The sequence below is a fragment of the Nonomuraea sp. NPDC003804 genome (assembly GCF_040610675.1).
In the GTDB taxonomy this organism is placed as follows: domain Bacteria; phylum Actinomycetota; class Actinomycetes; order Streptosporangiales; family Streptosporangiaceae; genus Nonomuraea.
In genome coordinates this window covers 56,305-111,769 of the sequence record NZ_JBEXMT010000032.1, presented here as the reverse complement: position 1 = coordinate 111,769, position 55,465 = coordinate 56,305, and the positions used below count along the sequence as shown (strand labels likewise).

Genomic DNA, 55,465 nt, shown 5'->3' with positions numbered 1-55,465 from the left:
CGGTGATGTCGGGATACTTCTGGGCCATCCACGGCGCCACGTACCAGCCGATCACGCCCTTGTTGCCCGTCGGGCCCGCCGACACGGCGACCTTCTGGTCCTCGATGTACTTCTTCTTGAGGTCGTCGTGGGCCCAGTTCTCCACGACCGCGTCGACCTCGCCGGTGGCGAAGCCCTGCCAGGCCACCTCCTCCTTGAGGTCCTTCTTCACCACCTTGCAGCCGAGGTTCTTCTCCGCCACATGGGCGATGACCGCGGCGTTCGCCTCGTAGCCAACCCATGGGTTGACGGCGAGATTGAAGGTGCCGCAGCTCTTGCCTCCCTCTCCGCCGGCCGCGGGCTGCTGCGTCTCGCCGACCTTCGCCCCGCCGCACGCGGTGAGCAGGAGGCCGGTGCCGGTCACGAGCGCGATCGCCCTGACCCTTCCACTCCTCGTCAAAGCCACCTGGTCCTCCAGAGTTCTCACTAGCCGGTTATCGGTTACTTGTGGGTGACACCGCCGTGCGCGGCCACGTCGGCCCGCCGGGTGGCGGCGCTCATGACGCGGTCGAGCACGATGCCGAGCACGACGATCGCGAGCCCGGCGGCCAGCCCCTTGCCGCGGAGCTGGTGCTGCGAGAAGCCGGCCACGACGTCGTAGCCGAGGGCTCCGGCTCCCACCAGGCCGCCGACGACCACCATCGACAGCACGTAGATCAGTCCCTGGCTGGCCGCCAGCGTCACGCCGCTGCGCGCCATCGGGAGCTGGACCTTGGAGATGAGCTGCCACGTTCCCGTGCCCGCCGAGACGGCGGCCTCCACGGTCGTGGGCGAGACCCGCCTGATGCCCTCGGCCACCAGCTTGATGGCGATGGGCGCGGCGAAGACGACGGCCGCGATGATCGCGGTGAACCGCGTCGGGCCGAACAGGCCGAGGATCGGCACCAGGTAGACGAAGGCGGGCATCGTCTGCCCCGCGTCCAGGACCGGCCGCAGCATCGTGTCGGCCCGGTCGCTGCGGCCCATCCAGACGCCCAGCACCACGCCGAGCACCATGACCAGGATCGTCGCGACGAGCGTCGAGGCCAGCGTCACCATGCTGTCCTGCCACAGTCCCAGCAGCACGAGCACGAGCAGGCCCGCGGCGGTCACCAGCGCGGCCCGCACGCTGCCCACCAGCAGGGCGACGGCGACGACCACGCCGAAGACGAGCCACCACGGCGAGCCGGTCAGCAGCGCCTCGAAGGGGTTGAGCAGCGTGTTGGTGAGCACGTTCTTCAGCGCGTCGGTGGTGGCGGCGAGGCTGTCCTGCACCCACAGGCTGGCCGCGTCGGCGGCCTGGCGCACGTAGTGGCCGAGCTCGGCCTGGACGGGGAACTCCGCGGCCCAGACGTAGGTGTAGGACAGGTAGCCGAGGACCGCCACCACGCCGAACGTACCGGCCAGCTCCAGCCGGCGCCGTCGCGTGGTGCGCAGCCGGCCGGCGCGCCGTTCGGCCTCCACCCGCCGGCTGGCGGCCGAGGTCACCCGGTCCAGCACGACGGCCATGATGACGATGGCCAGGCCCGCGTTGAACGCGGTGCCCACGTCGAGCGTCTGCAGCGCCTTCAGCACCGTCTTGCCCAGGCCGGGCGCGTCGATGAGCGCCGCGATCGTCGCCATGGACAGCGCCGCCATGATGGTCTGGTTGACGCCGACGATGATCGTCTGCTTGGCCATCGGGAGCCGCACGTGGCGCAGCGCCTGCGCGGAGGTGGCGCCGAGCGAGGCGCCCGCCTCCAGCGTGTCCGGCGAGACCTGCCTGATGCCGTGCGCGGTGATGCGGATGGCCGGCGGGATCGCGTAGATCATCGTGGCGATGGTGGCGCTGGCCGGGCCGATGAGGAAGAACAGCGTCAGCGGCGCCAGGTACACGAACGTCGGCATCGTCTGCATGAAGTCCAGCACCGGCGTCACCACCCGGTGGAACCGGTCGCTCAGCCCCGCCCAGACGCCGAGCGGGATCCCGACGGCCAGCGAGAGCGCGACCGCGGTCAGCGTGAGAGCGAGGGTGTCCATGCTCTCCTGCCACAGGCCCAGCACGCCGAAGGAGAGGAAGCCGGCGGCGGTGAGCAGCGCCACCTTCCCGTTGCCCCACAGCCACGCGATGGCGGTGGCGAGCCCGGCCACGCCGAGCCAGCCGAGGACCGGGACCGGCCGGCCGAAGGACGCCTGGCTGATCAGCGCCTGGACGAACGTCACCGACTCGTCGAGGAAGAGCCGGATGTAGTTGATGAAGTACAGGAAGAACGGGTTGCTGTTGCGGCCGTCGTCGATCGCGTCCATGCCCTCGTTGAGCGAGGTGTGCAGGGGCGTCAGCTCCGCGCCGCCGAGGGCGAGGGTGTCGCGGCCGTTGAACAGCGCCCAGCCGAGCACCCATACGGCGAGCACCACCAGGAGCAGGTATCTGCGGGCCGGCAGCCTGGCGGCCACCACCGCCACGGTGGTCATCGTTCCTGCCCTCCCGCGATCACCTCGAGGATCTCGGCGCTGGTGACCACCCCAAGCAGCTGGTCCCCGTCCGTCACGCGCACCGGCCGGTCGGCCGAGAGCACGGTGTGCACGGCGTCGCGGATGACGACGTCGGGGCCGAGCTCCGGGCCGTCCAGCGACTCGTCCATCAGGGGCTGGCGCATGATCCAGCGCAGCGTGAGGACGTGGGAGCGCGGGACGTCGCTGACGAAGTCCCTGACGTAGTCGTCGGCGGGTGCGCCCACCACCTGGTCCGGCGTGCCGACCTGGACCAGCTCGCCGTCGCGCATGATGAGGATCCGGTCGCCCAGCTTCAGCGCCTCGCTGAGGTCGTGGGTGATGAAGATCATCGTCTTGCCGACCTCGTGGTGCAGGCGGATGACCTCGTTCTGCATCTCCCGCCTGATCAGCGGGTCGAGCGCGGAGAACGGCTCGTCGAACAGCAGCACCTCGGGGTCGGCGGCCAGCGCGCGGGCCAGGCCCACCCGTTGCTGCATGCCGCCGGACAGCTGGTCGGGGTAGGAGTTCTCGAAGCCGTTGAGCCCGACCAGGCCGACGACCTCGCGGGCGCGGGCGTAGCGGTCCTGCTTGGGCACGCCGCGGATCTCCAGGCCGAAGGCGACGTTGTCCAGCACGCACCGGTGCGGCAACAGGCCGAAGTGCTGGAAGACCATGGCCATGCGGTGCCTGCGCAGCTCGCGCAGCCTGCGGTCGTCGGCCTTGCGGATGTCCTCGCCGTCCAGGACGACCTCGCCTGCCGTGGGCTCGATGAGCCTGGTCAGGCAGCGGACGAGGGTGGACTTGCCCGAGCCCGACAGGCCCATGACGACGAACACCTCGCCCCGGCGTACCTCGAAGGAGACGTCGCGCACGGCGGCGACGCAGCCGGTCCGCTCCTTCAGTTCCTTACGGCTGAGCGTGGTACCGACGACCGCCTCGGCCTTGGGGCCGAACACCTTCCACAGCCCCCTGACATCGAGGATGGGCACGGTTTCGGTGTCGAGCGGACTACGTTCGGTCAGTGACGGCACGGTCATGACCACCTCTTGGGAGTCTCGGAGCGTCAGTTCGCTGGGAACCACCGCTGGGGGCGCGGGCGGGTGTTCTGCCACACATGCTTGATCTCGCGGTACTCGTCGAGTCCGGTCGGCCCGAGTTCGCGGCCGATGCCGGACTGCTTGAAACCACCCCACTCGGCCTGCGGCACGTAGGGGTGGTAGTCGTTGATCCACACCGTGCCGTGGCGGAGCCGTCCCGCGACCCGCTGCGCCTTGCCGGCGTCCTGGGTCCAGACCGCGCCGGCCAGGCCGTACTCGGTGTCGTTGGCGAGGAGGACGGCCTCCTCCTCGGTGGTGAAACGCTCGACGGTCAGCACGGGGCCGAAGGACTCCTCCCGCACCACGCGCATGCCCTGCTTGCAGTCGTCGAGGACGGTGGGCGGGAAGAAGAAGCCTGGGCCGTCGAGCCGGCGACCGCCGCAGCGCAGGGTCGCGCCCTCGGCCAGGCCCGCGGCCACGTACTCCTCGACCTTGGCCAGGTGCGCGGCGGAGATGAGCGGGCCCGCCTGCGCCTCGGGGTCGAAGGGGCCGCCCAGGCGGATGCGCTCCGCCCTTCTGACCACCTCGTCGACGAAGGCGTCGTGCAGGGAGTCCTCCACCAGCAGCCGCGCGCCCGCCGAGCAGACCTGCCCGGAGTGCAGGAACACGGCGGTGAGCGCGAAGTCGACGGCGGTCTCGAAGTCGGCGTCGGCGAAGACGATGTTGGGGTTCTTGCCGCCGAGTTCGAGCGCGACGCGCTTGACCGTGGCCGCGGCCGCGGCCATGATCCGCCGTCCCGTGGCCAGGCCGCCGGTGAAGGAGACCAGGTCGACGTCGGGGTCCTCGGCCAGCGGCGCGCCCACCTCGGGTCCCGCGCCGAGCACGAGGTTGGCCACGCCCTTGGGCAGGCCGGCCTCCTCCAGGGCGCGGACGAGCAGGATGGCCGTGCTCGGGGTGAGCTCGCTGGGCTTCAGCACGAAGGTGTTGCCAGCGGCCAGCGCGGGCGCCACCTTCCAGGTGGTCTGCAGCAGCGGGTAGTTCCAGGGCGTGATCAGGCCGCAGACGCCGACGGGTTCGTGGACGACCTTGCTGATCGCGTCGTCGCGGCCGGTGTCGATGACGCGGCCCGCGTCGGTTCCGGCCACGCCGGCGAAGTAACGTAGGCAGGCGATGGAGTCGTCGACGTCGTACTCGCTCTCGACCAGGCGCTTGCCGGTGTCGCCCGACTCCGCGCGGGCGAAGGCGTCGCGGTCACGTTCCACCAGGCCGGCGACCGCGTAGAGCAGCGCGCCGCGCTCCCTGGCGGGAGTGGTGGGCCATGGACCGCGGTCGAAGGCGTGCCGCGCGGCCCTGATGGCGGCCACGGTGTCGGCCGCTGTGGCTTCGGCGACCGTGGTCACGAGGCTGCCGTCGGCGGGCGAAAGGATGTTCCGCTGTCCGCCGGCGACCGGCCTGGTCCACGTGCCGCCGATGGAGAGATGGGTCATCGGCATACCCCTGATCGTTGCGTATGGCGCAAGGCAATGCTCAGTGAGGAACAGAATTGACCCGTCACCCTCCGTTCGTCAAGGCTTTGAGGGAATCGCTGGGCGAATACATACGTTGTGATTCCGTTTACTCCCTGGTAGCCCTCTTGACGGCTGGGCGGTCGCACGTCCACGCTGTTGCGTATACATCACCATTTTGCGTATTACGCAACACAAGGAGGTGTGATGTCTCCTCGTCCCGGCCCAGGCCGCGAGTTCATCCTCACCGTCTCCTGCTCGGACAAGCCAGGCATCGTGTACGCGGTGAGCAGCTTCCTCGTGCAGCACCGCGGTGACATGTTGCAGAGCAAGCAGTTCAACGACAGAAGAGGCGGCGGCTTCTTCATGCGCGTGCACTTCGCCGCCCAGGACGGGCTGGAAGAGCTGCGTGAGGGCTTCGCCTACGTCGCCGAGTCGTTCCAGATGACGTGGCAGCTCAACGACGCCGCGACGCCCACACGGGCGCTGGTCATGGTGTCGAAGTTCGGCCACTGCATGAACGACCTGCTCTTCCGCCGGCAGGTCGGCGGCCTCAACATCGACGTCCCCGCCGTCGTCTCCAACCATCCCGACCTGGAGCCGCTCGCGGCCTCCTACGGCGTGCCGTTCCACCACGTCCCCGTCACGCCGGACGGAAAGGAGGAGGCAGAGGCCAGGATCCTCGAACTCGTCGCGGAGTACGAGGCGGACCTGGTGGTGCTGGCGCGCTACATGCAGATCCTGTCCGACGACATGTGCAAGCGCCTGGAAGGCCGCGCCATCAACATCCACCACTCGTTCCTGCCGGGGTTCAAGGGCGCCAAGCCCTACCACCAGGCGCACGAGCGCGGGGTGAAGCTCATCGGCGCGACCGCGCACTACGTCACGGCCGACCTCGACGAGGGCCCCATCATCGAGCAGGACGTGGCCAGGGTGGACCACGAGCTCGACCCGGAGGACCTGGTCGCGGCGGGCAGGGATGTGGAGGCTCAGGTGCTCGCCAGGGCCGTCAAGTGGCACAGCGAGCACCGGGTGCTGCTCAACGGGGACCGCACGGTCGTCTTCCGCTGAGCCGGACGCCCAAGAACGAGGCGGTGGGGGTACTGCGCCCCCCACCGCCTCTCTTGTGTGTGTCCCAGGCCCTCGCGCGCGGTCCGGCTCAGGCGCGGTGCCGGTAGAAGTCCACCGGCTCGGGCGGCAGCGGCGTGTTGCCGAGGATGAGGTCGGCCGCCTTCTCCGCCAGCATCATGACCGGCGCGTAGATGTTGCCGTTGGTGACGTACGGCATGACCGAGGCGTCCACCACGCGCAGGCCGTCGAGGCCGTGCACCCGCATGCTCTCGGGGTCGGTGACCGACATGTCGTCCACGCCCATCCTGGCCGTGCAGGAGGGGTGCAGGGCCGTCTCGCCGTCCTTGGCCACCCAGTCGAGGATCTCCTCGTCGGTCTCCACGGAGGGACCGGGCGAGATCTCGCCGGTGCTGTACTCGCCGAGCGCGGGCTGGCCGAGGATCCTGCGGGCCACCCTGACGGCCTCCACCCATTCCCGCCTGTCCTGGTCGGTGGACAGGTAGTTGAAGCGCAGGGCGGGATGCTGACGCGGATCGGTGCTCTTGATCTTGACCGAGCCGCGGGCGTCGGAGTACATCGGCCCGACGTGCACCTGGTACCCGTGCCCGCCCGAGGGCGCCGAGCCGTCGTAGCGCACGGCGATGGGCAGGAAGTGGAACATCAGGTTGGGGTAGTCGACCTCGTCGTTGCTGCGGACGAAGCCACCGGCCTCGAAGTGGTTGGTCGCACCGGGCCCCTTGCGCAGGAACAGCCACTGCGCGCCGATCCACGGGTGGCGCCACTTCTGCAGGTTCGGCTGCATGGAGACGGGCTTGCCGCAGCCGTGCTGGATGTAGACCTCCAGGTGGTCCTGGAGGTTCTCCCCCACCCCCGGCAGGTCGTGCACCACGTCGACGCCGAGCTCGCCCAGCTCGCGCGCGTTGCCGACGCCGGACAGCTGCAGGAGCTGGGGCGAGTTGATCGCCCCGCCGCACAGGATGACCTCGCCCGCACGGACGGTGCCGCCGTCGTACTCGACGCCGACGGCCCGCGTGCCCTCGAAGAGGATGCGCGTCACCAGCGCCCGCGTCTTGACCGTCAGGTTCGGCCGCTTCATCACCGGATGCAGGTAGGCGCGGGCCGCGCTCAGCCTGCGGCCGCGCCTGATGTTGCGGTCGAAGCGGGCGAAGCCCTCCTGCCGGTAGCCGTTGACGTCGTCGGTGAGGGGGTAGCCGGCCTCCTGCACGGCCGCGAAGAAGGCGTCGTAGAGCGGCGTGCCGGCCGCTCCCCTCTCCAGCGCCAGCGGCCCGTCGTGGCCGCGGAAGGGGGTGCCGGGGTCGGCCAGGCAGTTCTCCATCCTCTTGAAGTACGGCAGGCAGTGGGCGTAGTCCCAGGTCTTCATCCCGGGGTCGGCGCCCCACCTCTCGTAGTCGAGGGGGTTGCCGCGCTGGAAGATCATGCCGTTGATGCTGCTGGAGCCGCCGAGCACCTTCCCGCGGGCGTGGTAGATGCGCCTGCCGTGCATGTGCGGCTCGGGCTCCGACTCGTACTTCCAGTCGTAGAAGCGGTTGCCGATCGGGAAGGGCAGCGCGGCCGGCATGTGGATGAAGACGTCCCACAGGTAGTCGGGCCGGCCGGCCTCGAGGACCAGCACCCGCGTAGCGGGGTCCGCGGAGAGCCGGTTGGCCAGGGCGCTGCCCGCCGAGCCGCCTCCGACGATGACGAAGTCGTACTGCTGTGACGTCATGTTGCCTCGTCTCGCTCGCGCGTTTCACCGAATCGTATCGCTATACGCATTGTGTTGCACTAGTCGCAACAAGAGATCTTTTGGTGTTGTGTTCGACGCGGTTCCCTTCAGCACTTACAGTTTCGCTATGAGCAACGACTCGAGCAGCGGGGGCGTCCAGTCGGTCGACCGGGCGATCAGCGTGCTGGAGATCCTTTCGCGCCGTGGCGAGGCCGGGGTCAGCGAGGTGGCCGCCGAGATCGACGTGCACAAGTCGACGGCCTTCCGGCTGCTCGGCGCGCTGGAGGCACGCGGCCTCGTGGAGCAGGCCGAGGACAGAGGCAAGTACCGGCTCGGCTTCGGCATCATCAGGCTCGCCGGCGGCGTCAACACCCAGATGGACATCACCCAGCGCGGGCGGGCGGTCTGCCAGCGGCTGGCGCAGGAGATCGGCGAGACGGTCAACATCGCCGTGCTCCGCTCCTCCTACGCCGTCAACCTCGACCAGGTCAGGGGCCCCTCGGCGGTCACCGCCTACAACTGGGTCGGCCAGGTGACCCCGCTCCACGCCACCTCCAGCGGCAAGGTGCTGCTGGCCCACCTCGACGACAGGCAGCGCACCCGGCTGCTGTCGGACGGGAAGCTGGAGGGCTACACCCCCAAGACCATCACCTCCGTCGACGAGCTGGAGCAGCAGCTGGCCCTGACGCGGACGGCGGGCTACGCCTACTGCCTGGAGGAGCTGGAGGACGGCCTCAACGCCATGGCCGCGCCCATCCGCTCCTACCACGGAGAGGTGGTCGCGGCCGTCAGCGCCTCGGGTCCCGCCTACCGGTTCAGCGCCGAGCGCATGCACGAGCTGGCCCCCGTCCTGATGGAGGGCGCCGACGAGATCAGCCGCCGCCTGGGCTACGCCGGCTGAGCCCGCTCCAGCCGTACCACCACGCTCTTGGAGGTCGGCGTGTTGGACGTCTCGGCCACCGAGTCCAGCGGCACCAGCACGTTGGTCTCGGGGAAGTAGGCCGCGCAGCAGCCGCGGGCCGTCGGGTAGGCGATCACCCTGAACCCGTCGGCTCTGCGCTCGCCGTCCGGCCACTCGCTGACCAGATCCACCAGGTCGCCGTCGGCGAGGTCGCGCTCGGCCAGGTCGTCCTGATGGACGAAGACCACCCTGCGGCCCGCCTTGACCCCGCGGTAGCGGTCGTCGAGGCCGTAGATCGTGGTGTTGTACTGGTCGTGGCTCCTGACCGTCTGCAGCAGCAGCCGCCCTGGCGGGACGCGCAGCACCTCCAGCTCGTTGACGGTGAAGTTGGCCTTGCCCGTGGCCGTGGGGAACCTGCGCTCGTCCCTGGGCGCGTTGGGCAGCGCGAAGCCCTCCGGCGCGCGGGCGTTGAAGTCCTCGAAACCGGGGATCACCCGTGACACGCGGTCCCTGATCACGCCGTAGTCACGCGCGAAGTCGGCCCACGGCACGTGCGGATCGTCGCCGAACAGCGCGGCGGCCAGGCCGCAGACGATCGCCACCTCGGGCCGCAGCTCCGCCGAGGCCGGCGCGAGCCGGCCGCGCGAGGCGTGCACCAGCCCCATCGAGTCCTCGACGGTGACGTAGCCGCCGGCGTCACGTTCGGTACGGCCCAGCGTCGGCAGGATGAGCGCCTCCGCGCCGCACACCGCGTGGGAGCGGTTGAGCTTGGTGGAGATCTGCACCGTCAGCCGGGTACGGCGCAGCGCCGCCTCGGTGACGTCGCTGTCGGGCGTGGCCCTGACGAAGTTTCCGCCCATCCCGACGAACACCTTGGCCGTCCCGTCGCGCATGGCGCGGATCGCCTCGACGGTGTCGAAGCCGTGGTGGCGGGGCGGCGAGAAGCCGAACTCCTTGCCCAGGGCGTCGAGGAAGGCCGCGGCCGGCTTCTCGTAGATGCCCATCGTCCGGTCGCCCTGCACGTTGGAGTGGCCGCGTACGGGGCAGACGCCCGCGCCGCTCCTGCCGACGTTGCCGCGCAGCAGCAGGAAGTTGACCACCTCCCTGATGGTGGCCACCGAGTTGCGATGCTGGGTCAGGCCCATCGCCCAGCACACGATGACCGACCCGGCCGCGCGCACCTCCTCGGCCGTCGCCTCCAGCTCGGCCCTGGTCAGCCCGGTGGCCTCCAGCACCTGGTCCCAGTCGAGGGCGCGCAGGTGCCGCTCCCACTCCTCGAACCCGTGCGTGTGCCGGTCGACGAACTCCTTGTCGGCCGAGTCGAGCAGCAGCAGCGACAGCGCCTGGAAGAGCGCCATGTCGCCGTTGAGGCGGATCTGCAGGAACCGGTCGGCCAGCGCGTAGCCCTTGCCGAGGCCCGAGGGCCGCTGCGGGTTCTTGAAACGCAGCAGGCCCGCCTCGGGCAGCGGGTTGACCGCGACGATCCGCGCGCCCGCGCGCTTGGCCCGCTCCAGCGCGGTCAGCATGCGGGGGTGGTTGGTGCCGGGGTTCTGGCCCACCACGAAGATGAGCTCCGCGCGGTGCAGGTCCTCCAGCGACACCGTGCCCTTGCCGATGCCGAGCGTCTCGTTGAGCGCCGACCCGCTCGACTCGTGGCACATGTTGGAGCAGTCGGGCAGGTTGTTGGTGCCGAAGCGGCGCACGAGCAGCTGGTAGGCGAAGGCGGCCTCGTTGGAGGTGCGGCCCGAGGTGTAGAAGACCGCCTCGTCCGGGCCGCCGAGCGCGCGCAGCTCCCTGGCGATGATCTCGAAGGCGCGCTCCCACGAGATCGGCACGTAGTGGTCGGCCCCCGCGGGCTTGTGCATCGGCTCGGTGAGCCTGCCCTGCTGGCCGAGCCAGTGGTCACTGCGGACGGCCAGCTCGCTCACCGGGTGGGCGGCGAAGAAGTCACGCCCGATCCTGCGTGTCGTGGCCTCCTCCGCCACCGCCTTGGCGCCGTTCTCGCAGAACTCGGCGGGGCTGCGATGCTCCCCCTCGGGCCAGGCGCACCCAGGGCAGTCGAAACCGCGTTTCTGGTTGACCTGGAGCAGCGTCAGCGCGGTGCGGCCCACCCCCATCTGGCGGTAGGCGGTCCGCATCGCGTGCCCGACGGCGGGCAGCCCGCCCGCCCAGTCCTTGGGCGGGCGGACCCGCATGTCCTCGTCACCGGCGTCGTCGCGCGGCGCCTTTCGAACCACTGTCAGCCGATCCTGTCCTGTACCCATTCGTGGAAGACGCCGATGTGGTGCTCGCTGGGCACGAGCACGCCGCCCTTGGCGTACGTGCGTGAGCCCATCGTGGGCTGGCAGCGCTCGCACGCCTCGAAGTCCTGCTCGTTGACACGATGGAAGAGTTCCACGGACTTGTCCAGGTCCTTGCCGCTCTCCACCACGTCCGGCAGGTAGAGCCAATCACACTCGACGACGGTCCTGTCCACCGCCAGGGGGAACATCCGGTGCACGATGACGTGGTCGGGCACCAGGTTGATGAAGACCTGGGGCTTGATCGTGATCGCGTAGTAGCGCCGGTCCTGGTCCTCGCTCACACCGGGGATGCGGTCGAGCCCCGCGGAGCCGTCCACGGTGAAGCCCTTGACCTCCTCGCCGAACTCGGCGCCGTGGCCGACGAAGTACTGCGCGGCGTACCCGTCGGCGAACTCCGGCAGCACCTCGGTCAGCTCGGGGTGGATCGTGGCGCAGTGGTAGCACTCCATGAAGTTCTCGATGATGAGCTTCCAGTTGGCCTTCACGTCGTAGACGATCCTGCGGCCGACCTCGAGCCCCGCCACGTCGTAGTTGTCGATCAACTCCAGGGCGCCGAGCCGTTCGGTCACGGCGCCCATCACGTCGTCCTCGAAGGAGGGAGGCTCATCGGCCAGGCAGACCCACACGTAGCCGAGCCACTCCCTGACGTGCACGTTGATCAGGCCGTACTGGACGCGGTCGAGGTCGGCCATCTTGGTGAGGTTGGGCGCGGCGACCAGCTTGCCGTCCAGGCCGTAGGTCCAGGCGTGGTAGGGACACTGGAAGGCGCGCGCGACCTCGCCCGACTCCTCGGTGCACAGCTGTGCGCCGCGGTGCCGGCAGACGTTGAAGAAGGCGCGCACGGACCTGTCGCGCGCCCTGGTGACCAGGATGCTCTCGCTGCCGACCTGGACCGTCTTGAACGAGCCCGGCTTGGGGATGTCGGACGAGCGCACCACGCAGAACCACATCGCCTCGAAGATGTTCTTCTGCTCCCGCGCGAAGAGCGCCTGATCGGTGTAGTAGTGGCCGGGCAGGGTGGGGATCACGCTGGAGGTGGGGGCGGTGCTGGAGGTGGTCACGGGAGTACTCCTCTGATACGGGCCGGGTCAGTGTCCTCGGCGGATCCAGTCCTCGAGCTGCGGAGCCTCGGCTCCGATGCTGGTGTCGTCGCCGTGCCCGGTGTGGACCACGGTCTCGGCCGGCAGGGTGAGCAGCGTCTGGCTGATCGACGAGATGATCGTCGGGAAGTCGCTGAACGACCTGCCCGTCGCCCCTGGACCGCCCTGGAAGAGCGTGTCGCCGGAGAACAGGACGCCCAGCTCGGGCACGTACAGGCAGACCGCGCCCGGAGCGTGCCCTGGGGTGTGCAGGACATGGACGGCGCTGTCGCCGACCCTGATGATCTGCCCGTTCGCCAGCGCCCTGTCGGGGGCGGCGACCGGGTGGGTGAGCTTCCACAGCACCTGGTCGTCAGGGTGCAGGAAGACGGGCGCGCCGGTGCGGGCGGCCAGCAGCGGGGCGGCGTTCACGTGGTCGTCGTGGGCGTGCGTGCACACGATGCCCACCACTCCGCGGTCGCCGACGGCCGCCGCGATCGCGTCGGCGTCGTGGGCCGCGTCGACGACCAGCACCTGGTCGTCGTCGCCGAGGAGCCACACGTTGTTGTCGACGTCCCAGGTGCCGCCGTCGAGGCTGAACGTCCCCGAGGTGACCAGGCGCTCGACGCGCACGGTGCCTGCCATCACAGCACCACCACCGAGCGCAGCACGTCGCCGTGGTGCATCTTGGCGAAGGCGTCCTCGACCTGGTCGAGGCCGATGGTCTCGGTGACGAAGGCGTCGAGGTCGAAGCGGCCCTGCAGGTAGAGGGAGATCAGCATGGGGAAGTCGCGGCTGGGCAGGCAGTCGCCGTACCAGCTGGACTTCAGCGCGCCGCCGCGGCCGAAGACGTCGAGGAGCGGCAGCTCCAGCGTCATCTCGGGGGTGGGCACGCCGACGAGCACGGCGGTCCCGGCCAGGTCACGGGCGTAGAAGGCCTGCTTGAAGGTCTCCGGACGGCCGACCGCGTCGATCACCACGTCCGCGCCGAAGCCGCCGGTGAGCTCCCTGACGGCCTCGACCGGGTCGCTCTCCTTGGCGTTGACCGTGTGGGTGGCGCCGAAGTCGCGGGCCCAGGCGAGCTTGCGGTCGTCGACGTCCACCGCGATGATCGTGGTGGCCCCGACCAGCCGCGATCCGGCGATCGCCGCGTTGCCGACGCCGCCGCAGCCGATCACCGCCACCGAGTCGCCGCGGCTGACCGCGCCGGTGTTCACGGCGGCGCCGAGGCCCGCCATCACGCCGCAGCCGAGCAGGCCCGCCGCGGCGGGGGCGGCGGCCGGGTCGACCTTGGTGCACTGCCCGGCGGCCACCAGCGTCTTCTCGGCGAAGGCGCCGATGCCGAGCGCGGGGCTGAGCGGGGTGCCGTCCCGCAGCGTCATCTTCTGCGTGGCGTTGTGGGTGGCGAAGCAGTACTGCGGGCGGCCCCGCAGGCAGGCGCGGCAGGAGCCGCACACCGCCCGCCAGTTGAGGATGACGAAGTCGCCCACGGCGACGTCCTTGACGTCCGGGCCGACGGCCTCCACCACGCCCGCGGCCTCGTGGCCGAGCAGGAAGGGGAAGTCGTCGCTGATGCCGCCCTCACGGTAGTGCAGGTCGGTGTGACAGACGCCGCACGCCTGCACCTTCACCAGCGCCTCGCCGGGGCCCGGGTCCGGGACCAGGATCGTCTCCAGGCTTACCGGCTTGCCCTTGCCCGTCGCGACCACGCCGCGTACTTCATGAGCCATGATTCACTCCTGTCTCAGCCGGCCTGGACCGGCGCGGTCTCCAGATGGCGGCGCCAGCGGGTGAACAGCCTGACCTGGTTGACCCCCAGCACCGCGACGGGGCGCTCGCCCTGCCGGTAGACGGCCAGGAAGCTGTGGTCGGCCGGGTCGCCCTCCTCCACGGTCACCGAGTCGGCGTCCCTGGCGTGCCCGATGAACTGGATCTTGATGTCGAACTGGTCGGACCAGAAGTAGGCCGGGCGCGCCGGCTCGGGCCTGGCGGTGCCGCCCGACAGCAGCGTGGCCGCCACGACGGCGGCCCGCTGCCTGGCGCCCGTCCAGTGCTCGATCCGTCGGTGGCCGCCCTGGGCGGGATCGAACCAGGCCGCGCAGTCGCCGACCGCGACGATGCCGGGCACGCTGGTGCCGCCGCCCTCGTCGCAGACGACGCCGTCGCCGAGCTCGAGGCCGCTGCCCTCCAGCCACGCGATGTTGGGCGTCGCGCCGATGCCCACGACGACGACGTCGGCGGGCAGGTGCGTGCCGTCGGCCAGCCGTACGCCGTCGACCCTGCCGTCTCCGGTCAGCTCGGTGACGTACGCGCCGCGCACCAGGCGCACGCCGCGCCGCTCGTGCAGCGTGGCGATCGTCTCCGCCATCGCGGCGCCGAGGACGCCGGCCAGCGGCGCGCTGCCCGACTCCACGAGCGTGACCTCCAGGCCGAGGTCTCTGGCCGTCGCGGCCACCTCGGCGCCGATGAAGCCGCCGCCGATCACGACGACGCGTCCTGCGCGCTCCAGGTCGCCGCGCAGCGCGCGGGCGTCGTCCAGCGTGCGCAGCGTGTGCACGCCGGCCAGGCTCCGCGCGCCCGGCAGCTCGCGCGCGGAGGCGCCGGTGGCGATCACGATGCCGTCGGCCTTGACCGAGGTGCCGTCGCTCAGGATGACGCGGCGGGCGACCGGGTCGAGCGCGGTCGCGGCGACCCCGAGCCGCCATTCGGCGTCGAGCTCCTCGCCGTCGCCCTCCAGCGCGAGGTCGGCCTCGCCGATGGCGCCCTTGAGGAAGTCCTTGGACAGGGGCGGCCGGTCGTAGGGGCGATGCGGCTCCTCGCCGACGAGGACGAGGCGGCCGGTGTAGCCCTGGCCGCGCAGCGCCCTGGCGGTCAGGAGCCCGGCCAGCGAGGCGCCGACGACGCAGACGGTGTTCACGCCTGCCCCTTGAGCGTGACGCCGGGCGGCAGGTTCGGCTCCTCGTCGGAGGGCACGACGTAGATGACGTCGTCCTCGACGACGACCTGGTGGGTGCGCACCGGCCGCTTGGCGGGGGGCGCGTCGACCTGGCCGGTGCGCAGGTCGAACCGCGAGGCGTGCAGCGGGCATTCGATCTCGCAGCCCTCGAGCCAGCCGTCGGCCAACGAGGCATCCTGATGCGTACAGGTGTCGTCGATGGCGAAGATCTCGCCGTCCTCGGTATGGAAGACGGCGATGGGCGGGTCGGCCTCGACCCGGAGGGCCTCGCCTCGCGGCAGTGATGCAAGTGGGCACGCTGGGATCATCGTGTCACACCTCGGTTTCGCAAAGAGAAACATCTCGCGCTATACGCAACAGAGTGCGGGTGTGGATTGCGGATGTCAAGACCGGTTTTGTGCAAGTGATCCCGCTTCGCCCCGTCTGGCGGGCACCGCCTTCCGGGGGTGCTGGTCGCCGCACCTGCGCGGCGATTGATTCATCGCTTGGTGAATTCTGCGGGCAGGGCTGTCCCCCCGTGGGGACCGCGCGTGCCGGGAGTCGTCCGGGTCGACCAGCCCGGCCCGCAGCCGCTCGCCCGCGCGGGCGAGCCTGACCTCCAGCCCCTCGTCGAAGGGGCACTCCCCGACCGGAAACCCGTCAGGCCAGCGCCCGCACCACGGCCGTGAACAGGGCGGGAAGCCGGGCGGCCGCGGGCACGACCAGGCGGGCCGTACCCGGCCTGCGGGCGAGGCCCAGCAACGCCTCGGTGAGCAGCCGGTGCCGCCGGGACAGCCGCCGCCACTCCCGCTCGTAGTCGTGGGGGCGGCCGGCCACGAGACAGTCCACGAGCGCCCGCGCGGACAGGACGGCCAGGCTGACGCCCTCACCGGTGATCGCGTCGGTGTATCCGGCGGCGTCACCGACGAGCAGGACCCGCCCGGCCACCCTGCTCCTGACCCGCTGGCGCAGCGGGCCCGCCCCGCGCACCGGCGTCACGGCGGGACCGGTGAGCCTGCGCGTCAGGCCGGGAAAGGCGGCCAGGTGCTCGTCGTAGCCGCCGCGCCGCGCGCTCAGGATCGCCACCCCGACGAGGTCGTCGCCCACCGGGGTCACGTACGCCTCCCCCACCTCCGACCAGTGCACCTCGACGAAGTCGGACCACGGCGCCATGCGGTAGTGCCTGCGCAGGCCGTACCTGTGGGGGCGCGGGTCGCGCACGCCCAGGCGCAGCGACGTGCGCAGCGGGGAGTGCAGCCCGTCGGCGGCCACCAGCCAGCGGGCGCTCAGGCCGCCCGCCACCACCCCTCGCGCGTCCTGGCGGACGCGCGTGATCTTGCCGGTGACGACGGGGACGCCCAGCTCCGCGGCCCGCGCCGACATGGCCGCGTGCAACGAGGTACGGCGCACGCCGCGGCCCGGCTCGGCGGCGAAACCGGCCCGCGCGCGGGTCTCCCCCCGCACGTAGTCGATGCCCAGCAGCGGGTGCCCGCCGACCGCCACCCCCATCGCCCGCAGCGCGGCGACGCCACCGGGCATCAGCCCCTCGCCGCACGCCTTGTCGACCGGCGCGCGCCGCGGCTCGACGACCACGACGCTCATCCCGGCGAGGGCGGCGTGGATCGCGGTGGCCAGCCCGGCCGGCCCGCCCCCCGCCACCAGCACGTCGATCATGCCGGGAGGGCGGCCAGCGCCGTGTTCTCGCAGCGGATCCGCACCACCATCAGGACGGCGTTGGCCACGGTGAAGACCAGCCCGGTGATCCAGGCCGAGTGGACGAGCGGGAGCGCGGCGCCCTCGACGGCCACCGCCACGTAGTTCGGGTGGCGCAGCCAGGCCAGCCGGTACGGCCCGCGGCGCACCAGCGGCAGCCCCGGCACCACGATGACCCGCGTGTTCCAGCGCGGCCCCAGCGCGGCGACGCACCACCACCGCAGCGCCTGCGCGGCCAGCACGAGGGCCAGCATCGGCCAGCCGAGCGCGGGAACGAACGGCCTGCCGGCCAGATACACCTCCAGCAGGCAACCGGCGAGCAGCCCGGTGTGCAGGGCCACCATCCACGGGTAGTGGCCCTGGCCGTACTCGCGCCCGCCGCGCGCCATGCTCCAGCGGGCGTTGCGGCGGGCGACGACCAGCTCGGCCAGGCGTTCCACGCCCACGAGCAGCACGAGCAGCGAATACCACGGCATCGGCGGCTACCAGCGCAGCAGGACGAGCTCGGAGCAGAACCCCGGGCCCATCGCGATGAGCAGCCCGGCGGTGCCGGGCCGCGGCGGGCGCAGGCGCAGCGTGTCACGCAGCACGTGCAGGACGGAGGCCGACGACAGGTTGCCGTTGGCGGCCAGCGAGCGCCAGGTCAGGTCGAGCGCGCCCGGCGGCAGGTCGAGGGCCTCAGCCACCGCTTCCAGCACCTTCGGCCCGCCCGTGTGGCACACCCACGCCGCCACCTCGCCGGTGGTCAGGCCGTGGTCGGCCAGGAAACCGCGCACGTCGCCGGCGAGGTGGGCGCGCACGACCTCGGGGACGCCCGCGTCGAGCACCACGCCGAAGCCGCCGTCCCTGACCTCCCACCCCATGACCTGCTCGGTGCCGGGATACAGATGGCTGCGCGTGGCCAGCACGCAGGGCCCGTTCCCCTCTCGCGCCGACCCGCACGCCACCACCGCGGCGGCGCCGTCGCCGAACAGCGAGCTGGCCACCAGGCTGGCCGTGGAGGCGTCGCCACGCTGCAAGGTGAGCGAGCACAACTCCACCGACAGCAGCACGGCGACGTCGCCTGGCCGGCCCAGCAGGTAGTCGTGCAGCCTGGCGATCCCCGCCGCGCCCGCCACGCAGCCCAGGCCGAAGACCGGGATGCGCTTGACGTCGGGCCGCATCCCGAGGCGGACCGCCACCCTGGCCTCCACCGAAGGCGCGGCGACACCGGTGACGGAGGTGAACATGATGAGATCCACGTCGCCGGGCGCCAGGCCCGCCTCGTCCAGCGCCGCGCCGACCGCCTCGGCGCCGAGCTCGACGGCCGCCGAGACGAACGCCTCGTTGGCGGCGCCGAAGCCGTCGAGCTTGCCGTACTGGTCCAGCGGGAGGGCGAGATGCCGGTACTCGACCCTGGCGCTCGTGTGCAGCCGGTCGAGCAGCCGGCGGTCGGCGCCTGCCGGCAGGAAGGTGCGGGCGGCCAGATCGGTGAGCTCGCCCTGCGGGTAGCGGTTGGGGGGCAGCACGCCGTGGACGGCTGCGATCCAGGTCATCGGCACCCCTCCGGTAGACACTTGTCCGGGAGGCTGCCCTGCCCGCTGGCTACTATGCCCATGAGACGGCATGGATTCGGCTGCCAATGATCGGCTGGTGTGACGGGCGGTGAGGTCGGCGCGGGTGCTCAGAGGGCTGGCCGGCAGCTGCCATCCCGGCCCGACGGTCGCGGTCACGTTCCTGGTCACCGTGCTGGCCGTGGCCAGCGGTCGGGACGCCGCGGGGTGCGCGCTGGTCGCCGCCGCCGTCCTGACCGGGCAGCTGTCGATCGGATGGTGCAACGACGCCGTCGACGCCCGCCGCGACACGGCCGCCGGACGCGCCGGCAAGCCGATCGTGGCCGGAACGGTGCGCGCCCGCACCGTGCGCGCCGCCGCGCTCGTCGCGCTGGGGCTGTGCGTCCCGCTGTCGCTGGCCTCGGGCTGGCAGGCAGGCACCGTGCACCTGGCGGGAGTCGGGGCCGCGTGGGCCTACGACCTCGGCGTCAAGGCGACGGTGTGGTCCTGGCTGCCCTACGCGGTGGGGTTCGGCGCGCTGCCGGCCTTCGTGACGCTGGGCCTGCCAGGACGGCCGTGGCCCGCCTGGTGGGCGGTCCTGGCCGCCGCGCTGCTGGGGGTCGGCGCGCACCTGGCCAACGTGCTGCCCGACATCCGGGCCGACCTGGCGGCGGGCGTGCGCGGCCTGCCGCAGCGACTGGGCCGCCCCGCCGTCTCCCTGCTGGTCCCGCTGCCGCTGCTGGCGGCCACGGCGCTGCTGGCCTTCGGCCCGTACGGCGCGGCGGGCCCGGCCGCCTGGATCGCGCTCGTCGTGGCCATCGGCGTCGCCGCCGCGGGCGTGGCGCTGGGACGTCGTCTGCCGAAGGCGCCTTTCGCCGCGTCGATCCTGGTGGCCGCGATCGACGTCGCCCTCCTGGTCGCCAACGGCGCCCGCCTCACCGCCTGACGGACGTCCACCGGCTCTCCCCTGGCCGTCCACCTCACCGCCCAGCGGACGGCCACCGGCTCTCCCCGGCCGTCCCGCCTCACCGCAGTGCTGACGGCCGACGGTGTCGCCGGCCGTCCGGCGCGTCTCAGCCCTCCCGGCGCAGGCTGCGTGCCAGCCAGCGGCGTACCACCGCCCACATCAGCGGGACGGGCACCGTACCCGCGCCCAGACCCACCTCCACCAGCAGGTCGAACACCTCGGTCCGGCGCGCGGCCGTCTCGATCGCCGCGTCGATGAACCCCGGTGACTGCGCCACGCGGGCCAGCACGTCGGTCGTCAGCAGGTGCCGTCCGAGCGCGCCGCGCAGGGCGCGCCGGTAGGCGGCCAGCGGGTCGCCGGTCGAGGTGACGGCCGCCTCGCCGGCGAGCCTGCCCGACAGCAGCGCGTAGTAGATGCCCTCGCCGGTGAGCGGGTTGACGAGACCGGCGGCGTCGCCGGCGAGCAGCACCCTTCCCGCGCCAGGCTGCGGGCGGCCCGGCGACAGCGGCAGGTGGTGGGCGCGCAGGTCACGGGCGGGCAGGTCGGGCAGCAGCTCGGCGAGCCTGCCGTGCAGCACCTGCCGGCCGGGCAGGCCGGTCGCCCGCAGCCGGGGCAGCAGCATGCCGAACCCCACGTTCGCGGTGCCGTCGCCGATGGGGAACGACCACGCGTACGCCGGCCACCCGGCCCGCTGCATGGCGATGAGCTGGGCGTCGTCGGCACCGGGCAGGTCCGCGTAGCCGCGCACCGCGATCGCGGTGTGCCTGTCGGGCGCCGGCCGCACGCCGAGCACGCGGCGCACGGTGGAGTGCGCGCCGTCCGCCGCGACGACCGTGCGGGCGCGCACCTCGCCGTCGACGATCACGTGGCCGTCGGCGGCGTCGAGCGAGCGGACGCGGTGGCGGCGCACCTCGACGCCCCGCGCGCGGGCCGCCGCGACGAGGCGGGCGTCGAACACCATGCGGGGCACGACATGGTTGGGCCTGGCCACCGTGGCCGAGACGCGCACCCCGCCGGGCGAGACCACCGACAGGCGCCGCGTCGGCCGGTAGTCGGCGATGAGGTCGGGCAGGCCGAGCAGGGCCAGCTCGTCACCGCCGTGCGCGGCGATGCCGTCGCCGCACGCCTTGTCGCGGGGGAAGTCGTCCCTGTCGAGCAGCAGGACGCGCGCGCCGGGGTCGAGCTGCTTGGCGCGCAGGGCCGCCGCCGACCCCGCGGGCCCGCCGCCGACCACCACCAGGTCCCACACGGTTGCCATCCAGGACACCTGCCACGCCACCCTCCCGGCGAAACGTCCCCGGGACCCCGTGCCCGGTTCGGGGACCGGCCACGGAGGTCGGGCGACCGCGTGTCAGGGGTGCACGTCAGGGCGCAGTGAGCGCGCGTCAGGGCGCGGTGAGCGCCACCATGACCGCCCAGCCGATGTAGGCGGCGTTGACCACCAGCCGGGCCACCGCGCCCGCCGGACGGTCCAGCAGCCGCGGCCGGTCGCGGTGCGCGTGCCGCAGCGCGTCGACGTGCGAGGCGAGGTAGGCGGTGATGAGCGCGGCGGCGGCCCACCCTCCCGCCGCCCTGCCGCCGGGGACGGCGAGCAGCACGCCAAGGAGGATCTCCGCCACCCCGCCGGCCACGACGGCAGGACCCGGCCAGGGGAACCAGCCGGGCACGAGCGTGCGGAAGTAGCCGGGGAAGACGAAGTGGGAGATCCCCACGGCGGCCAGGAAGAGGGCCAGGGCGATGGCGGCGGTATCGTGCATGACGCCATGCTGACCCCCGCGCCCGCGCGAGCGCTTGAACGAAACGATCGCCGGTTGGCGTTCGCCCCCGGCGGCGGGCTGACCGTGTTCGAGGAGAACGGCCCGGCGGCCGTCGCCCGCCACCTGCACCCGGTGTGGAAGGTCGTCCTTCCCGAGCGGGGGACCGCCGTGGCGGGGCGCGTCCGGGGTGCGGGACTGCTCGTGCCGCCCCAGCTGGCCCACACCGCCGCGGTGACCTCGGCCTACACGGCGCTGTTCGTCGACCCGTGGCTGCTGGGCGCGCCACGGGAGGTGACGGCGCTCGACGGGCATGCCGTACGGCGGCTGCGGGACGCTCTGACCCGCGGCGCCGCCCTGCCCGAACTCGTGGCGTTGGCCGGGCCCGCCCCGGCGCTCGACCCGCGCGTGGCCCACGCGCTGGCCCTGGCCACCACCTCCCCGCCCGCCGCCGCCCCCGGCCCGCGCGTCCACACCGCCACCACCGCCCCTGGCCTGCCCGTCCACACCGCCGACGCTGTCGCCCCCGGGCTGCCCGTCCATGCGATGGCCGCCGTTCCCCCCGGACTGCCCGTGCATGCCATCACCGCCGATCTCGGGCTGCCCGTCCATGCGATGGCCGCCGATTCCCCCGAACTGCCCATCCATGCCATCGCCGCCGAGGTCGGGCTGTCCGTGCCGCGGCTGCGCGCCCTGGTCCGCGCGTCCGTCGGGATCCCGCTGGTACGGCTGCGCCAGTGGGCACGCCTGCGCGCGGCCGTCGCCCAGCTCGCTTGCTCCTCGGTGGCGTCGGCCGCGGCGACGGCCGGATTCGCCGACCAGGCCCATCTGGCCCGCACCGCCCGCGCCATGCTCGGCCGCACCCCCGTCTCCCTCTCGACCCACCCCGTGCCGGGCCGCCCCGCGTCCCCGTCCCCGGGCCTACCGGACCCCACCCCGACCGGGTCTCCCGCCGCTTCGGACCCCACCCCGACCGGGTCTCCCGCCGTACCGGACGCCATCCCCACCAGGCCTCCCGCCGTACCGGACCCCACCCCGACCAGGCCTCCCGCCGCACCGGACCCCACCCCGACCAGGCCTCCCGCCGTATCGGATCTCGCCTCGTCCCCGTCTCCCCGCGAAGCGCCGGGGGCGGCTGCCCGCTCGCGCTGAGGACACCGGGCGGCGCCGGGTGACGATCCCGGAAGGCCCTCGGGGGGTCCCGCACGCCGGGTTGCGTTCGAGCGCGCGCCGGCTCCTACCGTTCTGCCGCGGGAACCCGTTCTGCCGCGGGAACGCCCCCGCGATCCGAGCCCCGGCCGGGGGCCGCTGGGGCACCCGCCGGGGCGGCGGGGCCGGCTTTCGCGGGAGGCCGGCACCGGCCAGGTGGTCAGCGGGAGCGGAGGAAGGTGAGGGCGGCGAGCACCCTGCGGTGGTCGTCGCCGTCGAGCCCGAGGCCGAGCTTGGTGTAGACGCCGGTGACGTGCTTGGCCACGGCCGCCTCCGACACGTGGAGCCGCTGGGCGATCGCGCTGTTGGAGCGGCCCTCGGCGACCAGCGCGAGCACCTCGCGTTCGCGCGGCGACAGCGTGTCGAGCGGGTCGTGGGCCCGGCGGTGGGCGAACAGCTGGTGGATCACGTCCGGGTCGAGGACCGTGCCGCCGGAGGCCACCGCCTCGGCGTCCGCCACGAACTGGGTGATCGCCCCGATCCTGTCCTTGAGCAGGTAGCCGATGCCGCGCGTGCCCGCCGCCATGAGCTCGCCCGCCGCCGCCTCCTCGACGATCTGCGACAGCACCAGGACGCCGAGCCCCGGATGCTCGCCGCGCAGCGCGATGGCCGCCCTCAGCCCCTCGTCGCGGAAGGTCGGCGGCATGCGGACGTCCACCACGACGAGGTCGGGCACCTCGCGGACGACGGCGTGCAGCAGTTCGCCCGCGCTGCCGACTGCGGCGGCGACCTCGTGCCCGAACCTGGCGAAGATGCCGGTCAGTCCCTCCCTGAGCAGCACCGAGTCCTCGGCGATCATCAATCGCATGGGATGCACACCCTGAGCGTCGTCGGCCCTCCAGGGGGGCTGCTGAGCGAGAGGGTCCCGTCGAGCACGCCGACCCGGTCGGCCAGCCCACTGATCCCGCTGCCGGCCGCGGGATCGGCCGAGCCGGCGCCGTCGTCACTCACCTCGACGACGAGCCGGCCGTCCGACAGCGTGGCGCTGACGGCGGCCTGGCGGGCCCCGCTGTGTTTGATCACGTTGGTGAGGGCCTCGGAGACGCAGAAGTAGGCCGCCGCCTCCACCCCGGGCGGCGGGCGCACGGGCAGGTCCAGGTCGAGCGTCACGGGCACCGGGCAGTGGCGGGCCAGTTCGGTGACGGCCACCGCGAGTCCCCGGTCGGCGAGCGCCGACGGATGCATGCCCCGCACGACGCGGCGCAGCTCGTCCAGCGCGGCTTGCGCGTGGCCGTAGGCCAGGTCGATGGCCTGCGCCGCACGGTCGGCGTCGGTTCCGACGTCGAGCCGGGCGAGACCGAGCTGCATGAGCACGGCGGTCAGCTGGTGCTGGGTGCCGTCGTGCAGGTCCCGCTCGATACGCCGCCGCTCGGCCTCGAACGCGTCGACCAGCCTGGCCCGCGACCTGGTCAGCTCGATCATCCTGGCTTCGGCAGGCGCGGTGAGCATGCTGCGCGCCAGTGCCCCCTGCGCCACGGCCATCAGCGTGACCAGGTAGGCGCAGGCCGCCAGCCAGACCAGCGTGGCGAGCGTGCCGAGCGCGTCGGCCACGGGCCCGGCGTCCAGCCGGCCGACCAGCCAGGAATGGAACGAGCCGACCAGCGAGGTCACGGTCAGCCCGGCGAGGATCAGGACGACCAGGTTGACCGTGGGCAGAACCGTCGCCATCAGGAGCGCGTAGCCGATCTGCCGCCAGAGGACGCTCGCGGTCGCCGGCCGCGGCGCGCGCGCCTCGACCGGGTCGATCAGCCGTAGCCGTCTGCGTTCCAGATCAGCGATCAGGCCGCTGAGCGCCCCCACGGCGACAATCAGGATGATCGCGCCGACCACCAGTGCGGCCTGCTCGCCCAGGAACCACAGGAAGGCCACACCGGCGATGCCCGGCAGGCCGGTCACCAGGTAGGCGAGCGCCCGCCATGGCCACGCCGACGCGAGGAAGCGCAGCGGGTTGCCCGGTATCGCCGGCCATGGCATCACGACTGTGGTCATCAGCCCTTGATCGTCCTGGTGACCTCGCCCCTGGCGTTCAGGAACTGGATCCGCGGGCTGCCGTCCTCGCCGACCCGGAGCACGATACGCGGCTTCCCCTTCCCGTCGGCGAGTGTCAGCCCCACCGACCTGTCGCGGTTCTTGCCGAAGAAGGCCCGCTGCGGAGCAGGATACTTCTCCTTGAACTCCGCCATCGCCTTGTCGCGCTCGGGGCCCGGCGGCATCTCCTGGATCTTCTTGTACTCCTCGTACATGGCCGACAGCGGGGTGTCGGGCCGGTCCTTGACCTCCAGGCCGACGCTCCGCTCGCCCTGGCCCTCCGCGTACCGCAGGACCAGCGTCTGGTCCTGCTTGTACTGGTCGAAGGCCAGCTGCCCGAACGCCTCCGGCTTGCCGTCGACCAGGCCGCTGTGCAGCCCGAGGCCGCCGCTCTCGTCGCCTGCGGAGTTGTAGAACATCATGCCCGGCCGCAGCCCCCCGTTGCCCAGGTCGACGCCGTCGACGACGGCGCCCGGCGACTTCACCTTGTTGGTCAGGACCAGGCGGGGCTTGCCGTCCGGCTCGACGATGTTGATCCGCTGGACGTCGATCTCCTCGAACCTGGCCCTGCCGCCCGCGTCGTCGGCGGTGGCGGCCTGCCCGCCGCCGCCGACGACCACGCCGAGCGCCATCGCCGCCACCACTGCTCCCACCGCGTGGACCCGCGGCCTGATCGTCACTGTTCTCATGCCTTCGATGATCGTCATCGCTCGCGTGAAGGGCAGTAAGGTTGGCGCCCGATCGCGGGTAGAGGTTTCCCTACCTTGATCGGCGGTTCAGGCCGGCTTGCGGGCCTCGATGAGCACCCGCGACGCGTGGGCGACGAACGAGCCGTCCTTGGCGATCCGCTCGTGCAGGTCGCGCAGCCGATCGCGGTGGGCCTCCACGGTGAAACCGGGGACGATCCAGATCACCTTGCGCAGGAAGTAGACGACGGCGCCGATGTCGAAGAACTCCATCCGCAGCCGTTCCATGCGCACGTCGAGGATCCGCAGGCCGGCCGCCACGGCGTCGGCGGTCTCGACGGCGGGATGGCGCTTGCTGCGCGCCTCGAACTGCGGGCCGAGGAAGTACTCGGTCACCTCGAACACGCTGCCGGGTCCGACGTGCTGGGCGAAGTAGGTGCCGCCCGGCCGGAGCACCCTGGCGATCTCGCTCCACCACACGGTCACCGGATGCCGGCTGGTCACCAGGTCGAAGGCCTCGTCGGCGAACGGAAACGGCGGTTCGCCGGAGGTGGCGACGACGACCGCGCCCAGGGGATGCAGCAGCCTGGTCGCTCTGACGATGTTCGGCGGCCACGACTCGGTGGCCACCATGGTGCGCGGCAGCTTCCGTGCTCCCGCCAGCACTTCGCCCCCGCCCGTCTCGACGTCGAGCGCGGCCCCGGCCGTGGCGAGCCTGTCGCTCATCATGCGCTGGTAACCCCAGGACGGGCGCTCCTCGGTCGCCCGCCCTTCGAGCCAGGAGAAGTCCCAGCCGGCGACCGGTACGGCGGCGGCCTCGGCCACCAGGTCGTCGAACGATCGTGTCATGCCTCGATCGTCACACGCTCCCGCAGGTCGCGACGACACTGGCCCCAGACTGACCTCCGGTGCCGGCGCGAGCGCCTTGACAAGATCTGCGGGATGCGCCTGTAATGACCTTCGCGTCGCGTGCCGCCGCCCGGGAGGACGGCGGAGGCATGGAGGCGCCGTATCAGGGGGATGATGTCGTGACTTCTCACACTGTCGAGCGCGGTTAACCGCCACGACCCTCCCGCGCGCCTCCCCACGCCTGGCGCCGCGTACTCCCGGTACTCCTGTACTCCTGGGATTCCTTTCACGCCGTCCGTCGGCGTCTTCTGCCCTGTGCGGGCCGTTCCCCGACTTTCCAACGATCTTCGTCCACGCCTGGAGCGAACACACGCATGACCAACGACTTCAACCAGCAGATCATCGACGAGTTCCGCGCCAACGCCGGCCAGGTCGGCGCCTTCGAGGGAGCGCGGCTGCTCCTGCTCACGACCACGGGGGCCAGGACGGGCGCCCGCCGTACGACGCCGCTCGGTTACCTGCCCGACGGTGACCGGATGCTCGTCATCGCCTCGGCCATGGGCGCGCCCACCCATCCCGCCTGGTACCACAACCTCCTCGCCCACCCGCGCGTCACCGTCGAGGACGGCGTCTTCACCTACGAGGCCGACGCCGTGGTGCTGGAGGGCGAGGAGCGGGACCGGCTGTTCGACCGCGCGGTGGAAGCCGACCCCGGCTGGGGCGCGTACCAGGCCAGGACGAGCAGGGTCATTCCCGTCGTCGCGCTCCACCCCATCCATGACGGCCCGCCGGCGGGGCCGATGGGCGAGGTGCTCAGGAAGATCCACGGCTCCTTCCGCAGGGAGCTGGCCCTGATCCGCAAGGAGGTCGCCGCGTCGGGTCCCGGCATCGGGGCGCAGCTGCGCGTCAACTGCCTGTCGCTGTGCCAGGGGCTGCACCACCACCACATGGGCGAGGACACGATGATGTTCCCCTCCCTGGAGGCGAGGCATCCGGAGCTCGCCCCCGCCATGAAGCGCCTGCGTGAGGAGCACGAGGTGGTCGCGCGGCTGCTGGCCCGGCTGCAGGAGCTGCTCGCGGACGACGGGCTCGACCGGGACACCCTCGTGGCCGGGGTCGACGAGCTGACCAAGGAGGTCGAGGCGCACCTCGACTACGAGGAGGAGCAGCTGATCCCGATCCTGAACGGCGGGGTCCGCTGAACGGCCCGGCCCGCTGAACGGCAGGGCCGCTCCCCGATCGCCGGGAAGCGGCCCTTCCCCACGGATCAGCGGGTCAGCCGCGGCCGGCGGAAGACCCGCGGACCAGCCGGTGCGCCGCAGCTCAGCCGGTGGACCGTAGGGGGCGGAAGAAGTCCCGCAGCTCCCTGGCCACCTGCTCGGGCTCCTCGTGCGCCATGAAGTGCCCTCCGCGGTCGGGGGTGCTCCAGTGGCGCAGGTCGGCGTAGAGGCGTTCGGCCATGCTCCTGGGAAAGCCCGCGAAGGCGGGCTCGTTGCTCAGCGTGACGGCGGCCGGCACGCCGATCGTGGGGACCGGCTCGTTGAGCCCGTAGTCGTAGTACTGCCGGAAGGACGAGCCGATGGTGCCGGTCGCCCAGTAGAGGGTGGCCACCGTCAGGAGCGTGTCCTTGTCCCAGCGCTTCTCCAGGTCGCCGCCGCAGTCGCTCCAGTCGCGGTACTTGTCGGCGATCCAGGCCAGCAGTCCCGCGGGAGAGTCCATGAGAGCGGCGGCGATCGTGTCGGGCCTGCTCCACATGATCTCGCTGTAGCCCTGGTCGGTGACGTCGTAGGCGGCGAGGGCGTCGAGGAAGGCCTGTTCCTGGGGAGTCGGCGGGACGTCGGAGAAGTCCGAGGTCACGACCGCCGAGGTGATGTGGACGCCGGCGACCTCGTCCGGGTAGAGCGCGCCGAGCCACTGGGTGACCCCGCCGCCGATGTCGCCGCCGAAGGCGCCGAAGCGGCGGTAGCCGAGGGTCCGCGTCATGAGCGCGTGCCAGGTCCGCGCGACGCCCTTGCGGGTGAACCGCTCGCGCGGCAGCTCGGAGAACAGGAAGCCGGGCAGCGAGGGGACGACCACGTCGAAGGCGTCCGCGGGGTCGCCGCCGTGGGCGGCGGGGTCGGCCAGCAGGGGCGCGACGCGCAGCATCTCCACGAAGCTGCTCGGCCAGCCGTGCGTCAGGACCAGCGGCAGCGGCTCCGGTGCCCCCTCCACCCGCGTGCCGCGCATGAGCACGAAGTGGACCCGCCGGCCGTCGACCTCGGCCACGTGGTGGGGGAAGGCGTTGAGCGCCGACTCGACCGCGCTCCAGTCGAACCCGTCGGCCCAGTAGGAGACGAGCTCGCGCAGGTAGTCGGGGTCGACCCCGGCCGCCCAGAAGGCGGGGTCGGACGCGGTCGTGAACCGGGTGCGGGTCAGGCGCTCGCGCAGGTCGGTCAGGACGTCATCGGAAACGGTGATGCGAAAAGACTCGAGTGTCATGGTTCCTTCGTTCAGGAGTGACGCGGACGGGCGCGCTCCTGGACGCGGATCAGGCGAACGCGGCGACCAGGAGGGCCCGGGCAGGACGGAAGAACGTCGTCATCAGGCTCACCTCCTCGTATCGTGCGACGCGCGCGACTATACAGGGATACGACCAGTCTGTGCATGATCGCCAGGCCGGAGGCGGGGTTCGCCGGGACCGGCTCGCCTACGGCATGGAGGAGGCTCAGCCCTCGCTGATCACGTATCCGCGCGCCTCCAGCGCCTTCCACGCCCGCCGCAGGTCGGCCGTCCGCACCAGAAGGTAGTCGGTGTCGTACGTCGACAGCGCGAACACCGACACGCCCGCCTCGGCCAGCGGCGCGGTGAGCGACGACAGGACGCCGATGAGCGAGAAGTCCAACTCGCCCGCCACCCGCAGCGCGCTCCAGCCGCTCTCCACCTGGGCGCCCGGCGGCTCCTCGCCCGTGGCGCAGACGACGGAGACCTCGTCGGCCGTCACCGTCAGACCGTACAGCTCGGCCGACGGCGGCGGGGCCGGTACGGCGGTGGCCGCCGGCAGCCGGCAGACGGAGTACGCGCGGGAAAGGAGGCGGAGCTCCACGTCCATCACCTCTGAACAGCGTCGGGTAGTTCGGCCACGATGGGCGACAGGGCTTCGAACGCCTGGGACAGGTGGCCGGTGTCCATTCCGATGGTGATCCTGAACCGCCCCTCGCGTCCGAAGAACACGCCGGGGGCGACGAGAACGCTCGCCTTCCGCCGGAAGAGATCGCCGGTCTCGACGGAGGACCCGCTGCCCGTACGGCGGGCGGCCGCCTGCCGTACGGACGGCGTTTCGGGCCTGACGCTCCGCAGCGGCACCGCTACGGGCGCACCGGCGCCTGGTCGCCGGCCGGGCGGGCGAGTGCCGCGCTGCGGTGCGCGGGAAGCCCCGGGGGCGCGTCGCGGAGCCGCACCCGGCCCGGGATTTGCGGACGATCCTCACCGAGGGGAGATCTGACACAATCAGCAGAGGATCTTGAGCGAGATTTGTCCGATCGCTAGGGTGTGCCGAGTGCCACATTCCCCTGGTGTGCGACAAACGCGGTCATCTCGCGGCCTTGACAAGGCCTCGGAGGCCCGCAGCAAACACCGGCGATGGCGGGCAACCCGGGTCCGTAGCAAGATCGTCGCGATGCTGGTCTCCCTGGTGGCCCTGTGGGCATTCAGCGCGTGGGTCACCGTCTCCGACAGCATCAACCTGCTGTGGGTCACCACGGTCGACGGCAACCTCGTCCAGCCGAGCGAACCCCTGTTATGGGGCCTGCAACGCGAACGGCGCCTGACCATCGGCTCGCTCGGCTCGGGAGCGGTGGCCGGCCAGCAGCTGCGCGCGCAGCGCGCGGACAACGACCGGCTGCGGGTGGCGTTCGACGAGTCCGCACGCGCCACCCTCACGCGGTGGGCCGCCTCCGACTCGCTCAACGTCCGCGCTCACGAGGTGGTCCGGCAGCTGGCCACCCTGCCCGAGCTGCGCTCGGGCGTCGACGCGGGACAGCAGGACCGCCGGCAGGCGCAGGCGGCCTACGACGCGCTGATCGACAGCTTCTACGACATGTACGACGCGGCGGCGGCCGTCGACGACGACGAGATCGCCAAGCACGCCAGGTCGCTCAGCGCGATGAGCGTCTCCCGCGAGCTGCTGTCCCGCGAGGACGCGCTGGTCAGCGGCGTCCTGGCCGGCGGCAGCCTCACCCGCGACGACCAGTCCGAGATCGTCAGGGCGAGCACCATCGCCACCTACACCCTGGAGCAGGCCGCCTCCGCGCTGCCCGCCGAGGACCAGCGGGCCTTCCGCGAGTGGCGAGCGAGCGCGCCGGTGACCCGGCTGCGCGCGCTGGAGCACGCCTTGGCCGAGGCCGATCCCACCGGGAGCACGGCGCCGGTCACCCCCCAGCAGTGGCGCAGCGCCGCCGACGGCGCGCTGTCCGGCCTCAACGCGGTGATCCAGGACGGCGGCGACCGCGTGGTCCAGCAGGCGGTCCCGGTCGCCGTCGGCGTGCTGGTCCGCCTCCTGATCGCCGGCGGGCTCGGCCTGGTGGCGGTCGTCGCCTCGATCGTGCTCGCGGTCACCACCACCAGGGCCCTGCTGGCGCAGCTGAACCGGCTGCGGGCGGCCGCCCTGGACCTGGCCGAGCACCGGCTGCCCGGGGTGGTCGAACGCGTCAGCCACGGCCAGGACGTCGACCTGACCGAGGAGGCGCCGCCGCTGGCGTTCGGGCCCGACGAGATCGGCGAGGTGGCGCGCGCCTTCAACACCGTGCAGGAGACCGCGATCAGGGTCTCGGTCGAGCAGGCGGAGCTGCGGCTGAGCACCCGCAACACGCTGACCAGCCTGGCCCGCCGGACGCAGGGGCTGGTCAAGCGGCAGCTCGACGCGCTCGACGCCATGCAGCGCCGCGCCACCACCCCGCAGGAGCTGACCGACCTGTACACGCTCGACCACCTGGCCGTCAGGACCCGGCGGGCGGCCGAGAACCTGCTGGTGCTGGCGGGCGCCACCCCCGCCCGTACGTGGCGGCGCTCGGTCCCGCTGCTCGACGTGGTGCGCGGCGCGCTGGCCGAGGTCGAGGACTACGCCAGGGTCTCCATCACCCCGCTCGACGACAGCCACCTGCTCGGCAGGGCCGTCGGTGACCTGACCCACCTGCTGGCCGAGCTCATCGACAACGCCGTGTCGTTCTCCCCGCCCTCCACGACCGTCACGGTGAGCGGGCAGCACGTCGCCAACGGGTACGCGCTGGAGATCGAGGACCGCGGCCTCGGCATGTCCGCCGAGGAGCTGGCGGAGGCCAACCGGCGGATCGCCGACCCGCCGGAATTCAAGATCACCGGTACGGCGGCGCGGCTCGGCTTCTACGTCGTCAGCAGGCTCGCGGCCAGGCACGACATCTCCGTGACGCTCAAGTCCTCGCCGTACGGCGGGGTGGCCGCCGTGGTGCTGGTGCCGCGGGAGCTGCTGCAGGAGCCGGAGCACGGCGATCTGTTCACGCCCGCCGCGGCGCACCCGCAGCGGACCGCCCCCGCCTCTGCCCTGCCGCAACGGCAGCGCCCCGCACCTCCCACAGCGGCACCCTCCACGCCGGCACCGCCCACATCGGCACCGCCCCCATCGGCGCCCTCCAGACCGGCACCGCCGGTTCCCGGGGCACGGCCCGCTCCCGGGACACCGGCTGCCCCCGTCCCCCGGCCCGCTCCCGTGACGCCGTCGGCTCCCGTGACGCCGTCGGCGCCGCTGCCCGCGCCCGCACCGGCGTTCGCCGTCGCGTCCGTCCCGGCCCGTCCACCGACCCCGGCCCCGGTGCCGGGAGCCGTACCCGCTTCACGCCCCGGCCAGGCGACGCCTGCCCGGAGCACCGGCCAGCCGCACTTCACACCCGGAGGTCTCCCCCTGCGCGTGCCCCAGACCAGCCTCGTTCCCGAACTGCGCCAGCACCCCGCCCCCTCCGCCGCCGGCCCGCCGCCCGACGAGCACGTGCCGCACATCGCGGACGACGAGCACGAGCTGCGCACCCGCTTGGCGGCCCTGCAACGGGGCACCGTCCGCGGTCGCGCCGCCGCCGAGCGCCTGCTCGGCGGTCGCGACCACCACGGCGATCAGGAGTCGACATGACCACGGCACAACTGAACTGGCTGCTCAACGACCTGGTCACCCGGGTCTCCGACATCCGGCACGCGATCGTCCTCAGCAGCGACGGGCTGCTGCTCGCCACCTCGGACGGGCTCGAACCCGACGACGCCGACAGGCTGTCGGCCGTCGCCGCCAGCCTGCAGAGCCTCGCCGCGGCCGCCGCCGACTACGCGGGCGGCGGCCAGATCAAGCAGACACTCGTGGAGTGGCAACAGCTGATCCTGCGCGTGACGATCGCGGGCCACGGCGCCCGGCTGGCCGCGCTCACCACCCATGACGCCGACCTCGGCCTGCTGGCCTACGAGATGGAGATGCTCATCGCCAAGGTCGGCCAGCACCTGTCGACCAGCGCCCGCCTCACGCCGGCCGACGCCGCCGGGCTGAGGGCAGGTGAGGTCGCTTGACGACCCGTCCAGGCACGCCCGAGCACGAGGTCGATCCGAGCCTGCTGCGCCCCTTCGTCATCACCAGGGGACGCACCCAGCCGGCCCGCGGCGCCTTCGCCCTGATCACCCAGGCGATCGCGGTGGCCGAGGTGGCCGACCGGCCGGCTCCCGGGCTCGACCCCGAGCACGCGGCGATCCTGCGCCTGTCCAGGGCGCCGATCGCGGTGGCCGAACTGGCCTCCCACCTGGACCTTCCGCCGGGGGCGATCTGCGTCCTGCTCGGCGACCTCCTGGAACACGATCTGATCGACGTGCAGCATCCCCACCCCGACAGCGACATCCACGACCCACGGGTCTACAAGGCGGTACTCGATGGTCTTCGCTCTCTCTGAACGGCGCCGCATGCCCAACGCGGTCAAGATCCTGATCGCGGGCGGTTTCGGGGCGGGCAAGACCACCATGGTCAGCGCCGTCTCGGAGACGCGGACGCTGCGTACCGAGGAACTGCTCACCGAACGCGGCGTCGGCGTGGACGACGTCTACGGCGTCTCGGCCAAACGCTCCACCACCGTGGCGATGGACTTCGGGCGCATCACGCTGAACACCGACTACGTGCTCTACCTGTTCGGCACCCCTGGCCAGGAGCGTTTCTGGTTCCTCTGGGACGAGCTGGCGCTGGGCGCGCTCGGCGCGGTCGTCCTGGCCGACACCCGCAGGCTGGGCGACTGCTTCGCCGCCGTCGACTACTTCGAACGGCGCGGCACGCCCTTCATCGTCGCGGTCAACTGCTTCGACGGCGCCGAGCAGTTCGAGGTCGAGGAGATCAGGCTCGCGCTCCAGCTCGACGCGGCCATCCCGATCCTGCTGTGCGACGCCCGTGACCGCGGTTCCAGCCGCGACATGCTCATCGGCCTGATCGACCACGCGCTCCAGCGCCGCCTGCTGTACTCGGCGCCCTGACGGCGCCGCCTTCCTCGCGCTTCATCCGCCTTTCATCTCCGCCCCCCACACTGTCACGGACAGACCGACGCAAGGGCGTGGGAAAGGCCGAGGCAAGGGGTTCGGGTGAGCATCACCGCCGAGAAGGGTCTTCAGGCGCCTGGGACGGTGCCGCGGCGCGCGCGCAGGCGGTGGCTGTCGTGGCTGGTGGCGACCGTGCTCGTGGCGTGGGCGGTCGTGCGGGTCTTCGGGCTGGAGACCGGCTCGTTCCTGACCCAGCTGATGACGTTCACGCCGTACGGGCTGGCGCTCGGCACGGTCGCGGCGGTGACGCTGGCCGTACGCAGGAGGGCCGCGGCCGTGCCGGCGCTGGCCGCGTGCGTGGCGCTGGCCGCCACCGTGCTGCCGCGCGCCTTTCCCGAGCCGCTCACGGCGCGGGGGCCCGCGCTCAAGGTGCTGTCGATCAACCTGTTCTCCCGGGCCGACGCGGAGGCCGTGGTCGCGCTGGTGCGGGAGTACGACCCTGACGTGTTGAGCGCGCTCGAACTGGGTCCCGAGACGGTCAGGCGGCTGGACGCGGCGGGGCTGGACAGGCTCATGCCGTACCGGGTGCTGCAGCCGGCCTGGGGCGCGACCGGCAGCGGCCTGTTCGCCAAGCACCCGCTGACCGAGGAGAAGGGGCTGTTCACGCCGATCGGCCACAACATGCCCGCCGCCACCGTGACGCTGCCGTCGGGGGCCAGGGCGCAGGTGGTGGCGATCCACCCGAACCCGCCGCTCGGGCCGATGGTGACCGAGTGGAACGCCTCCCTGAAGGCGATGCCCGCGCCGTCGCCCGACGTGGTGCGGGTGCTCGCGGGCGACTTCAACGCCAGCCTCGACCACCGGGCGCTGCGGGACCTGCTGGCGAAGGGGTACGTCGACGCCGCGACGGTGGTGGGCAGGGGGCTGACCCCGACGTGGCCGCACGGGCGGCTGCTCCCGCCGCTGATCGCCATCGACCACGTGCTGGCGGACCGGCGGGTGGGCGTGGCCAGGGTCGAGGTGCGCGACGTGCCCCGCACCGACCATCGGGCGGTCTTCGCCGAGCTCCGCCTCCCGTGACCGGGCCGGCGGCGCCGCCCGCCGGGACCGTCAGCGCCGGGTGAAGGTGCCCAGCCCGTTCTGGTCGAGATGCTGGACGGTCACCGCGGTGGCCCTGCCGCTCTCCCCCACGGCGAACCGGGCACCGGACCATCCGGCGGCGTTCTCGCCCCGGGTGAGGAAGGCGAAGGTGTCGCCGTCGTAGTGGCGCAGCGGGAAGGCCATCCCTTGAGGCCCCTCGGGGCCGAGCCGCATCACCAGCCCGCCGTGCTCGGCGGCCACCCGCATCGGCCCGTAGTAGGCGTTGCCGTAGGTGCCCGTGTAGGCGCCGGCCGGACGTGCCGGCCTGGGGGCGGCGGGAGGCTTGGCGTAGTCGATCGGCGATCGCTCTTCCTGCTCCATGGCGGTGAAGAGCCGGCCGAAGAAGGCGAGCCAGTCGACCGTCGGCCTGCCGTGCTGGGCGATGTCGAAGAAGGTCGCGGCGAGGGCCTCGGGCAGGCCCACCGGTTGACCGTTGGTGAGCACCACGATCCCGAGGCTCTCGGTCGGCAGCAGCGTCGCCGTGGTCGCCGCCCCCAGGGCGAAGGCGCCCGAGTGGTTGAGCCGCAGCCGTCCCAGCTCGTCGTACGTCACGTTCCAGCCGAGGCCGTAGAACCCGGGCTCGCCGTACGGAGCGCGGGGCGGGAGGGAGACGATCTGCGGCAGGTGCGTCCGCTGGAGCGCGGCCGGGTCGACGACCGTCCTGCCGCCGAGCTTGCCGTCGCCGAGTTGCAGCCGCATCCACGCGACCAGGTCGCGGGCGGTGGAGCTCGCCCCGCCGGCGGGCGACTGCGCCTGGGCGTCGCGGGTGTACCTGGCCGTCCAGCGGCCGTCCGCCCTGACGTGGAGGGCGACCCGGTCGGGCGCCGTGGCGTAGGCGGAGAAGAGCGAGCTGGTGGAGGTCATGCCCAGCGGCCGGTACAGCACCTGGGACGACAGCTCCTCCCAGGTGACGCCGCGGGCCTTCGCCGCCGCCTCCGCCGCCGCGGTGAAGCCGAAGTTGGTGTAGGCGTAGCTCGCCCGGAACGGCGCCAGCGGCTCGTAGCGCAGGTGGCCGAGGATGTACGGCCGGCCGTAGCCGAGGTCCTCGAGGAGGTCGCCCGCGTGGTCGGGCAGGCCGCTGCGGTGGGCGAACAGGTCGGCCAGGGTGACGTGCCGGCTCACCCATGGGTCCTTGAGCGCGAAGCCCGGCAGGTGCTTGGCCACGGGGTCGTCCCAGGTGACCGTCCTGCCGCCCACCACCCCCGCCACCACGGTCGAGGCCAGCGGCTTGGAGAGGGAGGCGAGCTGGAAGACCGTGTCGGGGCCGACGGGTCGCGGGTCGCCGACCCGGCGGACGCCGTACCCCTTCAGGAACACCGTGCGGTCCTGGTGGACGACGGCGGCCGACAGCCCCGGCACGCCTGTCCTGGCCATCATGTCGCGGATGACCCCGTCGAGGCGGGAGACGGCGAGATCGACCTGCGCCCGGGTGAGCGAGGGCGCCGGCTGGGCGGGCGGCGCCGCCGACAGCGTCGGCGCGGGGGCCGGCGGCGTGACGCGGGCCGGACGGCCCGCGTCACCGGCGCCGCACGCGGTGACGGCCAGCGCCCCCGCTGCCGCCAGGCCCGCGCACCGTCGCGTCAGTGTCACTTCATAAAGCGTAGTCAGGCGGTGTTTCCGCAGATCGCACCGGGTCACCGCCTGCCTGCGCGCTACAGCGGAATCGCCCCGGTGATGGTCGTGCCGGCGCCGTGGACGTCGTTGACGGTCAGCTTGCCGCGCAGCGCCGCGAACCGTGCCATGGGCGCGGCGAAGCGGTCGGCGGCCGGTTCGGGCGAGCCCGCGCCGTCATGGCTGATGGTCAGCCTGAGCCCGTAGTCCCCCGACGTGACGGCGATGGAGACCCTCCGTGTCCCCCGGCGTCCTTCGAGCTGGCGGAGCACCGTGGTGATGGTGTTCCGCACCGCCTCCGCGGCCTCGCCGGTGACCGGCGATCGGGGCAGCGCCCAGATCTCGACCGCGACGCCGGTTCGTGCCGACCAGTCCCGCGCCGACGCCTCGAGCGTCGGCCCGAGGGCGTCCGGCTCGGCCAGGTACAGCTGCATCGCCATGCGTCCCCCTGTTCCGCTGCCCGGTGGACCGGGCAGCCCCCGTTGCGCGAACCCCTCGGCGGGCGTTCGCGCTCACCCCGAGTCTGGCGCTCCGTCGTGTCCCGCGCGACGAGATCGAACGAGCTCGTCGGTGCTTCGTGCGACCGAGTGCCTCCTCGGCCGCGCCGTGCGGGCGATCACACCGGGCGGTCCGGAAACGCATGATACGGGCCTGACATTACGGGGGCAGCAGGGTTTCGGAACCCGGGTGAGTCAACGTGTCAGGGCTTCACGCGGACCGCCACCTCCACGCCCACCGGCTGCCCGTCCTCCAGCAGCCCGATCTGGCGGACCTGCGACAGCGACACGTCCACCCCCTCGCTCTCCACCGCCGCCAGCAGGGCGAGCACGGCCGGATGCGTCGCCCCGTCCACGACCGGGACGTCCTGCTCGAACCTCCACCGGACCACCATCTCCTCGCCGGGCTCGATGGTGCCGCGCTCCACGTCGGCCCAGTCGGCGGGCGGCGGCTCGGCGACCGGCCAGCAGCACACCACCTCCGTCTCGGTCTCGCTCCCCCGCGCGGCCCTGATCGTGGTCCAGAACGCCCCCGTCGGCGGGTTGCCCGCGGCCGACAGCCGGCGCCACAGCCCGGCGAACAGCTCGTCGGCCTGCTCGTCGTCGACCACGTCGGCCGGAAGGGTCACGCCGGCCCAGTGCTGCCGCCGTGCCTGCCGTACCTCGGTCCGCCATCGCACCGGACCCGCCAGCAGCCGGTCGAGGGCGGCGAGGGCGGCGTCCTGGCGGTCGCGCTCGGCGGCCAGCCTGGCGCGGTGGGCGGCCAGCGTCGCCGCCGCCGTCTCGGGGTCGCCGAGCAGCGCCGGCGCCTCGGCCAGCGGCAGGCCGGCCGAGCGGGCCGCCCTGAGCCGGAGCGCCGTGTCGAACTGCGCGGCGCTGTAGCGGCGGTGCCGCGACCACTCGTCGACGGAGGCGGGCGGCAGCAGGCCCTGCTCGCCGTAGAGGCGCAGCGCCTTCAGGCTCAGACCGGTCAGCTCGGCGAATTCCCCGATGTTCATCATGCGCCCAGTGTCTGACCTTCCCCTGGGGCAGGTTCAACTCAGCCGGGCGCGTCCCAGCGTGGCCTTCAAGCGCACCCTCGGCGTACGGCCGAGCGAACATCGAGCCCGAGCCCGGCTGCCCGCCTGAGCGAGCGGCCGCCGCGGGCGCCGACCGTGGGCGCCGACCGGGGGCGCCGGCCGGGGGGCGCCTGCGGATGCCGGGCCGCCATGCGAGATGCTGTCCCCGCAACCGGATCTTGGGAGGCGGGCGCCCATGGGCGAGCGCGGACGTCTGACCCTGCGTGTGCTGCGCGGCGCGGCCCTGACCGTCGTGGGCTTCGCGCTCCCCACCGCGGGCGTATGGCTGGGCGTGCGCACCGGCCTGTGGGATCTCGCGGTGATCATGTCCACGCTCGGCGGCTTCTGCCTCATCGCCGGTCCGGTCTGGCACGCGCCGACCCAGCCGCAGAAGGCCCAGGCCGCGGTCGCCCTGCTGGCACTGGGCCTGCCGGTGCTGCCGGCCTACTGCCTGACCCTGAAGGAGGATCTCGACTTCGGCGACCTCACCAGGTACGGCACGACCGCCGTCTGCCAGGTCAGGAGCGCGACCGTCAGGAAGGTCGACGAGGAGGTCACGAGCTCCGGGGCGTCCGTCCATGACTACGTGCTGGCCTGCCCCGGCGGCCAGGTCGAGCACAGCAATACCAGCCCCCCGTCGGCTGACAGTACGCTGAAGATCCACTACGACCCCGAAGGGCGTACCACCGCCGTGATGACCGACTGGGACTACCGCGACCACGCGAACAGGCAGCGGGTCCTGCCGTGGTACCTGGCGGGCCTGGTGGCGGCGACGGGGCTCTCCTGGGCGCTGGCCGCCCGCTCCCCTGACCGCGCCCGCCGACGCCACCCCTGATCCCCGGCCCCACCACCTCCGCCACGACCCGCCACCCGGTTTCAAGACGCCTCCCCCGAACCCCGCCCAGGCCGCCCCACCCACCGTGATTCTCCCGAACCCACCCAGGCCGCCCCACCCACCCTGATCCCTCCCAGCCCGCCCAGGCCACCCCACCCGCCGCAGCCCACGCACCGCCACGACTCGCTCGCCCGGCCCAGAGGGACCGCCCCACCCGCCGCAACCCACCCACGCACCGCCGCGACCGCCACCACCCACTCGCCCGGCCCAGAGGGACCGCCCCACTCGCCGCAACCCACCCACGCACCGCCGCGACCGCCACCACCCACTCGCCCGGCCCAGAGGGACCGCCCCACTCGCCGCAGCCCCCGAACCCACCCAGGCCGCCCCATCCGCCACAGCGCGCCCGGACCGCCGTGACCAGGAGTGCGGACCATACGGACGCACGGGCTGCAAACCGCACAGAACCACAGGCCACAGGTAGCACAGACCGCAGACCACACAGCGCGCCCGCAGCACAGAGCGCCCTGACGCCCCACCCGCCACGGGTGACCGGGGCCGCACCAAAGAAAAAGGACGACCCTGGCCGCGGGGGCGCGGGCCAGGGTCGTCCCGGATGGGGGACGACCGTGGCCGGCGGAGCACGGCCACGGTCGTCCTGCGGACAGTCCTGGGCCGCGGGGCTTCGGCCAGGACCGTCCTGGGGTTATGGCTTGGGGTGGGCCATGAAGAAGTCCCACGAGATGCGTGAGGCGTCGGGCCCGAGCGGGTCACCGTACCGGCTGCACGTGCAGCCGCTGGGCCACCGGTGGCCCATGCCTTCGACGAAGTAGGCCTCGATCACCGACTCGCCCGTGTCGGCCTGGTTGTAGGTGTAGTGGGTGAAGGCGCGCCCGTTCTCCGTGGCCTGCCTGGTGGTGTCGGCGACGGCGTCGACGTCGTCGTCGTCCACGCCGCCGTCGAGCGCGAGGTCGTCGGTCTGCGCCCACTGGGTGACGGTGTCGCGGCCGAGCTGCGCGTCCACGGTGGTGTCGGCCAGGCCGTGGAGCACGAAGGCCGGCACCTTGCGGGCGTAGGCGCCCATCGCCTGGTAGGCGTAGAGGCCGTTCTGCTCGGGTGTCGCGTTCTGGTCGCCCGGGAACGGGCCACCCGCCACGCTGCCGATGGCGGCGTACACGTCGGGGTAGGTCGCGCCCATGATCACGGACATGGCCGCACCGGAGGAGGCGCCGATGACGTAGGTCCTGCGCGTGTCGACCGTGTACTGCGAGCGGACCTTCGCGGTGATGCCGGCGATGATCGAAGGTTCGCCCTTGTCACGTATGTGGTTGCCGGCGGGGGCGAAGTTCCAGCAGCGCAGCAGGTTGGCCAGGATCGACTGCTCGGGGTAGACCACGATGAAGCCGCGGGCCTCGGCCAGCTCGTTGTATCGGGTGAGGTCCTCCATGTCCTTGGCGCTCATGTTGCAGCCGTGCAGGGCGACCAGCAGCGGCATCGGCGTGCCGGGCTGGTAGGAGGACGGCACGTAGCCGCGGTAGCCCCTGATGCCCGCCGCGTTGGTGTAGGTGCCGGTGAAGGTCGTACCCGCCGCGTGCGCGGGGGTCGCGACCAGCGTGGCGGCCGCGAGAGCGAGCGCGACGGCGATGGCGAAACGTTTCAATCGTGCCTCCGTGGGGTGGGGTGGCCGAGGCTTAGGGGAGATCGTGGGCCAGTGGGGTCGCGAAGTCGATGGGCCGGAGCAACCGACCCGCGCCTTCCGGCTGTGCGGGAGCACAGGATCGCCCGCTCACGACGCGGCTGTGCCCGGGCACACGATCCCCGCTCACCACCGCGTCGCCGTACCCGCCCACGCCCGAGTTCCCCCAGCGCCGCCATCCGGGCGCCCGCCACACCGTGCCAGACCGCCAGAGCGGCCCCGCCACCGTCACCCCATGCCAGACCCCCGGCGCGGCGCCGTCGCCCGCGCGACCGTCACGTCACTCATGGCCGGGCGAAGATGTCCTCGCCGGTGGCGCGGCGCCCCAGGAACGGGAGGGGGACGGCCGGCCGGTGCGCTCAGGTCTGGCGGCGTTGCCGCATCTCGGCCTCGTGGACGTGCCGCCTGCCGCCGAGCAGTTCGGTGCGGGCCTGCCGTTCCAGCTCCTTGAACGTCTGGTAGTAGCCGTCGTCGTACTCCTCGACGATCTGGAAGGTCCACCGGCCGGGCAGGACCTCGCGGCCGAGCAGTTCCGTGCGGATGCGCCGGGCCAGTTCGTCGCAGCCCGCCGACTCCAGCAGGTCGACCACGTCGTCGAGGGTCCGGTCGGCGGTGCCGGTGAGCTGGTGGAAGGAGTAGAGGTGCCCGCGGGCGCGCTCGGTCGTCTCCAGCGCCTCCGACAGGCGGCCGAGGCCCTCGACGACCGCGTCGCCGGCACCTTCGGGGCGACGGTGGTCAGGGTCGGGTGTGTACGGCATGGTTGCCGGATACCCGTCCGGGAGAGATCGATGCGTCCGGCCACGGCGGCCGGTCTGCCCGCCCCGGCCCTGACGTTCCTCATGAACGGCAGGACACCACATGCCCAAAAAGCCCCCAAACCATCCCAAATGACGACTTCGAGGAAGGGGGCGGGGGCAGGACTCACCGCGGACATCGACCCACTCACACGATGCGGAGCTGTTCGCCCATGGCCCAGAACGCGGCCCGGAACGAGGTGGCGGTCCTGGAACCCGCGGCCCAGCAGTTCGCTGACGCCGACGCCACGGAACCGTTCATCTACCAACCCCCGCCCGAGGGGGCCGCGGGATCCTCGAAGACCTGCAGTCCGACCCCAGCGTGCCCGAGCCCGGCGTCACCGATGAGTGGATCAAGGTGGAGGGAGGGCCGACGGGGACCGGCCCGGCCCGCGTCGCCAGGCCGGCCGGCGCCCGGGGCACGCTGCCCCTGATCCTCTACATCCACGGCGCCGGCTGGGTGTTCGGCAGCGTCGACACCCACGACCGACTCGCGCGCGAGCCGCTGGGCACCGGCTGACCCACGCTCGTGGGGCTTGTGATCACGGGGCAAGCCCCACGTCAAGGCCCCGGCATGGCCTCACCTACCCCTGGCGGGGGCCGCGGCGGCGGCTCCTACGACCGCGCGCCGGCCAGGGTCGGGCCGAACATGCCGACGGTCGCGCTCCTCCACGACGGCGAGTTGGAGGCGGCCTTCAGCCTGATCGAGCCGGTGGGGGTTCAGCGGGTGACCGTCCGCAGCGATTCCACGAAGCCGGCGAGAAGGCGGGCGAACTCGGCGCGGTCGACGGCCGGCCAGTCATTCATGGCCTCGGCGTAGATCCGCTGCCGGAAACCGTGGATCTCGGCCGACAGGCGGCGCCCGGCCGGCGTTCGTACGAGCAGGGCGCGACGGCCGTCCGCCTGGTCGGCCTCACGTCGCACCAGGCCTGCCGCCACGGCCGCGGCGACCAGCTTGCTGGCGCGCGGCTGGTCGATGTTCAAGGCAGTGGCCACGCTGGTGACGGTCGCGGCGTCGCCTGCTTCCTCTGCTTCCTCGATGACGTCCAGCACCTCGGTGCCGGCTCCCGGCGCGGCGCTCGCCGCCGTCTCACCGCCGCCGGAACCGGCCGTCTCACGGCCGCCGCCCGAACCGGCCGCCTCACGGCCGCCGCCTGCCGTCTCGTGGCCGTCGCCCGAGCCGGTCGCCTGGCGGCCTGCGGCAAGCCGTGCCAGGGTGCGCCGGCTCTGGCTGCGGCGGATGGCCACCATGGCCCGCTCGATCGTCTCGATGTGCTCATCACCGTTGCGTTCCATGATCCGCAAGTATATGCTCCCGAGCACTTACTTGTTATATGACATCTATATGGAAAAGGACATGATGATGGAACGCCCCATCGGCTACTGGCTCAAGCACCTCGACCGTCTCATCGAAACCACGGCTGAGCGTGTCTTCGCCGACCAGCAGCTCACCCGGAGGCACTGGCAGATCATGAACGTCCTGCATCAGTCCCCGCGGACCGCCGCCGACCTTGCCGAGGCGTTGCGGCCCTTCTGGGCACCTGGCGCGGTCCCCCTGGAAGACGTCACCGGCGAGCTCACGCGTCGCGGCTGGCTCGCCCAGGACGACGCGGGCCGCTACACACTCACAGCGGCGGGCCAGGCCGGGTACGCCGCGGTGCACGAGAAGGTGAACGGCATCCGCTCCACCTTCCTCACCGGCCTCACCGAAGAGGAGTACCGCCGAACCGTAGACGTCCTCCAGCGCATGGCCGGCAACCTGGAGCGTGCCGCCGCCGAGTAGCGATCGCGGCCGGCGGCGCAAGGCGTCTGGCAACCGCCTTGCCGGCGCTGATCGCCCTGGTGAGCCTCGCCGCGTCGCTGACACCGGCTCCGACCCGGCCCTCTGGCACGGCATCCCCTACTGCCCGCCGCAACCCTCGTCCCCCCCGGCCCTCTGGCACGGCATCCCCTACCTGCCCGCCGCAGCCCTCGTCTCCCCCGGCACCGGGAAGTCCGCCGGCAGGCCGTCCCCGGAAAGCGGGAAAGGCCGACGCGGGTGCGGCGAAGGGAGGGTGAGAGCCGATCGCAGGAGGATGACCGAACGTGACGACCGAGACACGCGGGCAAGCGGGCGACGATGAGCTCGTCGCCCGCTTTCGGCTGGACGCGGAGGAGTTCACGGCCGTCTACGACCGTTACTTCCACGACGTGTACCTGTATGCGGCCGGCCGGCTGGACACCCAGGCCGGGGAGGACATCGCGGCGGAGACCTTCTGCCCGGCCTTCCGCGATCGCGAGCGCTTCGATACCGCCCGCGGAGGGCTGCGGCCGTGGCTGTTCGGCATCGCCACCAACCTGATCGCCCGCCACCGGCGCAAAGAGGCACGTCACTACCGGGCGCTGGCCAAGGCGGGCCTTGAGCCACCTGCCGGCAGCCACGAGGCTCGCGTGGTCGACTCGGTGGCCGCCCAACACATGAGACCCGGTCTGGCGAGAGCCTTGGCCGCGCTCAACCGGGGCGAGCGTGACGTCGTGCTGCTGGTCAGCCTGGCCGACCTGACGCACCACGAAGTCGCCGAAGCGCTCGGCATCTCCTACGGCACTGTCGGTTCCCGGCTCAGCCGCGCCCGCAAGAGCGCCGCCGCCTACCGGGCACTCGCCGCCCGGCCCGGTGTCCAGGACCTCGGCGATGCCGACGGTGGACGGCGGCTCCAGGTGCCGGTGCTCGACGGTCAGGAAACGCTCACCATTGACCCGGAGACGGGACAGCTCCGGGAGACCTCTGTCTGGGCGCCGCTCACCGGAGGCACCGCGCACTCCAGCGGCCCCGTCACGATCGCCACCGAGTGGACCGACCGACTGCCCGACTGACCCGCCAGGCCTGGCCGGGGCGTCGGACGGCTCCATGGCCATAGCGGCAGGCCACGCAGGAGCAGCCGGTTTTCGCCGGAGGGGTGGCAGCGGAGGCGTACAACGGCGTGAGACCTTCCGGTACGGCAGGGCACGAACAACGCCGTTGCCACCGGAAGGCACTCCGCGCAGAGGGCGTTTCGCTGGATCTCCTCACGCCGCGATCATTTTGTTCGTTCGCGGGCACTAAGCTGACCGCCATATGAGAAGCGTCATCCCGGCCGTCGTCACCGGCCTCCTCGCTCTGGGCGCCACCCCCACCGCCCATGCCGCCAAGCCGGCCGACGTCTACAGCAGCTATGCCGAGCTGGCCGCGCACGAGACCGAGGGCAAGGACTACCGGCGCGTGCAGCGCCTGCCCAGGAAGGCCACGGTGGCGCACATCGCCATCCACGGCGGCGCGATCGAGGCGCCGACGACCCAGCTGGCCGACCACGCGGCGGGCGGCAGGCACGCCTTCTACTCCTTCGAGGGCATCAAGCCCTCGGACAACGGCGACCTGCACATCACCTCCACCCGTTTCGACGAGCCGCGAGGGCGCGCGCTGGTCGCCGCGGTCGACTACACCGTCTCCTGGCACGCCGCCGCCGGCGCCGAGGCGACCACCTACGTCGGCGGTCGCGACAGGAAGCTGGCCAAGAAGATCGTCACCGCGCTGCACGCCGCGGGGTTCACCGTCGCGGCGTCGACGCCGGAAGAGATCAACGGCGACAGCCCCGCCAACATCGCGAACCGGAACCGCAGAGGCATGGGGGTGCAGCTGGAGCTGAGCCGCGGGCAGCGCAAGCAGTTCTTCGCCGGGGGCAACCTGAGCCGCGCCTGGATCGAGGACCCCGCCCACCGCACCAAGGCCTTCTACCGGTACGTCGCCGCGGTCGACAGCGCGCTCTCCTGACCGGGACGGGAGCGGCATCGGTGGCCTGACCGGCGTGAAGCGGCCGGTCGAGGGTAGCTGCACCGCAGGACCTCGTCCCCGAGGAGGGTCTCATGGACACGCGGCGCAAACCCGTCACCCGATCTCCGGTGCAGCTGGCCGCGCTCGTTGTCGGCGCGGTGTTCCTGCTCGTCGGCGTACTCGGCTTCATCCCCGGCATCACCACGCACTATCACGCGCTGGCCGTCGCCGGACCCGGGTCGGGCGCGCTGCTGCTCGGCGTCTTCCAGGTGTCGATCCTGCACAACGTCGTCCACCTGCTGTTCGGCGTCGCGGGCATCCTGCTGGCCCGGACCTGGGCGGGCGCGCGCGGCTACCTGATCGTCGGCGGCGTGATCTACCTGCTGCTGTGGGTGTACGGGCTGCTCATCGGTCATCACAGCCCGGCCAACTTCGTGCCCGTCAACATGGCGGACAACTGGCTGCACCTCTTCCTGGGGCTCGGCATGGTCGCCCTGGGCTTCCTGCTGACGCGCGACCGTGTGACCGCCTCGCGGTAGCGCGGCAAGCGTGACCGCCTCGCGTGGCGCGGGGTGGTCACGTGTCCATCCGTCCCTCCCGCTGGCGGCCGTCCTCCGCGCCGGCCATCCACGCGCCCCCGCCGTTCGCCGCTTCGTAGCGGGCGTTGGGGCTGTAGTAGCGCCGCAGCCAGGCGGCGAGGCCGTCCAACCCGGGCAGCAGGATCCGTTCGGTGACGTTCGCCTGGTCGAGCCAGGCCCTGATGTCCGCCTTGACCCGGCGGGGGATCAGCCAGCCCCACCACAGGTCCGGATGCTCACCCAGCCAGCGCTCCAGCTGCACCACGGGGCTGGACAGCGCCGACAGCACCGACGACTGGTTGACCACCCGATCGTCCATCGAGGGCGGCTCGAAGTAGGCCAGGAACGGCCGCTCCCGGCCGAGCGCGTCGAAGCACGCCAGGTCGCGGGCCCGTTCGGCGAGCATCTCGGTGGAGAAGACCAGGGCCCCCTCCCGGTCGAGCACCGCGCGCAGCGGCTCGGGCAGCAGCCGGTGGACGCCCGAGCAGTCCACCGCCATCAGCACGGCGTCGTCCTCCGGCCATGAGGCGGTGGCGAAGTGCAGCGCCACCAGCGGCGAGAACGTCCAGTCCAGCAGGCGCGTGGGCAGGCCGTGGTGCTGGCCGAGGGCCATCCAGTCCCACAGCGTCGGGCCGGGTGCCCTGGTGTGGGCGTACTTGCGGAAGTTGCGGATCAGGTGCGGTTCGAGAGCGGCGTAGTCGCCCTCCAGCCGGGCCAGTCCCGACACGTGCGAGTAGGCGCTGCGCGCCAGGCCGCGGTAGACCAGCGTCGAGTGCGCGTGCTCCTGCCCGCACCGCTGCCCCACCTCCCGGATGGCGTCGTCCAGCTGCCGCCACGACGTCACCTCAGTCATCGTCATACGGCTCCGCTGCCCCCTGCCGCCCCGCTCCACACCTGCGTGACCTGCCGCTATGCGCGGACGTCCCCGCTCTGACCTGGTACGACACGGACACCACCGGACGACTACGACTCGTAGTTGTCGGTGACAGTGGGTGAAACAGTGTGAGTCGTGACAACCGGAACCCCGGGTGAGACCGTCGAAACAGTGACACGCGCTGCGCATGGGGGCTGGTTTGGTTCCGGGTTACCGCGAAGTACGTCAGCTGGGCGCCGGCCGTACGGGCCGGGTCTTCCTCGCCACCTACCAGTCCACCGGCGCCTACGTGGCGATCAAGTATCTGAACGCCACCCTGCGCAGGGACGCCGAGTTCATGGAGCGGTTCAGGGCGGAGACGCCGGGCCTGGTGGAGATCGACGACCCGAACGTCGTGCGCTTCTACGAGTACGTCGAGACGCCCACCAGGACCGCCGTGGTGATGGAGCTGGTCGACGGGGTGTCGTTGCGGGCCATCCTGGCCGAGCACCGCAGGACCAGCCCGGAGGCGGCGCTGGCCGTGCTGAAGGGGACGCTGCTCGGGCTGGCGGCGGCGCACGAGCGGGGCATCGCGCATCGCGACGTGAAGCCGGACAACGTGCTGGTCCAGGCGGACGGGACGAGCAAGCTGGCCGACTTCGGCCTGGCCGTCCACGTGGAGGAGCCGGGGGTGCCGGCGGGCAGCCCGCCGTACATGGCGCCCGAGCTGTGGACCGCGGGCACGGCCGGCGTGCTGACCGACCTGTACGCGGCGACCTGCGTGCTGTTCGAGTGCGTCACGGGGCGGCAGCCCTACCGGGCGCCGGACGTGGCGGCGCTGCGCGACAAGCACCTGGTGGAGCCGGTGCCGGTGGAGGTGGTGCCCGACGCGGTCCGCGAGCTGTTACGGCGCGGGCTGGCGAAAGATCCCGCGGGCCGGCCGCGCTCGGCCAGGGAGTTCGCGGCCGAGCTGGAGGTGGCGGCGGTCGCCGGGTTCGGCGGGGAGTGGGAGAAGCGGGGCCGCAGGCATCTGGGCGAGCTGGCCACGCTGCTCGCGCTGCGCTATCCGCTGGCCAATCCGGGCTCGCCGCAGGAGACGCAGGCGAGGGGATCGCTGGTGCGGGAGCGGCGAGCGCCGAGGCTGCCGCCGCACCTGTGGATCGCGGGCGGGGCGCTGGTCGCGACGCTGGTCGCGCTGCTGGTCAGCGGGGGACGGCTGCCGCCGGGGCCCGGTACCTTCCTCGCGCCCCCGCCCAAGTCGCCCTTCGAGCTGGGCGCCACGCCGGTCGACTCGAAACCGACGGCCGGGAGGACGACGCACCGGCCCGCGGCGTCCAGGACGGGTGCCTCCACGAGCACCGCGCCGGCGAGCCGGCCGCCGGGCACGGGGGTGACGTCCCCGCCGACGACGAGACCGCCGGCACCCCCGAAGCCGCCGGCGACACAGCCGCCGACACGGCCGCAGGGCCGCCCGTCCGGCTCGCCCGCGGTGTCGCCGCCTCCGCCGCCCACCAGCGTGCCGCCGAGGGCGGGCGTGCCGCCGCCCGCCGTCAAGTCCGCCGGCATCCTCACCTGGAGCGGGTCGGCGGGGACGGTGAAGGTCGCGACCGAGGGCCCCGGCCCCGTACGGCTGCGCGTCAGCTACACCCGCAGGGAGGGCGACGGGCCGGCCCGCACGGTGCACGAGGACGTGAGGGAGCTGAAGGGCAGCACCGCCTACACCGTGCCGGTGGCGCGCGACCTCGGTGCGGTGGCCTGCGGGCGGCGGGCCTACCTGGGGGTGATCGTGCAGACCGAGCGGGCGGCGGCGAACGGCCCGCAGATCAGCGAGATCCCGGTGGACGGGCCGCCGTGCGCGTCGTCGCCCACGCGGGCCTCCCCGACCGGCACGCCGTCCGCGGGCGTCTCCTCCACGGCCACCTCGCCCACCGCCTCCTCGACGACGGCGGGGGCGACCTCCTCCTCCACCAGCGTGCCCGCCGGTGCTCCTGACCCGGACGCGCCGGAGCCGCGGGGCACCGCGGAGCCGCCGTCACAGGAGGCCGAACCCGGCGACGACGGCCCGTGGCCGGACGGCGAGGCCGCCCTGGCGCCGTCGGAGGAGTCGTGAGCGAGCGCCTGGTCCGCCGGCCGGCGACGCCCTTGTGAGTCAACCAAGCGTGCGCTAGCTTGGCAGTCGATGGACACCTACTGGGCCGCCTGCGCGCGCGGCGAGTTGGTCATTCAGCGATGCGCGGACTGCGAGCGGCGGGTCCACCTGCCCGCCCCCGCGTGCCCGTGGTGCGGCGGAGGCGAGCTCGCCTTCGAGCCGGTCTCCGGCGACGGCGTGGTGCACACCTTCACCGTGGTGCACCGCTCGTTCGTCCCCGAGTTCCGCGGGCGGGAGCCGTACGTGCTGGCCTGGGTGGACCTGCCGGAGGGGGCGCGCGCATTCGGCCGAGTGGTGGAGTGCCCACCCGACCAGGTGCGCATCGGGATGCCGGTGCGGGTGACGTTCAGCGACGAACTGCCGCAATGGAGGCCCAGGTGAACGTTTTCATCCCCGTGGAGGACGTCGGCAAGGCGATCGCCTTCTACGGGCTTGCGGTGAGGTTCCAGGACGGCGACAGGTTCGCGCTGCTGGAAGGCGGGATCGGGCTCGCCGGCCCGGCCGAGCAGCTCACCGGCGCGACGGCGTTCTGCCTCAAGGTGGACGACCTGGAGCAGGCCGTACGGGACTTCCTCGACAGGGGCGGCGCGGTGGCGAGGGAGCCCGAGGCCGGGCCGCACGAGACGCGCGCGGTCATGCGCGACCCCTCAGGAAACCTCTTCGTGCTCTACTCCCCCGGAGGTTCTCGATGACGCCCTACGGCAACTACGCCTACGCGATCCTGACGGCCAACGCGCTGCGTACCCCCGACCGGGTCGCGCTCACCTACTGCGGCGAGCGGAGCCTCACCTACGACGAGCTGAACAGGGCGGTCAACCGGCGCGCGCACGCGCTGATCGCGGCGGGCGTACTGCCGGGACAGCGGGTCGCGGCGCTGCTCAACGAGACGCTGACGGTGGCGGAGGTCTACCTCGCGCAGGCCAAGGTGGGAGCCGTCACGGCGGCGCTCAACCCCTACTGGCCGGTGGAGACGCTGCGGGAGGTGGTCGCCGCCTCGGGGTGCACGGCGTTCGTCCACGACGCCACCGTCGCGCGGATCGTCGAGGAGATCAGGCCCGCGCTGCCGCAGATCACCACGTGGATCGACGCGGCCGGGCTGACCTCGCCGGAGGAGGGCGAGCCGCCGCTCGGCGCCGGCTTCGACGACCCGCTGGCGCTGTACTACACCTCCGGCACGACCGGCCTGCCCAAACCGGTCGTCCACACGCACGCCTCCAGCCTGGCCACCGCCCAGATCTGGCTCGACGTCCCGCGCGCGCCCGACTCGGTCTTCGGCACCGGCGCGATCATCTGGGGCATCGGCTTCCCCGCGATCGTCGGGCCCGCCCTCCACGCAGGGATGCGCCTGGTCCTCGAGCAGGACTGGGGGCCGGCCAACTTCCTGAAGGTCGTCCCGAGGGAGAAGGTCACCCACGTCTCGCAGATCCCCTCCTTCTACGCGGCGCTGCTCGGCTCGCCCGAGCACGAGCAGGTGGACCTGTCGTCGATCAGCGTCATCATGCTCGGCGGCGAGCCGCTGACCGCCTCGCTGCTGTCGAGGATCAAGCAGCGGTTACCCGGCGCGGGCGTCTACTCCTACTACGGCCAGACCGAGGCCCCCTACACCTGCGTGGGCCGGGTCGACGACGGCTCGACCCCGCTCGGCACCTCGGGCAGGGCCCGCACCGGCTGCGCCGTCGCGATCACCGACCCGTCGGGCGCGCGCGTCGTCGACACCGTCGGCGAGATCAACCTGGCCGGGCCGCACCGGATGGCGGGCTACGACCGGCTGCCCGACACGACCGCCGAGGTGCTGCGCGGCGAGTGGTACGTCGGCGGCGACCTCGGCACCCTGTCGGCCGACGGCGTGCTGCAGGTGCTCGGGCGGCGCGAGGACGCGATCCTCAAGGGCGGCGTCTGGACCCAGCCCTCCACCGTCGAGGAGGCTGCCACGGCGCTCGACGCGGTGGCCGAGGCGGGCGCGGTCGGGGTCGGCGACGGCCGGATCCTGCTCGCGGTGGTGCCGGTCACCGGGGAGACGCTCGACTCGTCCAAGATCGCGCTCGCGCTGGCGGACATCCTGCCGCCGCACCAGCGGCCCGACGCGATCGTGGTCACCGAGTCGCTCCCGCACGCCGCGGACGCCTCGGGCGGCCCCGGCAAGCTGCTGCGGCGCGAGATCCGAGAGACGTACCGGCACCTTGTGGACTGAACACCAGGTCAAGGAGCTGCTCAGGCAGGCCGGCATCCCGGTGCCGCGCGGGGTCACCGACCCCGCGCTCGCCGGGACGCTGACCCCGCCGCTGGTCCTCAAGGCCGCGGGCCTGCTGCACAAGTCCGACGCGGGAGGGGTACGGCTCGGCCTGACCCACGACACGCTCGGCCCCGCCGTCACCGAGATGCGCGAGCGGCTCGGCGCCGGCTTCCTGATCGAGGAGCAGGCCCCGGCGGGGGTCGAGCTGATCGTCGGGCTGGTGCGCGACCCCGGGTTCGGCCCCGTCCTGCTGGCGGGGCTCGGCGGGGTGTGGACCGAGGCGCTGCACGACACCGCGCTGCGCCTGTGCCCCGTCTCCGAGGCCGACGCGCGGCGCATGCTGGCGTCGCTGCGCGGCTCCGCCCTCCTGGACGGCTACCGCGGCGCGCCGCCCGCCGACGTGGACGCGGTCGTGAAGCTCCTGCTGGCGATCGGCGGGCACGGAGGGCTCTGGGAACGGCTGGAGCTGGGCGAGTTCGAGCTCAACCCGGTGATCGCCGGCCCCTCGGGCGTGATCGCCGTGGACGCCCGCTACCTGCCCTCCGCCGCTCCGCCCTTCGTCCCGCCCGTCGCGCGGGACTTCACCGCCCTGTTCGAGCCGCGACGGGTCGCCGTGGTGGGGGCGTCGTCGAGCAAGCCCACCTTCGGCAACATGTTCCTGGAGTTCTACCTGGCGGCGGGCGCGGACGTGGTGGCCGTCCACCCCACGGCCGCCGCGGTCGGCGGGGTGCCCGCGGTGCCCTCGCTGGCGGCGGCCGGCGCCGACTACGCGCTGGTGGCGGTGCCCGCGCCGCGCTGCGCCGAGGTGGTACGGCAGGCGCGCGGCGTGCCGTACACGCAGGTCATGAGCGGCGGGTTCGGCGAGGCGGGCCGCGCGGACCTGGAGGCGGCGCTGGTCGCGGCGGCCCGCGAGGCGGGGACGCGGCTGCTCGGGCCCAACTGCATGGGCGTCTACTGCCCGCGGGGGCGGCAGACGTTCGTCGGCGGCGGGCTCGGACCGGCGGGCACGGTCGCGCTGATCTCGCAGAGCGGCGGGCTGGCCGGTGAGGTGATCAAGGTGGGCGAGCGGCGGGGGCTGGCCTTCAGCCGGGTCGCCACGGTCGGGAACGCGGCCGACGTGACGCCCGCCGAGCTGCTGCGCTGGCTGTCCGACGACCCGTCGACCGCCGTCGTCGGGCTCTACCTGGAGGATCCGCGCGACGGGCGCGCGCTGTTCTCGGCGCTGGCGGGCTGTCCGCTGCCGGTCGTGATGCTGGTGGGCGGGCGCAGCGGCCAGGGGCGCAGGGCGGCCGCCTCGCACACCGGGGGGATGGTGACCGACTCCCGGATCTGGCAGGCCCTGGCCGACCAGACCGGCGCCACGCTCGTCACCACCCAGGACGCCCTGATCGGCGCCCTGGCCTACTTCCAGTCCCACGCCCCCCGCCTCCCCTCCCGCCGCACCCCCGCCGGCCCAGGCCCCGCGACCGGCTCAGGGTCCCTCCCCGGGGTGCTGGTGGTGGGCCCCAGCGGCGGCGCCGGTGTGCTCGCCGCCGACGCCTTCGACGGCGCGGGCCTCACCCTCGACCCTCTCCCCGCCGACGTGCTCGACGACCTCAGGGCGCTCGGCCTGGGCGTGGGAAGCTCGCTGGCCAACCCTCTCGAGGTCCCGGTCGGCCCCCGCGGCAGGCCCGACCTGGTCAAGCAGGTGATCACCACGATCGTCCGCCGCCTGCCGTACCAGGACGTCGTCGCCCACGTGAACGTGCAGAGCTTCTTCACCTACGGCACCAGCGCCGACCCCCTGCGCGCCTACGCCCGCCACCTGGGCGAGGTCGAAGGCGTCAGGGTCACGCTCGTCACCAGGAACGGCGAGTTCGCCCCGCCGGGTGTCGAGGACGAGATCAGGGCGATCGCCGCCGAGGCGGGTATACCCGTCTACCGGTCCATGGAGGCGGCCGCGATCGCCGTCGCCGCCGGTCAACGTTTCTGTGGAGGCACCGATGGGACTGCTTGACGGCAAGATCGCGCTGATCACCGGCGGCGCGCGCGGCATGGGCGAGGCGCACGTGCGCCTGTTCGTGGAGGAGGGCGCCCGGGTCGTCTTCGGTGACGTGCTCGACGACGAGGGGAAGCAGCTGGCCGAGGCGACCGGCGCCACGTTCGTCCATCACGACGTGACGAACCCCGCCGAGTGGGAGCGCGCCGTCGGCACCGCGGTCGACACCCATGGCAGGCTCGACATCCTCGTCAACAACGCCGGGATCCTGAAATATGGCCGTATCAGTGATATGTCGCTGGAGGATTTCCAGCGGGTCGTCGGCGTCAACCTCACGGGGACCTGGCTGGGGATCAAGTCGGTCATCGACGCCATGAAGGCGGCCGGACGCGGCTCGATCGTGAACATCTCCTCCATCGAGGGGTTCATCGGCGCGGCGGGGCTGTCGGCCTATGCCGCCTCCAAGTTCGGCGTGCGCGGCGTGACCAAGGCGGCGGCGCGCGAGCTCGCCCCGTTCAAGATCCGGGTCAACTCCGTCCACCCCGGCGCGATCAACACCCCGATGGCCACCGATCCGGACCTGATGGCCGAGGTCGACGGCGAGGCGTTCGTGAAGTCGATGGTCATCAAGCGCTTCGCCAAACCGGTCGAGGTCTCGCACGTGGTGGCGTTCCTGGCCTCGGACCGGTCCAGCTACTGCACCGGCAGCGAGTTCACCGTGGACGGCGGCCTGCTGACGGGCGCCGGCTACTGACCGGGACCCCCGCCCGTGGCGGGCGAGGTGAGGGCGCCCGGCGCGATCAGGGCGGCGAGCGCGACACCCGCCGCGAGCATCCGGCCGGTCATCGCTGCACCGCCACGAACAGCGCGCCGTCGTCGGTCCACCCTGGCAGTCGGTAGCTGTCCACCGTGCGTGTCACACCCGTCGCCGGGTCGACGGCCAGCACCTGGACGTTCCACCGGTTCTCCGCGCCGTGCGCGCCGACCTTCACCGTCAGCTCACCCGCCCGCCACGCCAGGCCGTACGCCGAGGGGCCCAGCGACACCTCCCCGGCCAACCACTGCCCGGCCGCGAGGTCGTAGCGGCGCAGCCTGCCCTGCTCCAGCGTGACCAGCGTGCCGCCGTCGGCCGACAGCGCGAGGTCGGCCGGCACGACGTCCCGCGGCGGGATCCAGGCGGCCGACGTGCCGTCCGCCCGGTGCGCCGACACCTGGACGGTGTCGTCCTTCAGCTGCCGCCTGGACAGCGCCTCGTCCCCGTCCGCGCTGAAACCCGCGGGCCGGCCGCCCACGGGCAGCGACACGGTACGGCCCGAGCCGACCTCGACGAGCAGGTCGGCGGTGTCCGTGGCGCGCCGTCCGTCGCCGAGCCGCTCGTCGTCGTGGTCGATGAGCAGGCGGCTGCCGTCCTCGCTCAGCCACATGGCCCTGACGTGCGCACCGGACGGCCCGACGAAGCTCTCGCCGCCCGCCATCGAGGCGACGACCACGCGCCGGTCGCTCGTGCGGACGTAGGCCAGGTGCAGGCCGTCGCCGCTGATGGCGACCGGGGCGGCGTCCCCCGGGGTGGTCGCGGCCCGCGCCACCGAGAGGTTCTTCCGCTTGCCGTCGGCGAACTCGAGCTGCCACGTGCCGGTCGGCACCTCGCCGTCGTAGGTCGGCCTCGCCTGCAGCCACGCGGCTCGAAGAGGTGTCGGGCCCGACGCGAAACCGCCGCTGAGCACCTGTGCCAGCAGGACGAACGCGAACGTGCCGTACAAGATCTTCACATCGGGTTGGACCCGGAAGACTCACCCCCGGTTGACAACGAATCGATAACGCTCACTGTGCGTGACGATCTTCCGGCCAGGTCAGGGACGTCGCGGACCGCTTCGGGGTCAGAGACCCAGCCACGCCGCGGGGGTGATGAACAGGCCCGTGGCCTCCACCAGCGTCTCGCCGCCCGGCAGCGCGATGCGGCCCTCCGCCCATGTCTTGCGACCCTCGGTGCGGGTGTACTCGGCGGTGGCGACCAGCGCCGTGCCGTACGGCACCGGGCTGCGGTAGCGGACGGTCAGCGTGCCCGTCATCCCCGCCGAGCCCGCGGTGGCGACGGCCTGGCCGAGCATGTGGTCGAGGATCATGGCGCTGATGCCGCCGTGGACGCCGTTCGGCGGGCCCTCGTGCATCGGCTTGAAGATCACGTCAGCCCGCACGCCGCCGTCGAAGACCTCGATGACCAGGGGCAGCGCGTGCGGGTTCGCGGCGCCGGTGACGGCGTTGCCGAGGTGCCGCAGCGTGCCGTCGGGGGCGATCTCGAACGGCTGGGGCGTCTGGCGGACGGTGGCGCGCAGGCGCTCGGTGACCGCGGCCAGGGCGGCGGTGGCGGCGACCAGATCGGCCTCGGCGACGTCGGTCAGCGCGACCGCGTCCATCAGCTCACGGGTCTGCTGGGTAAGGGCACAGAGGGCGGCGAGGCGGGTTTCCTCGGTTCCTAGTTCGACCGACATGCGGCACACCTTACCGAACCCCATTCGGTAGATCTTTTTGGGATATGTCGGTTTTCTGGAGAAAATCCTGAATCGCTCTTGACCTGGGGTTTCACCGTCAGGGATCGCCCGGTCAGCGGTTGGGACGTGCTTGACCTGCTCTTTCCCAAGGTAGCCTCCAACCTCACGAGCCCCATCGTGCACGGAAGGTTTCCCCATACTTCCATGACCCCAGAGACAGACAAGCTCATCAAGCTCCTCGAGAGCGAACTCGGCTACTCCGAGGGCAAAGGCGCCTACACCAAGTTCGGCGACTGGTACGGCAAGACGGTGGAGTTCGACGCCGACTACAGCGGCGCTCCCTGGTGTGACATGTTCCTGTCCTGGGCGGCCCACAAGCTCGGCTACGAGGAGTGGGTCGGGCAGTTCGCCTACACCGTCGCGCACGCCACGTGGTTCAAGGAGAACGACGCCTGGGGTCACCAGCCGAAGCCTGGCGCCCT

55 protein-coding genes and 1 pseudogene (2 of these 56 running past the window's edge) are annotated in these 55,465 nt (G+C 72.6%); 23 read left to right on the top strand and 33 right to left on the bottom strand.

Annotated elements, in window-relative coordinates; all coding sequences use genetic code 11:
- The 4 genes in view from ABZX22_RS35455 to ABZX22_RS35440 are tightly spaced (at most 35 nt apart) and all read right to left on the bottom strand, a layout consistent with a single transcriptional unit that may run on beyond the window.
- A protein-coding gene (locus tag ABZX22_RS35455; RefSeq protein ID WP_354918133.1) for an ABC transporter substrate-binding protein crosses the window boundary here: on the bottom strand, positions 1–445 show its beginning. 539 nt of this gene lie to the left of the window's left edge; the window shows 445 of its 984 coding nt (coding positions 1–445); the start codon lies at positions 443–445; its stop codon lies off the left edge, out of view.
- Between the two features lie 35 nt (positions 446–480).
- Positions 481–2,469, bottom strand: a complete 1,989-nt coding sequence (locus tag ABZX22_RS35450) for an ABC transporter permease subunit (protein WP_354918130.1) — start codon at positions 2,467–2,469, stop codon at positions 481–483.
- Complete coding sequence (locus tag ABZX22_RS35445) at positions 2,466–3,527, bottom strand: glycine betaine/L-proline ABC transporter ATP-binding protein (protein WP_354918127.1); 1,062 nt, start codon at positions 3,525–3,527, stop codon at positions 2,466–2,468. Before ABZX22_RS35445 ends, ABZX22_RS35450 begins: the two co-directional genes overlap by 4 nt.
- Before the next feature lie 26 nt (positions 3,528–3,553).
- The gene (locus ABZX22_RS35440) at positions 3,554–5,014 is read right to left on the bottom strand and encodes an aldehyde dehydrogenase family protein (RefSeq protein WP_354918158.1); all 1,461 of its coding nucleotides are present in this window, start codon (positions 5,012–5,014) and stop codon (positions 3,554–3,556) included.
- Positions 5,015–5,239: 225 nt separating this feature from the next.
- On the opposite strand from ABZX22_RS35440, the gene purU reads away from it, so the two are divergent.
- Positions 5,240–6,103 (top strand): formyltetrahydrofolate deformylase, encoded by an 864-nt coding sequence (gene purU / locus ABZX22_RS35435; RefSeq protein WP_354918124.1) that lies wholly within the window; start codon positions 5,240–5,242, stop codon positions 6,101–6,103.
- 88 nt (positions 6,104–6,191) lie between these two features.
- Here purU and betA read toward each other — a convergent pair whose 3' ends face one another.
- Positions 6,192–7,829, bottom strand: coding sequence for a choline dehydrogenase (betA, locus tag ABZX22_RS35430; RefSeq protein ID WP_354918121.1), 1,638 nt, complete (start codon positions 7,827–7,829; stop codon positions 6,192–6,194).
- 127 nt (positions 7,830–7,956) lie between these two features.
- Between betA and ABZX22_RS35425 the strand changes: the two genes are divergently transcribed.
- Entirely contained in the window at positions 7,957–8,730 is a 774-nt protein-coding gene (locus ABZX22_RS35425; protein ID WP_354918119.1) for an IclR family transcriptional regulator, read from the top strand.
- Here the strand turns inward: ABZX22_RS35425 and ABZX22_RS35420 are convergent.
- The 10 genes and pseudogenes from ABZX22_RS35420 to ABZX22_RS35375 all read right to left on the bottom strand — a co-directional run bounded on the left by ABZX22_RS35420 (position 8,718) and on the right by ABZX22_RS35375 (position 18,295).
- A complete protein-coding gene (locus tag ABZX22_RS35420) occupies positions 8,718–10,925 on the bottom strand; it encodes an FdhF/YdeP family oxidoreductase (RefSeq protein ID WP_354918155.1) in 2,208 nt (735 codons plus the stop codon). The two genes, ABZX22_RS35425 and ABZX22_RS35420, sit on opposite strands and share 13 nt — an antisense overlap.
- A gap of 44 nt (positions 10,926–10,969) precedes the next feature.
- Positions 10,970–12,094, bottom strand: a complete 1,125-nt coding sequence (locus ABZX22_RS35415; RefSeq protein ID WP_354918116.1) for an aromatic ring-hydroxylating dioxygenase subunit alpha — start codon at positions 12,092–12,094, stop codon at positions 10,970–10,972.
- Positions 12,095–12,121: 27 nt separating this feature from the next.
- Positions 12,122–12,757, bottom strand: coding sequence for an MBL fold metallo-hydrolase (locus ABZX22_RS35410; RefSeq protein WP_354918113.1), 636 nt, complete (start codon positions 12,755–12,757; stop codon positions 12,122–12,124).
- The gene (locus ABZX22_RS35405) at positions 12,757–13,842 is read right to left on the bottom strand and encodes an S-(hydroxymethyl)mycothiol dehydrogenase (RefSeq protein ID WP_354918110.1); all 1,086 of its coding nucleotides are present in this window, start codon (positions 13,840–13,842) and stop codon (positions 12,757–12,759) included. Before ABZX22_RS35405 ends, ABZX22_RS35410 begins: the two co-directional genes overlap by 1 nt.
- Positions 13,843–13,856: 14 nt before the next feature.
- Entirely contained in the window at positions 13,857–15,029 is a 1,173-nt protein-coding gene (locus tag ABZX22_RS35400; RefSeq protein WP_354918107.1) for an FAD-dependent oxidoreductase, read from the bottom strand.
- Positions 15,026–15,376, bottom strand: coding sequence for a bifunctional 3-phenylpropionate/cinnamic acid dioxygenase ferredoxin subunit (locus ABZX22_RS35395; RefSeq protein ID WP_354918104.1), 351 nt, complete (start codon positions 15,374–15,376; stop codon positions 15,026–15,028). Before ABZX22_RS35395 ends, ABZX22_RS35400 begins: the two co-directional genes overlap by 4 nt.
- Positions 15,377–15,592: 216 nt before the next feature.
- Positions 15,593–15,691, bottom strand: a pseudogene (locus ABZX22_RS35390) (APH(3') family aminoglycoside O-phosphotransferase); the annotation flags it as partial.
- Positions 15,692–15,707: 16 nt separating this feature from the next.
- A complete protein-coding gene (locus tag ABZX22_RS35385) occupies positions 15,708–16,721 on the bottom strand; it encodes an NAD(P)/FAD-dependent oxidoreductase (protein WP_354918101.1) in 1,014 nt (337 codons plus the stop codon).
- Complete coding sequence (locus ABZX22_RS35380) at positions 16,718–17,236, bottom strand: isoprenylcysteine carboxylmethyltransferase family protein (RefSeq protein WP_354918098.1); 519 nt, start codon at positions 17,234–17,236, stop codon at positions 16,718–16,720. The genes ABZX22_RS35385 and ABZX22_RS35380 overlap by 4 nt, the downstream gene beginning before the upstream one ends.
- Before the next feature lie 6 nt (positions 17,237–17,242).
- Positions 17,243–18,295, bottom strand: coding sequence for a 3-oxoacyl-[acyl-carrier-protein] synthase III C-terminal domain-containing protein (locus tag ABZX22_RS35375; RefSeq protein WP_354918095.1), 1,053 nt, complete (start codon positions 18,293–18,295; stop codon positions 17,243–17,245).
- 124 nt (positions 18,296–18,419) lie between these two features.
- Between ABZX22_RS35375 and ABZX22_RS35370 the strand changes: the two genes are divergently transcribed.
- The gene (locus ABZX22_RS35370) at positions 18,420–19,238 is read left to right on the top strand and encodes a UbiA family prenyltransferase (RefSeq protein ID WP_354918092.1); all 819 of its coding nucleotides are present in this window, start codon (positions 18,420–18,422) and stop codon (positions 19,236–19,238) included.
- 127 nt (positions 19,239–19,365) lie between these two features.
- Here the strand turns inward: ABZX22_RS35370 and ABZX22_RS35365 are convergent, their stop codons facing one another.
- Positions 19,366–20,517 (bottom strand): NAD(P)/FAD-dependent oxidoreductase, encoded by a 1,152-nt coding sequence (locus ABZX22_RS35365; protein WP_354918089.1) that lies wholly within the window; start codon positions 20,515–20,517, stop codon positions 19,366–19,368.
- 127 nt (positions 20,518–20,644) lie between these two features.
- On the bottom strand, positions 20,645–21,016 hold the full coding sequence (locus ABZX22_RS35360) for a hypothetical protein (RefSeq protein WP_354918086.1): 372 nt from the start codon (positions 21,014–21,016) through the stop codon (positions 20,645–20,647).
- A 54-nt stretch (positions 21,017–21,070) separates the two neighbouring features.
- Between ABZX22_RS35360 and ABZX22_RS35355 the strand changes: the two genes are divergently transcribed.
- Complete coding sequence (locus tag ABZX22_RS35355; RefSeq protein WP_354918084.1) at positions 21,071–22,165, top strand: helix-turn-helix domain-containing protein; 1,095 nt, start codon at positions 21,071–21,073, stop codon at positions 22,163–22,165.
- Positions 22,166–22,382: 217 nt separating this feature from the next.
- Here the strand turns inward: ABZX22_RS35355 and ABZX22_RS35350 are convergent, their stop codons facing one another.
- The 4 genes from ABZX22_RS35350 to ABZX22_RS35335 all read right to left on the bottom strand — a co-directional run bounded on the left by ABZX22_RS35350 (position 22,383) and on the right by ABZX22_RS35335 (position 25,785).
- Positions 22,383–23,030 (bottom strand): response regulator transcription factor, encoded by a 648-nt coding sequence (locus tag ABZX22_RS35350; RefSeq protein WP_354918081.1) that lies wholly within the window; start codon positions 23,028–23,030, stop codon positions 22,383–22,385.
- Positions 23,021–24,211 carry a sensor histidine kinase gene (locus ABZX22_RS35345; protein WP_354918078.1) on the bottom strand — a complete coding sequence of 397 codons (1,191 nt, stop codon included), beginning with the start codon at positions 24,209–24,211 and terminating at the stop codon, positions 23,021–23,023. Before ABZX22_RS35345 ends, ABZX22_RS35350 begins: the two co-directional genes overlap by 10 nt.
- Positions 24,211–24,939, bottom strand: a complete 729-nt coding sequence (locus ABZX22_RS35340) for a hypothetical protein (protein ID WP_354918075.1) — start codon at positions 24,937–24,939, stop codon at positions 24,211–24,213. Before ABZX22_RS35340 ends, ABZX22_RS35345 begins: the two co-directional genes overlap by 1 nt.
- Before the next feature lie 87 nt (positions 24,940–25,026).
- Entirely contained in the window at positions 25,027–25,785 is a 759-nt protein-coding gene (locus ABZX22_RS35335) for a class I SAM-dependent methyltransferase (RefSeq protein WP_354918072.1), read from the bottom strand.
- A 374-nt stretch (positions 25,786–26,159) separates the two neighbouring features.
- On the opposite strand from ABZX22_RS35335, the gene ABZX22_RS35330 reads away from it, so the two are divergent.
- Positions 26,160–26,987, top strand: coding sequence for a nitroreductase/quinone reductase family protein (locus ABZX22_RS35330; protein ID WP_354918069.1), 828 nt, complete (start codon positions 26,160–26,162; stop codon positions 26,985–26,987).
- 121 nt (positions 26,988–27,108) lie between these two features.
- On the opposite strand, the gene ABZX22_RS35325 is transcribed toward ABZX22_RS35330, so the two are convergent.
- The 3 genes from ABZX22_RS35325 to ABZX22_RS35315 form a co-directional block, all read right to left on the bottom strand.
- A complete protein-coding gene (locus ABZX22_RS35325) occupies positions 27,109–28,263 on the bottom strand; it encodes an epoxide hydrolase family protein (protein WP_354918066.1) in 1,155 nt (384 codons plus the stop codon).
- Positions 28,264–28,489: 226 nt separating this feature from the next.
- Complete coding sequence (locus tag ABZX22_RS35320) at positions 28,490–28,867, bottom strand: ACT domain-containing protein (protein WP_354918063.1); 378 nt, start codon at positions 28,865–28,867, stop codon at positions 28,490–28,492.
- Positions 28,868–28,872: 5 nt separating this feature from the next.
- Positions 28,873–29,127 carry a hypothetical protein gene (locus ABZX22_RS35315; RefSeq protein ID WP_354918060.1) on the bottom strand — a complete coding sequence of 85 codons (255 nt, stop codon included), beginning with the start codon at positions 29,125–29,127 and terminating at the stop codon, positions 28,873–28,875.
- Positions 29,128–29,440: 313 nt separating this feature from the next.
- Here ABZX22_RS35315 and ABZX22_RS35310 point away from each other — a divergent pair, with 313 nt between their 5' ends.
- The 5 genes from ABZX22_RS35310 (at position 29,441) to ABZX22_RS35290 (ending at position 34,365) form a co-directional block, all read left to right on the top strand.
- Entirely contained in the window at positions 29,441–31,918 is a 2,478-nt protein-coding gene (locus ABZX22_RS35310; protein WP_354918057.1) for a sensor histidine kinase, read from the top strand.
- The gene (locus tag ABZX22_RS35305; protein WP_354918054.1) at positions 31,915–32,340 is read left to right on the top strand and encodes a roadblock/LC7 domain-containing protein; all 426 of its coding nucleotides are present in this window, start codon (positions 31,915–31,917) and stop codon (positions 32,338–32,340) included. Before ABZX22_RS35310 ends, ABZX22_RS35305 begins: the two co-directional genes overlap by 4 nt.
- Positions 32,337–32,714, top strand: a complete 378-nt coding sequence (locus tag ABZX22_RS35300) for a DUF742 domain-containing protein (protein ID WP_354918051.1) — start codon at positions 32,337–32,339, stop codon at positions 32,712–32,714. Before ABZX22_RS35305 ends, ABZX22_RS35300 begins: the two co-directional genes overlap by 4 nt.
- Entirely contained in the window at positions 32,695–33,282 is a 588-nt protein-coding gene (locus ABZX22_RS35295) for an ATP/GTP-binding protein (RefSeq protein WP_354918048.1), read from the top strand. The genes ABZX22_RS35300 and ABZX22_RS35295 overlap by 20 nt, the downstream gene beginning before the upstream one ends.
- 105 nt (positions 33,283–33,387) lie before the next feature.
- Entirely contained in the window at positions 33,388–34,365 is a 978-nt protein-coding gene (locus tag ABZX22_RS35290; RefSeq protein ID WP_354918045.1) for an endonuclease/exonuclease/phosphatase family protein, read from the top strand.
- Positions 34,366–34,395: 30 nt separating this feature from the next.
- On the opposite strand, the gene ABZX22_RS35285 is transcribed toward ABZX22_RS35290, so the two are convergent.
- The 3 genes from ABZX22_RS35285 to ABZX22_RS35275 form a co-directional block, all read right to left on the bottom strand.
- Positions 34,396–36,015: a serine hydrolase gene (locus ABZX22_RS35285; RefSeq protein ID WP_354918042.1), complete on the bottom strand. Its 1,620-nt coding sequence runs from the start codon at positions 36,013–36,015 to the stop codon at positions 34,396–34,398.
- A gap of 62 nt (positions 36,016–36,077) precedes the next feature.
- A complete protein-coding gene (locus ABZX22_RS35280; RefSeq protein WP_354918039.1) occupies positions 36,078–36,476 on the bottom strand; it encodes a hypothetical protein in 399 nt (132 codons plus the stop codon).
- 260 nt (positions 36,477–36,736) lie between these two features.
- Positions 36,737–37,534 (bottom strand): MerR family transcriptional regulator, encoded by a 798-nt coding sequence (locus ABZX22_RS35275; protein WP_354918036.1) that lies wholly within the window; start codon positions 37,532–37,534, stop codon positions 36,737–36,739.
- Between the two features lie 253 nt (positions 37,535–37,787).
- Here ABZX22_RS35275 and ABZX22_RS35270 point away from each other — a divergent pair, with 253 nt between their 5' ends.
- Positions 37,788–38,426, top strand: a complete 639-nt coding sequence (locus ABZX22_RS35270; protein WP_354918033.1) for a hypothetical protein — start codon at positions 37,788–37,790, stop codon at positions 38,424–38,426.
- A gap of 706 nt (positions 38,427–39,132) precedes the next feature.
- Here ABZX22_RS35270 and ABZX22_RS35265 read toward each other — a convergent pair.
- Complete coding sequence (locus tag ABZX22_RS35265; protein WP_354918032.1) at positions 39,133–40,086, bottom strand: PHB depolymerase family esterase; 954 nt, start codon at positions 40,084–40,086, stop codon at positions 39,133–39,135.
- Between the two features lie 395 nt (positions 40,087–40,481).
- A complete protein-coding gene (locus ABZX22_RS35260) occupies positions 40,482–40,880 on the bottom strand; it encodes a hypothetical protein (RefSeq protein ID WP_354918031.1) in 399 nt (132 codons plus the stop codon).
- Between the two features lie 358 nt (positions 40,881–41,238).
- Here ABZX22_RS35260 and ABZX22_RS35255 point away from each other — a divergent pair, with 358 nt between their 5' ends.
- Positions 41,239–41,436: a hypothetical protein gene (locus ABZX22_RS35255; RefSeq protein WP_354918029.1), complete on the top strand. Its 198-nt coding sequence runs from the start codon at positions 41,239–41,241 to the stop codon at positions 41,434–41,436.
- 200 nt (positions 41,437–41,636) lie between these two features.
- On the opposite strand, the gene ABZX22_RS35250 is transcribed toward ABZX22_RS35255, so the two are convergent.
- Complete coding sequence (locus ABZX22_RS35250; protein ID WP_354918027.1) at positions 41,637–42,212, bottom strand: MarR family transcriptional regulator; 576 nt, start codon at positions 42,210–42,212, stop codon at positions 41,637–41,639.
- On the opposite strand from ABZX22_RS35250, the gene ABZX22_RS35245 reads away from it, so the two are divergent.
- The 4 genes from ABZX22_RS35245 to ABZX22_RS35230 all read left to right on the top strand — a co-directional run bounded on the left by ABZX22_RS35245 (position 42,211) and on the right by ABZX22_RS35230 (position 45,242).
- Complete coding sequence (locus ABZX22_RS35245) at positions 42,211–42,699, top strand: MarR family transcriptional regulator (protein WP_354918025.1); 489 nt, start codon at positions 42,211–42,213, stop codon at positions 42,697–42,699. The two genes, ABZX22_RS35250 and ABZX22_RS35245, sit on opposite strands and share 2 nt — an antisense overlap.
- A gap of 302 nt (positions 42,700–43,001) precedes the next feature.
- Entirely contained in the window at positions 43,002–43,769 is a 768-nt protein-coding gene (locus ABZX22_RS35240) for an RNA polymerase sigma factor (RefSeq protein WP_354918022.1), read from the top strand.
- Positions 43,770–44,010: 241 nt separating this feature from the next.
- Entirely contained in the window at positions 44,011–44,703 is a 693-nt protein-coding gene (locus tag ABZX22_RS35235; protein ID WP_354918019.1) for a poly-gamma-glutamate hydrolase family protein, read from the top strand.
- A gap of 92 nt (positions 44,704–44,795) precedes the next feature.
- Entirely contained in the window at positions 44,796–45,242 is a 447-nt protein-coding gene (locus tag ABZX22_RS35230) for a DUF4383 domain-containing protein (RefSeq protein WP_354918016.1), read from the top strand.
- A gap of 37 nt (positions 45,243–45,279) precedes the next feature.
- Here ABZX22_RS35230 and ABZX22_RS35225 read toward each other — a convergent pair whose 3' ends face one another.
- Complete coding sequence (locus tag ABZX22_RS35225; RefSeq protein ID WP_354918013.1) at positions 45,280–46,134, bottom strand: FRG domain-containing protein; 855 nt, start codon at positions 46,132–46,134, stop codon at positions 45,280–45,282.
- Between the two features lie 220 nt (positions 46,135–46,354).
- Here ABZX22_RS35225 and ABZX22_RS35220 point away from each other — a divergent pair, with 220 nt between their 5' ends.
- From ABZX22_RS35220 to ABZX22_RS35195, 6 genes are all read left to right on the top strand, one after another.
- A complete protein-coding gene (locus ABZX22_RS35220; RefSeq protein WP_354918011.1) occupies positions 46,355–48,244 on the top strand; it encodes a protein kinase in 1,890 nt (629 codons plus the stop codon).
- Positions 48,245–48,313: 69 nt separating this feature from the next.
- A complete protein-coding gene (locus tag ABZX22_RS35215; protein ID WP_354918009.1) occupies positions 48,314–48,664 on the top strand; it encodes a Zn-ribbon domain-containing OB-fold protein in 351 nt (116 codons plus the stop codon).
- A complete protein-coding gene (locus ABZX22_RS35210) occupies positions 48,661–48,975 on the top strand; it encodes a VOC family protein (RefSeq protein WP_354918006.1) in 315 nt (104 codons plus the stop codon). Before ABZX22_RS35215 ends, ABZX22_RS35210 begins: the two co-directional genes overlap by 4 nt.
- Positions 48,972–50,474, top strand: a complete 1,503-nt coding sequence (locus ABZX22_RS35205; RefSeq protein WP_354918003.1) for a class I adenylate-forming enzyme family protein — start codon at positions 48,972–48,974, stop codon at positions 50,472–50,474. The genes ABZX22_RS35210 and ABZX22_RS35205 overlap by 4 nt, the downstream gene beginning before the upstream one ends.
- Positions 50,464–52,512, top strand: coding sequence for an acetate--CoA ligase family protein (locus tag ABZX22_RS35200; protein WP_354918000.1), 2,049 nt, complete (start codon positions 50,464–50,466; stop codon positions 52,510–52,512). The genes ABZX22_RS35205 and ABZX22_RS35200 overlap by 11 nt, the downstream gene beginning before the upstream one ends.
- The gene (locus ABZX22_RS35195; RefSeq protein WP_354917997.1) at positions 52,499–53,248 is read left to right on the top strand and encodes a glucose 1-dehydrogenase; all 750 of its coding nucleotides are present in this window, start codon (positions 52,499–52,501) and stop codon (positions 53,246–53,248) included. Before ABZX22_RS35200 ends, ABZX22_RS35195 begins: the two co-directional genes overlap by 14 nt.
- A gap of 88 nt (positions 53,249–53,336) precedes the next feature.
- Here the strand turns inward: ABZX22_RS35195 and ABZX22_RS35190 are convergent, their stop codons facing one another.
- Both ABZX22_RS35190 and ABZX22_RS35185 read right to left on the bottom strand, forming a co-directional pair.
- Positions 53,337–54,263, bottom strand: a complete 927-nt coding sequence (locus ABZX22_RS35190) for a hypothetical protein (RefSeq protein ID WP_354917995.1) — start codon at positions 54,261–54,263, stop codon at positions 53,337–53,339.
- A gap of 108 nt (positions 54,264–54,371) precedes the next feature.
- Complete coding sequence (locus ABZX22_RS35185) at positions 54,372–54,983, bottom strand: PaaI family thioesterase (protein WP_354917992.1); 612 nt, start codon at positions 54,981–54,983, stop codon at positions 54,372–54,374.
- Between the two features lie 204 nt (positions 54,984–55,187).
- Between ABZX22_RS35185 and ABZX22_RS35180 the strand changes: the two genes are divergently transcribed.
- A protein-coding gene (locus tag ABZX22_RS35180; protein ID WP_354917989.1) for a CHAP domain-containing protein crosses the window boundary here: on the top strand, positions 55,188–55,465 show its 5' portion. The gene runs 2,200 nt beyond the window's last position; 278 of the gene's 2,478 nt are visible here — the first part of the coding sequence; its start codon is at positions 55,188–55,190; the stop codon falls past the right edge of the window.

Bases quoted from the DNA above. Each gene is read 5' to 3' on its own strand.
- ABZX22_RS35230 (WP_354918016.1), top strand. From the start codon at position 44,796: ATGGACACGCGGCGCAAACCCGTCACCCGATCTCCGGTGCAGCTGGCC.
- ABZX22_RS35325 (WP_354918066.1), bottom strand. From the start codon at position 28,263: ATGACACTCGAGTCTTTTCGCATCACCGTTTCCGATGACGTCCTGACC.
- ABZX22_RS35445 (WP_354918127.1), bottom strand. From the start codon at position 3,527: ATGACCGTGCCGTCACTGACCGAACGTAGTCCGCTCGACACCGAAACC.
- ABZX22_RS35260 (WP_354918031.1), bottom strand. From the start codon at position 40,880: ATGCCGTACACACCCGACCCTGACCACCGTCGCCCCGAAGGTGCCGGC.
- ABZX22_RS35350 (WP_354918081.1), bottom strand. From the start codon at position 23,030: ATGCGATTGATGATCGCCGAGGACTCGGTGCTGCTCAGGGAGGGACTG.
- ABZX22_RS35245 (WP_354918025.1), top strand. From the start codon at position 42,211: ATGATCCGCAAGTATATGCTCCCGAGCACTTACTTGTTATATGACATC.
- ABZX22_RS35305 (WP_354918054.1), top strand. From the start codon at position 31,915: ATGACCACGGCACAACTGAACTGGCTGCTCAACGACCTGGTCACCCGG.
- ABZX22_RS35360 (WP_354918086.1), bottom strand. From the start codon at position 21,016: ATGCACGATACCGCCGCCATCGCCCTGGCCCTCTTCCTGGCCGCCGTG.
- ABZX22_RS35185 (WP_354917992.1), bottom strand. From the start codon at position 54,983: ATGTCGGTCGAACTAGGAACCGAGGAAACCCGCCTCGCCGCCCTCTGT.
- ABZX22_RS35330 (WP_354918069.1), top strand. From the start codon at position 26,160: ATGACCAACGACTTCAACCAGCAGATCATCGACGAGTTCCGCGCCAAC.
- ABZX22_RS35235 (WP_354918019.1), top strand. From the start codon at position 44,011: ATGAGAAGCGTCATCCCGGCCGTCGTCACCGGCCTCCTCGCTCTGGGC.
- ABZX22_RS35395 (WP_354918104.1), bottom strand. From the start codon at position 15,376: ATGATCCCAGCGTGCCCACTTGCATCACTGCCGCGAGGCGAGGCCCTC.
- ABZX22_RS35420 (WP_354918155.1), bottom strand. From the start codon at position 10,925: ATGCGGGTCCGCCCGCCCAAGGACTGGGCGGGCGGGCTGCCCGCCGTC.
- purU (WP_354918124.1), top strand. From the start codon at position 5,240: ATGTCTCCTCGTCCCGGCCCAGGCCGCGAGTTCATCCTCACCGTCTCC.
- ABZX22_RS35385 (WP_354918101.1), bottom strand. From the start codon at position 16,721: ATGATCGACGTGCTGGTGGCGGGGGGCGGGCCGGCCGGGCTGGCCACC.
- ABZX22_RS35195 (WP_354917997.1), top strand. From the start codon at position 52,499: ATGGGACTGCTTGACGGCAAGATCGCGCTGATCACCGGCGGCGCGCGC.
- ABZX22_RS35205 (WP_354918003.1), top strand. From the start codon at position 48,972: ATGACGCCCTACGGCAACTACGCCTACGCGATCCTGACGGCCAACGCG.
- ABZX22_RS35270 (WP_354918033.1), top strand. From the start codon at position 37,788: ATGGGCGAGCGCGGACGTCTGACCCTGCGTGTGCTGCGCGGCGCGGCC.
- ABZX22_RS35365 (WP_354918089.1), bottom strand. From the start codon at position 20,517: ATGGCAACCGTGTGGGACCTGGTGGTGGTCGGCGGCGGGCCCGCGGGG.
- ABZX22_RS35345 (WP_354918078.1), bottom strand. From the start codon at position 24,211: ATGACCACAGTCGTGATGCCATGGCCGGCGATACCGGGCAACCCGCTG.
- ABZX22_RS35450 (WP_354918130.1), bottom strand. From the start codon at position 2,469: ATGACCACCGTGGCGGTGGTGGCCGCCAGGCTGCCGGCCCGCAGATAC.
- ABZX22_RS35340 (WP_354918075.1), bottom strand. From the start codon at position 24,939: ATGAGAACAGTGACGATCAGGCCGCGGGTCCACGCGGTGGGAGCAGTG.
- ABZX22_RS35410 (WP_354918113.1), bottom strand. From the start codon at position 12,757: ATGGCAGGCACCGTGCGCGTCGAGCGCCTGGTCACCTCGGGGACGTTC.
- ABZX22_RS35295 (WP_354918048.1), top strand. From the start codon at position 32,695: ATGGTCTTCGCTCTCTCTGAACGGCGCCGCATGCCCAACGCGGTCAAG.
- ABZX22_RS35425 (WP_354918119.1), top strand. From the start codon at position 7,957: ATGAGCAACGACTCGAGCAGCGGGGGCGTCCAGTCGGTCGACCGGGCG.
- ABZX22_RS35250 (WP_354918027.1), bottom strand. From the start codon at position 42,212: ATGGAACGCAACGGTGATGAGCACATCGAGACGATCGAGCGGGCCATG.
- betA (WP_354918121.1), bottom strand. From the start codon at position 7,829: ATGACGTCACAGCAGTACGACTTCGTCATCGTCGGAGGCGGCTCGGCG.
- ABZX22_RS35375 (WP_354918095.1), bottom strand. From the start codon at position 18,295: ATGACCTGGATCGCAGCCGTCCACGGCGTGCTGCCCCCCAACCGCTAC.
- ABZX22_RS35310 (WP_354918057.1), top strand. From the start codon at position 29,441: ATGCTGGTCTCCCTGGTGGCCCTGTGGGCATTCAGCGCGTGGGTCACC.
- ABZX22_RS35380 (WP_354918098.1), bottom strand. From the start codon at position 17,236: ATGCCGTGGTATTCGCTGCTCGTGCTGCTCGTGGGCGTGGAACGCCTG.
- ABZX22_RS35440 (WP_354918158.1), bottom strand. From the start codon at position 5,014: ATGACCCATCTCTCCATCGGCGGCACGTGGACCAGGCCGGTCGCCGGC.
- ABZX22_RS35225 (WP_354918013.1), bottom strand. From the start codon at position 46,134: ATGACTGAGGTGACGTCGTGGCGGCAGCTGGACGACGCCATCCGGGAG.
- ABZX22_RS35405 (WP_354918110.1), bottom strand. From the start codon at position 13,842: ATGGCTCATGAAGTACGCGGCGTGGTCGCGACGGGCAAGGGCAAGCCG.
- ABZX22_RS35275 (WP_354918036.1), bottom strand. From the start codon at position 37,534: ATGATGAACATCGGGGAATTCGCCGAGCTGACCGGTCTGAGCCTGAAG.
- ABZX22_RS35335 (WP_354918072.1), bottom strand. From the start codon at position 25,785: ATGACACGATCGTTCGACGACCTGGTGGCCGAGGCCGCCGCCGTACCG.
- ABZX22_RS35280 (WP_354918039.1), bottom strand. From the start codon at position 36,476: ATGGCGATGCAGCTGTACCTGGCCGAGCCGGACGCCCTCGGGCCGACG.
- ABZX22_RS35215 (WP_354918009.1), top strand. From the start codon at position 48,314: ATGGACACCTACTGGGCCGCCTGCGCGCGCGGCGAGTTGGTCATTCAG.